This is a genomic window from Fertoeibacter niger (assembly GCF_009380135.2).
GTDB classification, from domain to species: Bacteria; Pseudomonadota; Alphaproteobacteria; order Rhodobacterales; family Rhodobacteraceae; genus Fertoeibacter; species Fertoeibacter niger.
This window is the reverse complement of sequence record NZ_WHUT02000006.1, coordinates 229379-287049: the sequence shown is the minus strand read 5'-3', so window position 1 is coordinate 287049 and position 57671 is coordinate 229379. Positions and strand designations below refer to the sequence as shown.

Annotated in this window: 45 protein-coding genes and 1 tRNA gene (2 of these 46 running past the window's edge); 11 read left to right on the top strand and 35 right to left on the bottom strand. The window is 65.4% G+C overall.

Annotated elements, in window-relative coordinates; genetic code table 11:
- The 20 genes from GEU84_RS12250 to GEU84_RS12155 all read right to left on the bottom strand — a co-directional run.
- Positions 1 to 2577: part of a beta strand repeat-containing protein coding region (locus tag GEU84_RS12250; protein WP_174539832.1), annotated on the bottom strand (this coding region is incomplete at its 3' end). 1571 nt of the annotated region lie to the left of the window's left edge; the window shows 2577 of its 4148 annotated nt.
- An 833-nt stretch (positions 2578 to 3410) separates the two neighbouring features.
- Positions 3411 to 3500: transfer RNA gene (locus tag GEU84_RS12245), tRNA-Ser, on the bottom strand.
- A gap of 421 nt (positions 3501 to 3921) precedes the next feature.
- Positions 3922 to 4638, bottom strand: a complete 717-nt coding sequence (locus tag GEU84_RS12240) for an alanyl-tRNA editing protein (protein ID WP_152825763.1) — start codon at positions 4636 to 4638, stop codon at positions 3922 to 3924.
- Positions 4638 to 7190, bottom strand: a complete 2553-nt coding sequence (locus GEU84_RS12235) for a DUF3772 domain-containing protein (protein WP_152825761.1) — start codon at positions 7188 to 7190, stop codon at positions 4638 to 4640. Before GEU84_RS12235 ends, GEU84_RS12240 begins: the two co-directional genes overlap by 1 nt.
- The gene (locus GEU84_RS12230; RefSeq protein WP_152825759.1) at positions 7187 to 8221 is read right to left on the bottom strand and encodes a cysteine synthase A; all 1035 of its coding nucleotides are present in this window, start codon (positions 8219 to 8221) and stop codon (positions 7187 to 7189) included. The genes GEU84_RS12235 and GEU84_RS12230 overlap by 4 nt, the downstream gene beginning before the upstream one ends.
- Before the next feature lie 105 nt (positions 8222 to 8326).
- Positions 8327 to 9442 carry an NUDIX domain-containing protein gene (locus GEU84_RS12225; RefSeq protein WP_152825757.1) on the bottom strand — a complete coding sequence of 372 codons (1116 nt, stop codon included), beginning with the start codon at positions 9440 to 9442 and terminating at the stop codon, positions 8327 to 8329.
- A 2-nt stretch (positions 9443 to 9444) separates the two neighbouring features.
- Positions 9445 to 9885, bottom strand: coding sequence for a TrgA family protein (locus GEU84_RS12220; protein WP_152825755.1), 441 nt, complete (start codon positions 9883 to 9885; stop codon positions 9445 to 9447).
- A gap of 31 nt (positions 9886 to 9916) precedes the next feature.
- Positions 9917 to 11128 carry an SAM-dependent methyltransferase gene (locus GEU84_RS12215; RefSeq protein ID WP_152825753.1) on the bottom strand — a complete coding sequence of 404 codons (1212 nt, stop codon included), beginning with the start codon at positions 11126 to 11128 and terminating at the stop codon, positions 9917 to 9919.
- Between the two features lie 45 nt (positions 11129 to 11173).
- Positions 11174 to 12601: a cryptochrome/photolyase family protein gene (locus tag GEU84_RS12210; RefSeq protein ID WP_152825751.1), complete on the bottom strand. Its 1428-nt coding sequence runs from the start codon at positions 12599 to 12601 to the stop codon at positions 11174 to 11176.
- Positions 12602 to 12728: 127 nt separating this feature from the next.
- The gene (locus tag GEU84_RS12205) at positions 12729 to 13601 is read right to left on the bottom strand and encodes a lysophospholipid acyltransferase family protein (protein ID WP_152825749.1); all 873 of its coding nucleotides are present in this window, start codon (positions 13599 to 13601) and stop codon (positions 12729 to 12731) included.
- A 281-nt stretch (positions 13602 to 13882) separates the two neighbouring features.
- Complete coding sequence (gene pepN / locus GEU84_RS12200) at positions 13883 to 16516, bottom strand: aminopeptidase N (protein ID WP_152825747.1); 2634 nt, start codon at positions 16514 to 16516, stop codon at positions 13883 to 13885.
- Positions 16517 to 16734: 218 nt separating this feature from the next.
- Positions 16735 to 18078, bottom strand: coding sequence for a phosphoglucosamine mutase (gene glmM / locus GEU84_RS12195; RefSeq protein ID WP_152825745.1), 1344 nt, complete (start codon positions 18076 to 18078; stop codon positions 16735 to 16737).
- Positions 18068 to 19090 (bottom strand): dihydropteroate synthase, encoded by a 1023-nt coding sequence (folP, locus tag GEU84_RS12190; RefSeq protein WP_152825743.1) that lies wholly within the window; start codon positions 19088 to 19090, stop codon positions 18068 to 18070. The genes glmM and folP overlap by 11 nt, the downstream gene beginning before the upstream one ends.
- A complete protein-coding gene (locus GEU84_RS12185) occupies positions 19087 to 20007 on the bottom strand; it encodes a dihydroneopterin aldolase (protein WP_152825741.1) in 921 nt (306 codons plus the stop codon). Before GEU84_RS12185 ends, folP begins: the two co-directional genes overlap by 4 nt.
- A gap of 115 nt (positions 20008 to 20122) precedes the next feature.
- Positions 20123 to 20887, bottom strand: a complete 765-nt coding sequence (locus tag GEU84_RS12180) for a cell wall hydrolase (protein WP_152825739.1) — start codon at positions 20885 to 20887, stop codon at positions 20123 to 20125.
- Between the two features lie 229 nt (positions 20888 to 21116).
- On the bottom strand, positions 21117 to 23669 hold the full coding sequence (locus tag GEU84_RS12175; protein ID WP_174539831.1) for a putative PEP-binding protein: 2553 nt from the start codon (positions 23667 to 23669) through the stop codon (positions 21117 to 21119).
- 147 nt (positions 23670 to 23816) lie between these two features.
- Positions 23817 to 26123 carry a glycine--tRNA ligase subunit beta gene (gene glyS, locus GEU84_RS12170; RefSeq protein WP_152825735.1) on the bottom strand — a complete coding sequence of 769 codons (2307 nt, stop codon included), beginning with the start codon at positions 26121 to 26123 and terminating at the stop codon, positions 23817 to 23819.
- Positions 26124 to 26127: 4 nt separating this feature from the next.
- Positions 26128 to 26601: a DUF6446 family protein gene (locus GEU84_RS12165; RefSeq protein ID WP_152825733.1), complete on the bottom strand. Its 474-nt coding sequence runs from the start codon at positions 26599 to 26601 to the stop codon at positions 26128 to 26130.
- A 2-nt stretch (positions 26602 to 26603) separates the two neighbouring features.
- A complete protein-coding gene (locus GEU84_RS12160; RefSeq protein WP_174539830.1) occupies positions 26604 to 27281 on the bottom strand; it encodes an FkbM family methyltransferase in 678 nt (225 codons plus the stop codon).
- Positions 27278 to 28225 carry a glycine--tRNA ligase subunit alpha gene (locus GEU84_RS12155; protein WP_152825729.1) on the bottom strand — a complete coding sequence of 316 codons (948 nt, stop codon included), beginning with the start codon at positions 28223 to 28225 and terminating at the stop codon, positions 27278 to 27280. Before GEU84_RS12155 ends, GEU84_RS12160 begins: the two co-directional genes overlap by 4 nt.
- A gap of 231 nt (positions 28226 to 28456) precedes the next feature.
- On the opposite strand from GEU84_RS12155, the gene GEU84_RS12150 reads away from it, so the two are divergent.
- A complete protein-coding gene (locus GEU84_RS12150; RefSeq protein ID WP_152825726.1) occupies positions 28457 to 30319 on the top strand; it encodes a serine protease in 1863 nt (620 codons plus the stop codon).
- Positions 30320 to 30603: 284 nt separating this feature from the next.
- Here GEU84_RS12150 and GEU84_RS12145 read toward each other — a convergent pair whose 3' ends face one another.
- A complete protein-coding gene (locus GEU84_RS12145) occupies positions 30604 to 31719 on the bottom strand; it encodes a Gfo/Idh/MocA family protein (protein WP_338144792.1) in 1116 nt (371 codons plus the stop codon).
- A gap of 63 nt (positions 31720 to 31782) precedes the next feature.
- Positions 31783 to 32484: a GntR family transcriptional regulator gene (locus tag GEU84_RS12140; protein WP_152825722.1), complete on the bottom strand. Its 702-nt coding sequence runs from the start codon at positions 32482 to 32484 to the stop codon at positions 31783 to 31785.
- A gap of 90 nt (positions 32485 to 32574) precedes the next feature.
- Here GEU84_RS12140 and GEU84_RS12135 point away from each other — a divergent pair, with 90 nt between their 5' ends.
- From GEU84_RS12135 to GEU84_RS12120, 4 genes are read left to right on the top strand one after another with little or no spacing between them, the layout of a single operon-like run.
- Complete coding sequence (locus tag GEU84_RS12135) at positions 32575 to 33732, top strand: LLM class flavin-dependent oxidoreductase (RefSeq protein ID WP_152825720.1); 1158 nt, start codon at positions 32575 to 32577, stop codon at positions 33730 to 33732.
- A 5-nt stretch (positions 33733 to 33737) separates the two neighbouring features.
- Complete coding sequence (locus GEU84_RS12130; RefSeq protein WP_152825847.1) at positions 33738 to 34628, top strand: aldo/keto reductase; 891 nt, start codon at positions 33738 to 33740, stop codon at positions 34626 to 34628.
- A gap of 32 nt (positions 34629 to 34660) precedes the next feature.
- Positions 34661 to 35161: a flavin reductase family protein gene (locus GEU84_RS12125; protein ID WP_152825718.1), complete on the top strand. Its 501-nt coding sequence runs from the start codon at positions 34661 to 34663 to the stop codon at positions 35159 to 35161.
- A 20-nt stretch (positions 35162 to 35181) separates the two neighbouring features.
- Complete coding sequence (locus GEU84_RS12120; protein ID WP_152825717.1) at positions 35182 to 36189, top strand: YeiH family protein; 1008 nt, start codon at positions 35182 to 35184, stop codon at positions 36187 to 36189.
- Positions 36190 to 36193: 4 nt separating this feature from the next.
- Here GEU84_RS12120 and GEU84_RS12115 read toward each other — a convergent pair whose 3' ends face one another.
- Positions 36194 to 37219, bottom strand: coding sequence for a YcjF family protein (locus GEU84_RS12115; RefSeq protein ID WP_174539829.1), 1026 nt, complete (start codon positions 37217 to 37219; stop codon positions 36194 to 36196).
- Positions 37216 to 38631, bottom strand: a complete 1416-nt coding sequence (locus GEU84_RS12110) for a YcjX family GTP-binding protein (RefSeq protein WP_152825715.1) — start codon at positions 38629 to 38631, stop codon at positions 37216 to 37218. Before GEU84_RS12110 ends, GEU84_RS12115 begins: the two co-directional genes overlap by 4 nt.
- A gap of 105 nt (positions 38632 to 38736) precedes the next feature.
- Here GEU84_RS12110 and truA point away from each other — a divergent pair, with 105 nt between their 5' ends.
- The gene (gene truA, locus GEU84_RS12105; RefSeq protein ID WP_152825713.1) at positions 38737 to 39549 is read left to right on the top strand and encodes a tRNA pseudouridine(38-40) synthase TruA; all 813 of its coding nucleotides are present in this window, start codon (positions 38737 to 38739) and stop codon (positions 39547 to 39549) included.
- A 24-nt stretch (positions 39550 to 39573) separates the two neighbouring features.
- Here truA and GEU84_RS12100 read toward each other — a convergent pair whose 3' ends face one another.
- The 6 genes from GEU84_RS12100 to acs form a co-directional block, all read right to left on the bottom strand.
- Entirely contained in the window at positions 39574 to 39948 is a 375-nt protein-coding gene (locus tag GEU84_RS12100) for a response regulator transcription factor (protein ID WP_152825711.1), read from the bottom strand.
- Position 39949: 1 nt separating this feature from the next.
- Positions 39950 to 40471, bottom strand: coding sequence for a hypothetical protein (locus GEU84_RS12095; RefSeq protein WP_152825709.1), 522 nt, complete (start codon positions 40469 to 40471; stop codon positions 39950 to 39952).
- 94 nt (positions 40472 to 40565) lie between these two features.
- Positions 40566 to 42527, bottom strand: coding sequence for a sodium:solute symporter family protein (locus tag GEU84_RS12090; protein WP_152825707.1), 1962 nt, complete (start codon positions 42525 to 42527; stop codon positions 40566 to 40568).
- A 15-nt stretch (positions 42528 to 42542) separates the two neighbouring features.
- Positions 42543 to 42800, bottom strand: coding sequence for a DUF4212 domain-containing protein (locus GEU84_RS12085; RefSeq protein WP_152825705.1), 258 nt, complete (start codon positions 42798 to 42800; stop codon positions 42543 to 42545).
- A 63-nt stretch (positions 42801 to 42863) separates the two neighbouring features.
- The gene (locus GEU84_RS12080) at positions 42864 to 43526 is read right to left on the bottom strand and encodes an adenylate kinase (RefSeq protein WP_152825703.1); all 663 of its coding nucleotides are present in this window, start codon (positions 43524 to 43526) and stop codon (positions 42864 to 42866) included.
- Positions 43527 to 43547: 21 nt separating this feature from the next.
- Positions 43548 to 45506 carry an acetate--CoA ligase gene (gene acs / locus GEU84_RS12075; protein WP_152825701.1) on the bottom strand — a complete coding sequence of 653 codons (1959 nt, stop codon included), beginning with the start codon at positions 45504 to 45506 and terminating at the stop codon, positions 43548 to 43550.
- A gap of 389 nt (positions 45507 to 45895) precedes the next feature.
- Between acs and GEU84_RS12070 the strand changes: the two genes are divergently transcribed.
- Complete coding sequence (locus GEU84_RS12070; RefSeq protein WP_152825699.1) at positions 45896 to 46387, top strand: pyridoxamine 5'-phosphate oxidase family protein; 492 nt, start codon at positions 45896 to 45898, stop codon at positions 46385 to 46387.
- A gap of 27 nt (positions 46388 to 46414) precedes the next feature.
- Here GEU84_RS12070 and GEU84_RS12065 read toward each other — a convergent pair whose 3' ends face one another.
- The 3 genes from GEU84_RS12065 to GEU84_RS12055 form a co-directional block, all read right to left on the bottom strand.
- Entirely contained in the window at positions 46415 to 48703 is a 2289-nt protein-coding gene (locus tag GEU84_RS12065) for a glycosyl hydrolase family 28-related protein (protein WP_152825698.1), read from the bottom strand.
- Between the two features lie 258 nt (positions 48704 to 48961).
- On the bottom strand, positions 48962 to 49378 hold the full coding sequence (locus GEU84_RS12060; RefSeq protein ID WP_152825696.1) for a DUF4864 domain-containing protein: 417 nt from the start codon (positions 49376 to 49378) through the stop codon (positions 48962 to 48964).
- Between the two features lie 63 nt (positions 49379 to 49441).
- Positions 49442 to 51022 (bottom strand): lysine--tRNA ligase, encoded by a 1581-nt coding sequence (locus GEU84_RS12055; protein ID WP_152825694.1) that lies wholly within the window; start codon positions 51020 to 51022, stop codon positions 49442 to 49444.
- Positions 51023 to 51137: 115 nt separating this feature from the next.
- Here GEU84_RS12055 and GEU84_RS12050 point away from each other — a divergent pair, with 115 nt between their 5' ends.
- The gene (locus GEU84_RS12050) at positions 51138 to 51560 is read left to right on the top strand and encodes a tellurite resistance TerB family protein (RefSeq protein ID WP_152825692.1); all 423 of its coding nucleotides are present in this window, start codon (positions 51138 to 51140) and stop codon (positions 51558 to 51560) included.
- Between the two features lie 10 nt (positions 51561 to 51570).
- On the opposite strand, the gene dacB is transcribed toward GEU84_RS12050, so the two are convergent.
- Entirely contained in the window at positions 51571 to 53064 is a 1494-nt protein-coding gene (dacB, locus tag GEU84_RS12045; RefSeq protein WP_152825690.1) for a D-alanyl-D-alanine carboxypeptidase/D-alanyl-D-alanine endopeptidase, read from the bottom strand.
- A 149-nt stretch (positions 53065 to 53213) separates the two neighbouring features.
- Between dacB and GEU84_RS12040 the strand changes: the two genes are divergently transcribed.
- Positions 53214 to 53678, top strand: a complete 465-nt coding sequence (locus tag GEU84_RS12040; RefSeq protein WP_241427663.1) for a DUF2383 domain-containing protein — start codon at positions 53214 to 53216, stop codon at positions 53676 to 53678.
- 36 nt (positions 53679 to 53714) lie between these two features.
- Here GEU84_RS12040 and GEU84_RS12035 read toward each other — a convergent pair whose 3' ends face one another.
- Complete coding sequence (locus tag GEU84_RS12035; protein ID WP_241427674.1) at positions 53715 to 54293, bottom strand: nicotinate-nucleotide adenylyltransferase; 579 nt, start codon at positions 54291 to 54293, stop codon at positions 53715 to 53717.
- Between the two features lie 156 nt (positions 54294 to 54449).
- Between GEU84_RS12035 and ettA the strand changes: the two genes are divergently transcribed.
- Together ettA and GEU84_RS12025 are read left to right on the top strand one after the other, a co-directional pair.
- Entirely contained in the window at positions 54450 to 56105 is a 1656-nt protein-coding gene (gene ettA, locus GEU84_RS12030; RefSeq protein ID WP_152825687.1) for an energy-dependent translational throttle protein EttA, read from the top strand.
- A 125-nt stretch (positions 56106 to 56230) separates the two neighbouring features.
- Positions 56231 to 57671 carry the 5' portion of a calcium-binding protein gene (locus GEU84_RS12025; protein WP_152825686.1) on the top strand. It continues 1139 nt past the right edge of the window, so 1441 of the gene's 2580 nt are visible here — the first part of the coding sequence; the start codon lies at positions 56231 to 56233; its stop codon lies off the right edge, out of view.

Genomic DNA, 57671 nt, shown 5'->3' with positions numbered 1-57671 from the left:
GATGTCAGCCGCAGCAACAGTGCCGGTGCCCGTGATGCTGACACCCGCCGTCGCACCGAATGCCAGGATCCCACGGGTCATCGTGTTTGTTCCGGTCAGCGTCAATGTGCCGGGGCCGTTCACGTTTAGGTTGCCGCCATTGCCGCTGATGTTTCCAGCAAAAGTGGTTCCGCCGCCCGTCACATCCAAAGCCGCGCCCAGAACCACCGAAGCTGTCGAGGTGAGCGGGTTGGTGTCGACGCTTGCCAATGTCCCGATGACTTCTGCCGCGGCCACGTTGAACCTGCCGCCGTTGCCGACGCGCACCGCGCCCGTGTCGGCAATGGCGCTGCTACCGGTCACCCGCAGCTCGCCGCCGTTGATCGTGGTGGTGCCGGTATAGCTGTTGTTCCCAGTCAGCGTGAAGGTGCCGGAGCCCACTTTGGTCAACCCGCCGGTGCCGCTGATGACGCCCGCAAAGGTATCGTTCCCCGTATCTCCGGTGGTCAGAGTGTTCGCGCCCAGCGTGACCGTGGTCGTGGCGGAACTGCTGGCCAGCGCGCCGATCCGCTCATTTCCGGTCAGGGTCAGGTTGCCACTGTTCCGCAAAGTCACGGTCGCAGCGTTGGACAGCGACCAGCCATCCACCCGCAGGCTGCCACTGTTGACCTCAACGATCTGCGAGGCGATGGAGCCGGTGACGTCCAGCGTGCCATTGCCGCTGACGGCCAACCTGCCGGTCGTGGTGCTGACGCCGCTCAGCGTTATTGTGCCGCCAGCGAACACGCTCAGAACACCGGTGCCCGAGATCGCGTTGGCAACCGTGAAATCGTTGGACCGGGAGAATTCCAGCACGCCTTTGTTGACGACCGCACCGGTGCCCAGCGTGCCCGTGGTGCCGCCGTTGCCGACAGAGAAATTGACCCCGGCATTGATGGTGGTAACGCCGCTGTAGGTGTTGGCCCCGGTCAGGGTAAAGCCGTTTCCGCCCGCACTTGCGATCGTCAGCCCGCCGGTGCCGCTGATGACGCCCGCAAAGGTGTCACCCGCCGCGTCGCCGGTGATCAGGGTATGGCTGCCCAGCGTGACCGTGGTCGTGGCGGAACTGCTGGCCAGCGCGCCGATCCGCTCATTGCTGGTCAGCGTCAGGTTGCCGGAGTCGTTCAGCAATACCGTGGCCGTGTTGGAAATCGCCGCACCGTCCACGCGCAGGGTGGCGAAGTTGGAGACCTCAATACTTTGCGAGTCGATGGAGCCGGTGATATCCAGCACGCCGAAGCTGACGAAGGTAGGTCCTGTATAGGTGCTGGCCCCGGACAGCGTCACGGTGCCGTCACCGAACTTCGTGACGTCGCCCGCACCGGAAATCACGCTGGCCACGGTGATGGCGTCAAAGCGAAAGAAAACCAGTGTCCCGTTGTTCGTGACAGCACCGGTGCCCAGCGTGCCCGTGGTGCCAGTTTCGCCCACAGTGACACGTCCACCCGCATTGATGGTTGTCGTGCCGGTATAGGTGTTATTCCCCGCCAGGATGAGGTTATCCCCCTGCGTCACTGTCAGTGTGCCCGTGCCCGAAATCGAAGCGCCCAAAGAAACGGTCGCCAAAAAACCAGGGACATTTGGGCCCCGGTCAAACACCAGCGCGCCGTTGTTGATCACCGCCCCGGTGCCAAGGCTGCCCGTGGTGCCGCCCGCGCCGATTTGCAGGGTGCCTTCGCTGATAGTCGTCGTGCCGGTATAGGTGTTGTTGCCGCTCAGCGTCACGCTGCCCGAGCCCTGCTTGATCAGGCTGCCGCGGTCGCCGCCTCCCTCCGAGATGACACCCGAGAAGATGCTGGACGGCGTGGCATTGCCGAAGGTCAGTGTCACGTCGAGCGCAGATCCGCCCAGGATGATGTTGCCCGCGCCCTGAATGTTGCCGACGGTCTCTGAATTTCTGACCTCCACCGTACCGCCCGCGTTCACGATCAGGGCGGCGCTGTCGGACAGCGCGCTGCCGTTGGCGACCCTAAGCGTGCCGTCATTGACAGTGGTGGTGCCGGTATAGGTGTTGGTTGATCTCAGCTCTAGCACGCCGCTGCCGTCCTTGGTCACCGAACCCGTGCCGGTGGTGATGCCACTTTGAACACGAACCTCCCCGGCGCCGCCAAAGGTCAGGTCGAAGGCACCGCTGATGCCGCCGTCCAGGAACAGCCTGTCGGCGTCGGAATTGATCCGCGTGGCACTGCCAAGCGTGATCGCCCCGTCGATTTCGTTGAATCCAGACAGGCTGCGCAGCGCGCCGCCGTCGCCGACCCCGCTGCCGTTCAGCGTGATCGCCCCGCCCGCGGTGATGCCGCCCTGCACCTGCAGCGTGCCGTCCAGAACCGTCACGGCCCCGGTGATCGCGCCGCCGTTGGTGACGACGCCCCCGTTCGTGATCTCCACCGTGCTGTTGAGGGTGCCAAAGTTGTTCAGGGCCCCGCCATCCACGGTCACACCGCTGCCCCCCACGGTGACCGTGCCGGTGTTCGCGATACTCAGGATGCCCGGGCCGGAAATGAGGGCATGAGTGTTGACCGTCAGGCTGCCCTCAACCGTAAAGGTGCGCGCGAACATTTCGAGATTGAGGATCGAAGCGGAGTCCCCAGAAAACAGGGTGGGATCGAGGTTCAGGCCATCGCCAACAAGATCGAGTGTGACAAATTCAGTCGCGTTCGGGACGATGCCGGTATCCCAGTTCCCCGCTAACAGAAAATCTGAGCTTAAGGTTCCATTCCAGAAGGCCATGTCGCAATCCTCTTCAGGTATTTGGCCCCCGACGCGGTGACGGGCGGGCATAAAACGGGTTTCAATCGTCGGCAACCGGATGTCGTTCGGGAATCGTCAAGGAAAATAGCTGCGGCGCTGATAATCTCTACGTAAGGCGGCCCGGCAGGCAAGCTAAACTTGTCAACCGCTGGACGGACTTCCCGGCACCGAAGACCACAGAGCGCATTCGAGAGATGACATCGGGGCGATTTTTCCCTTCTGACGCGGCATGGATCAAGGACACATCTTTGCCGTGCCCGGTCGAAAAGGACAGAGCGCTGATCGACTTCCAGATCCAGCGAGGCAAGTATGTCGATTTGACGATCCGTTAGTTCACGACTCTACGCCTGCGGACCCGACCCCGCCGCAAATACATGGCGCGAACGGCCGTTTTCATTGAATTCTGCGGGTGCTATGCTGCGTCGCTGTCAGACCGCTTACCGCCCTTCACGTCGGTCGTGCCTGCCTTTCAAAACGCCCGACACCACAGCAAAGTCGATTGGCTTCTGATCATCTACTGTTGGTCAAGCGAATGAAGCATCCAGTCGTACAGAAGCGCATTCAAGCGCAAAAAGGATGGCGGGTTGGTAGGCGGGTAGCGCCACGAATATCAAAATTTTAATAATTATTTCAATGGTTTATGGCGGACAGAGAGGGATTCGAACCCTCGAGACGGTTCCCCGCCTACACACTTTCCAGGCGTGCGCCTTCGACCACTCGGCCACCTGTCCGTGCCAAAGCTCTTAGCCTGAGCTGGCAGGTGGGGGCAAGGGGGTCAGCGCGAATATCAAGCTGCCGCAACATCCCATGACCAGGCCGCGCCGGTTCGGCTGCGGCGCGGTCGGGACTGGACCTTTTGCTGGTCGGATTTCACACCTGGGCATCGGCGGGATCACTCCGGCCATGAAACTGAGGATGGTCGCGCGAGTTCGCAAACGGAAAGCCCGGGCCGTTCAGGTGCTGTGGTTCCAAGGCAAAGGGGCGTCGGTTTCGGCGCTTGGCCATTGGTGGGCGATGCGCCGGTGGGTCTGGGTAAGCCGCGAGATGGGGGCGACACTGTTCGGCTTGCCGGTTTGCCCCAGTGTCGCGTTGGTGGCGCAGCAGACGCACAAGCCAGACGCCTGTCGCAAAGCCGCACAGGCGGGCCGGGCCCTATCCCAGCAGCGAGATGCTGACGCGGCGGTTCTGGCGGCCCTTCTTTTCGATCTTGCCGATCTCCAGCCGGCCGATCTCGCCGGTGCGCGAAACATGGGTGCCGCCGCAGGGTTGCAGGTCGATCTGGCCTGCCCCCTGGCCGATGCGGATCAGCCGCACGCGGCCCTGCCCGACCGGCGGGGCCACCGACAGGGTCTTCACCAGCCCGGGGTTGGCGGCCAGTTCGTCATCGGTGATCCAGTCCTCGGTCACGGCAAGGTCACGCTCGACAAGCGCGTTCAGCGCGGCCTCCAGCGCCGGCACATCGGCGGGGGCCTCGGGCATGTCGAAATCCAGTCGGCTGCGTTCGGCCCCGATCTGGCCACCCGTGACCGGCAGCGGGATCACCACGGACAGCAGATGCAGCGCGGTGTGCATGCGCATGTGGCGGTGGCGGCGGTCCCAGTCCAGCACCTGCCGGACCGTGGCCCCCACGGGCGGCATGGCCAAGGGCTCGGCGGCGATCAGGCCCACGCCGCCCGGCACCTTCACCGCCGTGGCAATGGCCAGGCTCCCGCCCTCCCACACCAGCCGCCCGCAATCACCGGGCTGGCCGCCGCCATTGGGGTAAAAGATGGTGCGGTCCAGCACGATGGCCCCTTCGGCGGTATGGGCCACAACCTGCGCGTCATCCTCGCGCAGATAGGGGTCGGTGCGGAAGGTGGGCGTGGTCATCAGCGGGTATCCTCGGTATCGGAATCGCCAGTCGCGGGGCCTTCCCACGGGGCGCGGCCATCCTGCGCCACTTCGGCGCGCTGCGGGGGCTGCGGCTGCGCTGCCTCGGGCATTGGCGCGGGTGCGGCGGCGGGCACGATGCCCGTCAGCGCCTCGCGTATGGCCTCGGGGTTGCGGATCCACAGGTCGCGCTGCGCGAAGGGCATGTCCACACCCTCTTCGCGGAACCGCTGGGCGATGGCGTGGTTGATCTCTGTCCGCACCGACAGCGAGAAGTTCACGTCGCGCAGGATCAGCCTGATCTCGAAATTCAACGCATCGGTGCCGAACCCCATGAACACGATCAGCGGCGGCGGGTTCAGCACTGCCAGGGGCTGCGCCTCGGCAATCTCGCGCAAAATCCGTTCCACCTTGCGGGTGTCCGACCCGTAATCCACCCCGATCGGCACGATCAGCCGCCCGGAAAGGTTATACCGCGTCCAGTTCGTGACCTGCCCGGCCACAAGATCGGTGTTGGGCACGATCACATCGGTTCGGTCAAAGGTCTGGATGCGGGTGGACCGCACCGAGATCGACTTGACGATGCCCTGCACCCCGCCAACCTCGATCCAGTCACCCTCGGAGACGGGCCGTTCGATCAGCAGGATGATGCCGGACACGAAGTTCGACACCACGTTCTGCAGGCCGAACCCGATGCCCACCGACAGCGCACCGGCCACAATGGCCAGCCCCGACAGGTCGATGCCCGCCGAATTGATGGCGATCAGCCCGGCCAGAAAGATGCCCACATAGCCGACACCGGCGGTGATGGCGTTCTGGCCGCCCTGATCCAGCGTGGTCTTGGGCAGGATCGAGGTTTTCAGCGCGCCCTGAAACAGCCGGGTCAGCGTATAGCCGATGGCGAACAGCACCGCAAAGAACAGGAAATCGCTGGGCGAAATGCGGGTGGCGCCCAGTTGGAACCCCTCGCGGAACCGGGTCCACAGCTCGGTGATGTCGGCCAGCCGCGCGCCCCAGATCAGCGCGAACAGCGGGGCGGATGCCAGCACCATCGCAAAGCCCACCAGCACCGGCACCAGCGCCTCGCGCCCGGCTTCTTCATTCCGGGTGGCCAGCGCATAGATGTCACCCACCAGGAGTTGCAGGATATACAAAAGCCCGATCAGCCCCAGCGACATGCCCGCCGGATAAACCAGCGCCGCCCCGGCCGAGACATAGCCAACCGCCGCCAGCAGCGGCCCCACCACGCCGAACAATATCGTCACGCGGCCCAGCACGCCGATCAGTCGGTCACGATAGCCCTGCGCCTCGGCCCCGGCCTCGGCGGTGTTCGTGCTGTGCAGCAGCAAAAGCTGCCCCAGCCGCACCAGTTGCAGCCCGCCCACGATCAGAATGGGCAGCGCCAGAACCGCCATGGCGGCATCGCCAACCTGCGACGTGTCAAAGGCCGTCAGCCGCAGCGCCTCCAGCCCCAGCAAGACGCCAAAGGACGCGACATGAAACCGCCCCTCGGCCCGGCGCTCGGGCGGCAGCAGCAACGGCCCCACCTTGCCCGCACCTTTGGGGAAAACCCGCATCCCCAGCCAGTAGGCGGCAAAGATCACGAAGCCCAGCACCGGCAGCAACCCGGCCACGACCGACCCCACGATGCCCAAGAGGCCCGTGCGATCCAACGCAATGGCCAGCGCCAGCATCCCCGCCGTGGGCAGGATGATCTGGCCCAGCGACACCAGCAGCGCCCAGACCTTTGCCCCGCGGGCCGAGGCATGTTCCTGCAACCGCCAGGTCAGATGCTCCATCCAGCGCCGCCCGCGCCAGATCAGCACGGCGGCAAAGGCCAGCAGTCCCAGGATCAGCGGCAGGTTGTTGTAAAGCTCCTGGCGCGCCGCGGGCCTGTCCCACGCCGCTGCGGATTCCGCCCAGATCCCGCCCCCGGTATCGCTGAGCGCGCGCAATGCCGCGGGCCAGTTGGCCGGGTTGATCGGCATCGGCCACAGCCGCAGCAACTCGTCCGCCTGCCGTTCGCGCAATATCCGGTCAATCTCGCGGATCAGGCCATCTGCCCGCCGGTAAGCCTCGTCCGCCGCGATGCCCGGGGCTTGCAGCCGCACCAGCTGATCGGTCAGTTCCTCGCGCCGGGTGGCGATTTCATCAGCCTCGGTCTCGCCCTCGGCGGGCGCGGGGCCAAGCGCGGCGATCTGGGTGCGCAGGGTGGCGATGCGGGTGGAATTGGTGCTTTGCGCCACCAGCAGCGCCTCGCGCCAGTCCACCAGCTGCGCGCGGATCTGGTCCAGCGCGATGGCGGTGCTGTTGCGGTCGGCGGTTGCCGCTTCGGCGCGGGTGGCCAACGTTTCCCAGGCCGCGTAATCGGGGCTGGTGTCACTTTCCGCCGGCTCGGTCGCCGAAAGCTGACGCGGCGTGCCGGGTTGGGGGGCCAGTTGCAGGTTGGGCGTGGTCGTCGGCGCAGGCACTGTCTGCGCAGGTGCCGCGCTGGCCAGCAGCACGCCCAGCAGCAGCCCGCGCAGCAGGCCGGATATCCGTCCGCGTGTCATGCGTCGCGGTAGACTTCGGGCAGCACGGCGGGCGCGCGGTCCAGCCAGTCGGGCACGGGCAGACCCTTTTCCTTCAGGAAAGCGGGGTTGTAGAGCTTTGACTGATAGCGGCTGCCATAATCACACAGGATGGTGACGATGGTATGCCCCGGCCCCATGTCACGCGCCATGCGGATCGCGCCCGCGATGTTGATACCGGTCGAGCCGCCCATGCACAGCCCCTCATCCGCCAACAGGTCGAACACGATCGGCAGCGCCTCGGCATCCGGGATACGATAGCTGAAATCGGGGGTGAAACCTTCAAGGTTGGCGGTGATGCGCCCCTGCCCGATGCCCTCGGTGATGGAATTGCCCGGGCTTTCCAGCACGCCGGTGGTGTAGAAACTGTGCAGCGCGGCCCCTTCGGGGTCGGCCAGCCCGATCTTCACGCCCTTGGGCTGCAAGGCCAGCGCCATGCCCGCCAGCGTGCCGCCCGACCCGACTGCGCAGATGAAGCCATCCACCTTGCCGCCGGTCTGTTCCCAGACCTCGGGGCCGGTGGTTTCCACATGGGCCTGCCGGTTGGCCACATTGTCGAACTGATTGGCCCAGATCGCGCCGTTTGGTTCGGTTTTCGCAAGCGCCTCGGCCAGACGGCCGGAATAGCGCACGTAATTGTTCGGATTCTTGTAGGGTGCGGCAGGCACCTGCACCAGTTCGGCCCCCGCCAGCCGCAGCATGTCCTTCTTTTCCTGGCTTTGGGTTTCGGGAATCACGATGACGGTGCGAAAGCCCATCGCCGCCCCTACCAGCGCCAGCCCGATGCCGGTGTTGCCCGCCGTGCCCTCGACAATCGTGCCGCCGGGTTTCAGCGTTCCGCGCGCGATGGCGTCCTTGATGATGTAAAGCGCCGCGCGGTCTTTCACCGACTGGCCGGGGTTCAGGAATTCCGCCTTGCCCAGAATGTCGCAGCCGGTGATCTCCGACGCCTTTTTCAACCGGATCAGGGGAGTTTTCCCGATGGCATCGACCAGATCGCTGTAAATCCGCATGGGGTATTCCTTCGTGCTTTGTCACAGGTGTAGGCGGCGCAGGGGCGGAACTCAAGAACCCGCAGGTGAAACCCGGCCCACAAGCGCGTCGGTTGACCTGCGGTTTCACCCCGCCCGCAACCGCTCCCGTTCACGTTGCAGCCACAGCGCAGTCAAGATCAGCGGCGCATTCGCGGCCTCGCCGCTGGCAATAAGCGCCACCAGATCGGCGAAATCCACCAGATGCCCGCGAATGTCCTCGGCCTCGCCCGCCACGCCGAACACACCGGTGATGCCGTCGGGCAGATCGGCAAGGGCCACATAGGAATACAGGAACTCCGACTTGCCCCCCGGAGAGGGGTAGTAATTCGCCACCGGCAGCAGCGCGCCAAGGGTCAGCCCCGCCTCTTCCACAGCCTCGCGGCGCGCGGCCTGTTCCGGTGTCTCGCCGGGGTCGATGCGGCCTGCGATGGGTTCCAGCACCCAGGGCTGGGTATCGCCGCGCGCCATGGCCCCGGGGCGGAACTGTTCCACCAGCAGCACCCGGTCGCGGACCGGATCATAGGGCAGCACCGTCACCGCATCGCCCGACACGAACACCGCCCGCGTCACCACCGGGCTGAACCCGCCGCCAAAACGGCGAAAGGCCAGATCATATTCTTCGACCGCAAAGAAATTGGCATAGGCCTGCCGATACGCGGCCACCTGCACATCATCCGGCCCGGCCCGGTGTCGCAGCGTGGCAGGCGACACATCCGCCGCCCGCACCCGGCTGGATCCGCGCACCAGCATCTGCTCATACCGCGCCAGCACGGCGGCGGGCGGACGCTGGCCATGCAGCGCCATGAAATCCCGCGCCGTGGCCAGCACGATGTCACCCCAGCGCGCCTGCCAGTCCGTCAGGCTCCACGCGGCACCGGGCTGCCAATGGCCGGGATCGGGCAGATAGACCCGCGCCGGCACATCCTGCCCCGCCGCTTGCACCGCCAGATCCGCCGTGTGAAAGGCAAAGCCACCCTCGTAGAAGTCCAGCCGCGCCACGTCATCGGGGGTCAGCCCCCTGACCAGCAACCCCGCCGCCTGCCCGCCGGGCGCAACCACGATCAGCGGAAACACATGGCCATCCGCCCAGTGCACCGCATGGCCGGGCAAAACCGCCGGTTCGCCCGCCACTTGGCGCCCCAGCACCACGGCCAGCAGCGGAAGATGGCAGAGCGTGCCATAAAAGAAAAAATTTACCATGCTCAGCGCCACCGCCGCCCGGCCCATTCGACCAGCACGCCACCCAGCAGCCCGCCCAGCAGCAGCAGGCCCAGCAGGTCGGGCATCAGCATCAGGCGGCCACGTTCCAGCATCAGGTCGAACACCGCCAGAACAGCCTCCATCGGGCCGTCATAGCGCAGCTTCATCGACCGCAGCACCATCTCGTAGATCGAAAACCCCAGCAGCGCCCAGAAGGCGATGGTGGCCGCCGTGCGCACCCCGCTGCCCATCGCCGCCCAGGTGCCGCGCCCGGCCAATGGCCCCATCACGATCCAGCCGCACAGCAGGCCTATCCCTGCGCAGATCGGGCTGAACAGGCCGAATTGCGTGCCCTCGGGCATGGCGGGTTTGAACAGTTCGGCGGCCATGAAGCCAAGCGCCGCAAAGACAATGGCGGCGACGAGTTTTGCGGCAGTGGGCATCGCGGTCTTTCAGGGCGGCGGAACGGGCGCGCTAACGCGGCCGCGTTACGGTGATTTGCGTCACATCGCAGTTTCCGCCCTGAAACGCCCCGGCGCAAGAGGTCAGGTAGAAATTCCACATGCGCCGGAATCGGTCGTCGAACCCCATGCCCGAAATCTCGTCCCACCGCGCGTTGAACGTGTCATGCCAGCGCCGCAGCGTCTGGCTGTAGCTGTCGCCGAATTCGATGCTGTGCGCCAGCCGCAGGCCTGCACGCTCCACCTCGGCCCGCAGCACTGTGGGGCTGGGCAGCATGCCCCCCGGAAAGATGTATTTCTGGATGAAATCCACGCCCCGGCGATACACCTCCCACCGCTTGTCCTGCACGGTGATGATTTGCAGCGTGGCGTTGCGCCCCGGTTTCAGCCGGTCGCGCAGCGTATTGAAATAGGTCGGCCAGTATTTCTCGCCCACTGCCTCGAACATTTCGATGCTGGCGATGCCGTCATAGCTGCCGGTCTCGTCCCGGTAATCCTGCAACTTGATATCCACCCGGTCGCTGAGGCCCGCCTTGGCCATGCGTTCCACCGCGTAATCATATTGCGCCTGCGAAATGGTCAGCCCGGTCACGCGCAACCCGCGTTCCTTGGCGGCATATTCGGCAAAACCGCCCCAGCCGCAGCCGATTTCCAGCACATGATCGCCGGGCACCGCGCCCATCTGATCCACCATGCTGGCGTATTTGGCGGTCTGCGCCGCCTCCAGGCTTTCCTGCCCGGTGCGGAACAGCGCCGAGGAATAGGTCATCGTCCGATCCAGCCACAGCCCGTAGAACTGGTTGCCCAGATCATAATGGTAGGAGATGTTCTTCTTCGCCTGCCGCCGCGAATTGCCCCGCAGCCAGTGGCGGGTTTTTTCATAGGCCCGCACCAGCGCCATGCCGGGAAAACCGTCATAAACCCCGTCATTGTCGGCATGGATCAGATCCATGAAGGCCTGCAGGTCGGGGGTGGACCACCAGCCCTCCAGATAGGCATCGCAAAAGCCCAGATCGCCTTCGCGGATCAGACGCGCGAACAGGTCGGCGTTGTGCACCACCACTTCGGCCACCGGCCCGGGTTTCGCCCCCTCCGCGCGGAATCGCCGCCCGTCAGGCATGACGAAATCCATCCGGCCGTGTTCAAGGCTTTGCAGCACCTCGAACACATTGCTGAAATAGCGCGGAAGGGCCGTCTGGCCCCTGGTGGTCGTCAATACTGTCATGCAGCCCCCGGTTTTCTTTCTTTTGTAACACTACGCCACATGGTCTCAAGAGTTTCGCGCAGAATAGGCGGCCAAAGCGCGGTCGCGCCCCGCAGCCAGCCCGATCAGCGGCGCGGGATAGGCGGCCTTCGGGTTCAACTGCCAGCTTTCGGGCACGGCGTCGAAATAGGCCAGCGCGTCCGGCCCCGGCGCCCGCGACAGTTCGGCAATGAACCGGCGGCGGTATGTGGCGTCGGGATCGAACTTTTCCGCCTGCGTGGCGGGGTTGAAGATGCGGAAATACGGGCTGGCATCGGGGCCGGATCCTGCCGCCCATTGCCAGCCCATCGCATTGGCCGCCGGATCCCAGTCGGTCAGGCAATCGTCAAACCACGCCGCCCCCACGCGCCAGTCGGTCAGCAGGTGCTTGGTCAGATAGCTGGCCACGATCATCCGGCCCCGGTTGTGCATCGTTCCCGTCACATACATCTCGCGCATCGCGGCATCGACAAAGGGCTCGCCCGTCAGGCCCCTGCGCCAGCGTTCCGCATCGGCATTGTCCTTGCGCCAGGGGAAGGCATCCCATTCCGGCTTCCAGTTGGCATGGGTGATATGCGGCGTGTGGTGCAAGAGGTGATAGGCAAACTCGCGCCAGACCAGTTCCTTCAGGAATGTCTCTGCCCCCGCCTTGCCCTCATGCCGGGCGCGCATCCCGGCGTGCCAGATGGTGCGCGGGCCGATCTCGCCACAGGTCAGGTTTTCCGAAAGGCGTGACGTGCCCTGCACGGCGGGCAGATCACGGGCGGTGGCATAATCCTGCACCGGGCCGGACAGGAAACGGTGCAGACGTTCCAGCGCCGCAGCCTCGCCCACAGCCACATGCCCGGCCACCACCGCAGCCCCCCGGCGCATGGCGGCCCCCATCTGCCAGTCATCCAGCCGGTCACTGGCGGGCCAGCCCCCCGGCGCGCGCAGCGCCTTTGGCGGCGGCGGCGGGGCCATCACATCGCGCCCCTGCACCGCCTTCCAGAACGGGGTGTAGACGCGGTAAAACCCGCCCTGCCCGGTTTCCACCGTCCAGGGTTCGTGCAGCAGATGCCCCGGGTGGCTGACCGCCTGCACCCCGCGCGCCTTCAGCGCCGCCTTCACCGCAGTATCGCGCGCCTGTCCCGCCGGGTCATAGGCGCGCGACCAATGCACCCCCGCCGCCCCCGTCTGGTCCAGCAGCGCCTCCAGCACCGCCAGCGCGGGCCCCCGCCGCAGGATCAGCCGACTGCCCAGCGCCGCCAGCGTTTCGGCAAATGCCGCAACCCCCAGCCCCAACCGCCATTTCGCGGCAGCGCCCAGCCTTTCGGTTTCGGGATCAAGTATGAACACCGGCACCAAAGGCCGCCCCGCGGCCACAGCCGCCGCCAGCATCGGATGATCCGCCAGCCGCAGATCGCGGCGAAACCACAGGATCAAAGGCGCATCGGCAGGGGCGACATCGGGCATCGGGCGCAAAACTTTCGTGATTTCCGCCATTTACGCAGGCGATCCTTGAGCGGATCACTTAGCACCCTTTGCGCGCACGGAAAGGCCCGAGTTGCCGCCGCCGCGCCATCGTCACCCCAAAGCCTGGTCAGCCTACCACAGCGCGCCCCAGACGCGGCAGGCGCGTCATCTGCACCAGGCTGACGGCGGGCGCATGCTCACCCCCCAGCGCCAGCGTGGCGGCGCGCAGCATCTCGATCCCGTCCTCGGACCGCGCGGGCAGGCGTTCTGCCGGTATCGCGCGTCCCATGGTCAGCCGGAACGGCTGGCGGTGCTTGTTCAGCACCTCGTGGAACAAAGTGATGTCGCGCAAGGTGGGGTGGATCAGGTCGAACAGATAGAACAGCGTCGAATTGCGCGCGCGGATGTTCACCGGAATGACCGGCAGGTCGAACTTGCGCGCGATCATGGCGGCGCTTGCCATCCAGGGCCGCTCCATCAGCTTCAGCCCGGTCCGCTTGGCCAGCCGCCCGGAGGGGAAGATAACCCCCAGCCGCCCGGCCTCGATCGCCGCGCGGGTAAATTCCATCGTCTCGCGTGTCTTGGTATGGCTGCGCTTTTCCGCCCGCCATTCCACAGGGGCAATCACGTCCTCCATCTGCGGCAGCACGCGCAGGATGTCGCGGTTGGCGTAGAAATAAAGATCGGGCCGCAACGCGGCCAGCGCCCGGTGCAGGATGATGCCATCGGCAATCCCGGTCGGATGGTTGGCCACGATCAGCGCAGGCCCGTTGCGCGGCAGATGCTCCAGCCCCGTCACCTGCACGTCATGCGCGATTCGCTCGCCCATGATGCGGAAGATTTCGGCCGTCGGCTCGGTTTCCAGCCGCTCGGCCAGCGCAACGGTGCCGGGATAACCCAGCAACCGGGTCAGCAGATGGCGTGCCAGATCATCGCGCGGCCGCCCCGAGAACAACCAAGGCGCGCGTTCGGCGATCAGCGGATCGAGTTTCGATTTCATAGGCCCATACACCACGGTCTGATGACGGATAAATGACGCCCGCGCCCGCCGGTTCCTTCGGACCCCACAGACAACCGCAGATTTTCCATCCGCGCGCGGCTCTCCGCCGATCAAAGAGCCTGGCCTGACCTGCACTCCTCCCTCAGCTCATTTTCTGTCTCTAAATATCCCCGCGCGGCGCGCCTCGACACCAACCACCCGCGCTTGCCCTGCGTTCCACCCTGCGGCAGCGCCGCCCGAGGCCCCTCGATGGGGCCGAGGGCGGCTCCCCCGGCCCGTCATCAATCACCCAGCATCCGCCCCGCCATCTCGCCCAGATCGCGGCTCAGTCCCGGCACGGCCAGAATCCTGCGCAACTGGTCGCGGATCATGCCTTGCCGGTCGGCGTCATACCGGCTCCAGCTGTCGAATGCGGTGGACATGCGGGCGGCGGTCTGCGGGTTCAGCGGGTCCAGTTTCAACAGCCAGTCCGCCAGCAGGCGGTAACAATCACCCGATGCATGGTGAAACCCCGCGTGATTGCCCGGCAAGGCCCCGATGACCGCGCGGAACCGGTTGGGGTTCTTCATGTCAAAAGCGGGATGCGCGGTCAGCCGCTCTACCGCCTGCGCCGTGGCCTCGGGTGCTGCATGCAGCAACTGAAGGGTGAACCACTTGTCCATCACCAGCCGGTCAGCGCCCCAGCGCGACTCGAACGCCGCCAGTTCAGCCTGCCCCCGCCCGATGTCCAAAAGGCAGGCCAGCGCGCCCACCTCTTCGGTCATGTTGTCGGCCTGCCGGAACGCCGCCTCGGCACGCGCGCCGCCATCGACGCGGGAAAGATATCCCAGCGCCGCCAGCCGCAGCGCGCGCCGGCCTGCCGCCCGCGCCTCGGGGGTGAAGGGGCCGGGCTCGGCAAGTGCGTCGAACAGGCCGGGCAGATGTGGGGCCAGTCTGCGGGCCACCGCATCGCCCATCGCCCGGCGCGCGGCATGGATGCGCGCGGGGTCGGGCACATGGCCTGCCGCATGCAGGGTCTGGGCCATGTCATCCTCGCCCGGCAGGCGCAGCGCCAGCGCGCGGAAGGCCGGGTCAAGGCTGTCATCCACCGCCACCCGTGCCAGCGCGTCCAGCCAGTCCGGCCCCGGCGTGGCGCCCGCCGTGATCATCCGCGCCAGCACATCCTTGGCCAGTGCGCGGCCCGCCTCCCATTTGTTGAACGGGTCGGTGTCATGCGCCAGCAGGAAGGCGCGTTCTTCGGGCGAGGTGTCACGCTCCAGCAGCACGGGCGCAGAAAAGCCGCGCAGGATCGACGCGATGGGCCGGGTGGATACCGCCCCCGGCACGCGGTCTGGCCCTTCGGCCACAACCTGTTGCCAGCCATCTGCCGTGCTTTGGAAAGCAAAGCTCTGGGTCATGGCTGTCATTGCCAGCATGGTCGTCGGCATCACCTCGTCACCATTGGGGTTCAGCAGGCCAAGCGCGATGGGAATGACCTTGGCCCCCTTTTCCGGCTGACCGGGGGTGGGCGGATTGTGCTGGGCGAAGGTCAGGGTGAACAGGCCGGTATCGGCTTGCCAGTCTTCGGTCACGGTCAGGCGCGGGGTGCCCGCCTCGGTATACCAGCGCTTGAACTGGCTCAGGTCGCGGCCCGTCGTGTCTTGGAACACCGCCAGCCAATCCTCGATCGTGGCCGCCTCGCCGTCGTGGCGGGTAAAATACAGATCCAGCGCCCGGGCGTAATCGGCATCACCCACCAGCCGCTTCAGCATGCCGATCACCTCGGCACCCTTTTCATAGACGGTCGCAGTATAGAAATTGTTGATCTCGACATAGCGGTCGGGCCGCACGGGGTGGGCCAGCGGCCCGCCATCCTCGCGGAACTGGCGCGCACGCAGGGTCAGCACATCCTCGATCCGCTTCACCGCATGGGACCGCATGTCGCCGGTGAACTGCTGGTCGCGGAACACCGTGAGCCCTTCCTTCAGGCATAATTGGAACCAGTCGCGGCAAGTGATGCGGTTGCCGGTCCAGTTGTGGAAATACTCATGCGCGATGATCGCCTCGATCCGGCCGAAATCGTCATCCGTCGCGGTTTCCGGCAGCGCCAGAACGTATTTGGAGTTGAAGATGTTCAGCCCCTTGTTCTCCATCGCGCCCATGTTGAAATCATCGACGGCGACGATATTGAACACGTCCAGATCATATTCGCGCCCGTAAGCCGTCTCGTCCCAGCGCATCGACCGGATCAGGCTGTCCATCGCATAGGCGCAGCGGCCCTCGTCGCCATGTCGCACCCAGATATTCAGCGCCACAGCACGGCCCGAGGCGGTGGTGAAGGCCGCAGAATGCGCCAGCAGATCGCCCGCCACCAGCGCGAACAGATAGGCAGGCTTGGGCCAGGGGTCGTGCCATTCGGCCCAGCCCTCGCCCTGCCCCAACGGATTGCCGTTCGACAGCAGCACCGGCAGATCGCTTTCGATCCGCACGCGGAACGGGGCCATCACATCGGGGCGGTCGGGGTAGAAGGTGATCTTGCGAAAGCCCTCGGCCTCGCATTGCGTGCAATACATGCCGTTCGACATGTAAAGCCCTTCCAGCGCGGTATTGGCGGCGGGGGCAATTTCCACCTCGGCGGTGAATGTAAAGGGGCCATCCGGCAGCATAGCCGCAGGCAGGGTCAGCCCCGTGGCATCGGGGGTGGCGGTTACGGGATGGCCATCCACCGCCGCCACGATCAGCGTCAGGTTTTCGCCATCCAGCCGCAGGTCGTGGCGGCCCGGGCGGGCAGAGTTGGGGCGAAAGCGGATTTCAGACAGCACGCGGGTCGCCTGCGGATCCAGCCGGAAGGTCAGCGCCACCTGGTCGATCAGATGTGTGGGCGGCTGGTAATCATTCAGGCGGATCGGGCTGGGCTGCGGGCTGTCAGGTGTCATCGGCGCTCCTACCGGCCCCGTGCGGGCCGTGGGACGAGACTAGCCATGCCTTTGGCCGTTGAAAAGACCGGGCAGGGGTAGCGCCTTTCTGCGCGCGGCGCGCAAGCCGGCCCTTTGTGGAACCACGATTTTTCTGCGAAAAATCAGGGCACGCGCCACCATCGCCAGCCTGATTTTTCGCAGAAAAATCGTGGACGTCATCGCCTCACGACGATCGTTCAGACCGCCGCCTGCACCGCATCGACGATTTCATCCACCACATCGGCCAGCAGCGCCTCGTCCTCGCATTCCGCCATCACCCGCACCAGGGGCTCGGTGCCCGACTTGCGGATCAGCAAACGGCCCGAGCCGTTCAGCCGCAGCTCTGCCGCCGCAATCACCGCCAGCACGGCAGGCGATTTCAGCGGTTCCTGCCCCGCAGCATAGCGCACGTTCTTCAGCAACTGCGGCACGGTGTCGAAACACTTGGTCAGGTGAGAGGCCGGTTTTTCAGTGCGCGCCATTTCGGCCAGAAACTGCAACCCGGCAATCAGCCCGTCGCCGGTTGTGGCATAATCGGTCATCACGATATGGCCCGACTGTTCGCCACCCAGGTTGAAGCCGCCCTTGCGCATCGCCTCCACCACATAGCGGTCGCCAACACGCGTGCGTTCCAATCGCAGGCCCCGCCCGGTCAGAAACCGCTCCAGCCCCAGATTGGACATGACGGATGCCACCAGCGTGCCATGTTTCAGCCGCCCCTCATCCGCCCAGCGGGCCGCCATCAGCGCCATGATCTGATCGCCGTCGGCCACGCGGCCATGCTGATCCAGGATCATCACCCGGTCGGCGTCGCCGTCCAGACAGATGCCCACATCGGCACCATGCGCCACCACGGCCTCGGCCGCGGTCTGGGTATAGGTCGAACCGCAGCGCAGGTTGATGTTGGTGCCGTTGGGCGTGGTGCCGATCGGGATCACGACCGCCCCCAGTTCCCACAGCACCTCGGGCGCGGCCTTGTAGGCGGCCCCGTTGGCGCAGTCGATCACCACTTTCAGCCCGTCCAGACGCAGGCCGGGCGGGAAGGTGGTCTTGGCATATTCCTGATAACGCCCGCGACCGTCCTCGATCCGTTTGGCGCGGCCGATCTTTTCGGGTTCGGCAGGGTCTACCGGGCCATCCAGAATACGCTCGATCTCGGCCTCGGCCTCATCCGAAAGCTTGAACCCGTCGGGCCCGAAGAACTTGATGCCATTGTCCTGATGCGGGTTGTGGCTGGCGGAAATCATCACCCCCAGATCGGCGCGCATGGATTTGGTCAGAAACCCCACGGCGGGCGTCGGCACCGGCCCCAGCAACAACACGTTCATTCCGGTAGAGGTCAGCCCCGCCGTCAGCGCGTTTTCCAGCATGTAGCCCGACAGCCGGGTGTCCTTGCCGATCACCACGCGGTTGGCCCCCGCGCCCTCGCGCCGAAAGAACCGCCCCGCCGCCGCCCCCAGCCGCAGCGCCATCTCGGCAGTCATCGGATAGCTGTTGGCCGTGCCCCGCACGCCATCGGTGCCAAAGAGTTTACGCGTCATCTGTCCCAGTCCCGATCATCGCCGCTTGCAGGCTCAACGCCTGTCTTGTGTCTGTTGTATCATGCACACGCAAAATGTGCATCCCTTGTGCAACGCCATGCAGCGCCACCGCCACAGAGCCTGCCACGCGGTCGCGCGCCACCGCCGCCCCGCTTATCGTGCCGATGAACCGCTTGCGCGATGCGCCCAGCAGCAGGGGCAACCCCAGATCGTGATACAGCGCCAGGCGTCGCAGCAGCGTCACATTATGTTGCAGGGTTTTGCCAAAGCCGATGCCGGGGTCGATGATCAGGTTTTCCCGGCGAATTCCCGCCGCAACCGCCGCGTGAACCCGGTTTTCCAGCGCATCCAGCACGTCGAACAGCACATCGGCATAGCGCGGATCATCCTGCATGGTGGCCGGATCGCCCCGGTTGTGCATCAGGCAAAGCGGCACATCCCGCTCCGCGACCAGCGCCGCCATGGCAGGGTCATGGGTCAGCGCCGACACGTCGTTGACCATATCGGCCCCTGCCGCCAGCGCGGCATCGGCCACCGCCGCCTTGCGGGTGTCGATGCTGATGGGTGTGGCGATGCCCGCCTCGCGGATCGCGCGGATCACCGGGGCGGTGCGGCGAATTTCCTCGGCCACGGCGATGGTTTCGGCCCCAGGGCGGGTGCTTTCGCCGCCGATGTCCAGAATGTCCGCCGTGCCAGCCATGGCCTGCGCGCGTGCCACCGCCGCCGCAACGGATGCCAACTCGCCACCATCGGAAAAGCTGTCGGGCGTCACGTTCAGGATGCCCATGATGCGGGGCCGGTCCAGCGTCAGGCCGCAGACATCTGGGCGCGGGGCCGATAACCGGTCGCGGATCGCGGGCGGCAGCGAGGCTGCGGCCACCCGTTCGGCCACGCCACCGCCGTGATGCAGCACGGCTGTGTCAAACCACACGTCCGCGCGGCCCGCCAAAGCGCAGGCGTCGCGGCCCCATGTCGGGCCGGTCCGCGCCACAGCCTCGACCCGCAGCGTCATGCCGCCGCCCCGGCACGCTCCACCCGCACGCGGCTGCCGGGGGGCAGGGCCACATCGCCATGCACCACCAGCCGCTCTGCCGCCATCAGTTCGGCCAGCCACAAGGCCAGCGCCACCGGGTCGCGCGACTGCGGGCCGTCCACGGCATCCAGCACCAGTTTCGACGGGGCCCAGACCACCATCTGCCCGCGCTTCACCGCCCAGTCGATCTCGGTGCGGGTGGCCACGACAACGCAGCGCGCATCGCGCGCGGCCAGCACCCAGGCGTTCTGCTCGATCGCCAGCAGGTCAACCCTGCGCTGCGTGGGGCGGTGGCCGGTTTCAGGGCGCGGGCCGTCGGGCAGGCCCACCGTCAGGATCACCGGCAGCCCCTGCGCCTGCAAGCGGTCCAACCGTTCCGCCAGACCGGGGGCCTCGATCGCCGCATTGTCGAGATGGACCACCAGCGGATGCACCGCCGCCTCTTGCCCGTCCTGCCCCAGCACGCGCAACGGCACCTCGGCGCGGGACCGCACGATCTCGACCCCCAACGCATAGGGCCCGATATCCAGCTTTTCGATGCGCACAAAAGCGCGCATCGCCTGTGGTTCGGCCAGCACCCGGTCGGCCACCCGTTCGGCCAGCGTTTCCAGCAGGTTCAGCCGTTCGGCGGCCAGTTCCGCCGCTATCGCCTCGGTGATCCGGTCATAGGACAGGATACGATCCACATCGTCATTCAGCGGCTGGGGCGCAGGCCCCACCTCGACCACCACGTTGAAGCGCACGCGCTGGCGGTGGCCGCGTTCCTGCTGGAATGCGCCGATATCCACCTCGACCACATGGTCGCGCAGGCTGATGCGGTCGCGCGGGGCGGCACCGGCGCTGGCGGCGGCGCGTTCCTCGGGATGGGCAAAGGCAAGGCGTATGTCGGTGGTCATGGCAAACCCTGTGCGGCCTCGGATGCGGCCCAGCCTAGGGCCGCCGCGCGGCTTTGCCTTGCCCGAAGGCGGCGGTCAAGGCCAGCGCGGCGACACCGGCGACTTGCCGCAGACCCTAGGCCCCCGAGGGCTGGCGGTAGAACAGATGCGCGCCGATGGTGGCCGTGCGCGGAAAGCGGTGCGCCCAGCCGGGGCGGACGTTTTTCGTGTGGAAATGCGTGGCCCCGTCGGTCAGCGCGCGCGGCGCACCGGCCAGCATCACGGCGGCAATCTTGCCCGCCTGCGCAAAAGCCTCAGGCTCGCGGATTTTCTTGGAATGCCCGTTGCAGGTATAGGAAAACTGGCAGGATTTGCCGGATTTCTGGTTCACCACGCCGCAGATGGTTTCTGGATAGGCAGGGCTGTCAGCCCGGTTCAAGATCACCTCGGCCACCGCAAACTGGCCCTTCACCGTTTCGCCGCGCGCTTCGAAGTAAAGCGCGGTGGCAAGGCACAGCCATTCGGCATCGCTGCGGGTCAGGGGCTGGCGCGCCAGCCAGTCCTTTTCATAGCGCACCTTCACAACATCAGCCTGTTCGCTGGTGGGAAAGGCCGGCGACATCAGCGCCGGCCCGCGAAACGCCGCATTGCGGAACGCCGCCAGCTGAAACGCGGCGGGCTGATAGGCTGGCGGCTCGCCTGCGGTGCGGGTGGCGGGCGGCGTGATCGCAAGGGCACGCGTGCCCAGCGGATTGGGGGTTTCGGTCATCCGCGCCGCAAGCTGAATGTTCAGCGCGGGGGGCATGGCAATGGTCTGGCTCACCGTCACATCGGCGAAGGCCGCTCCGTTCAGGACGATCAGCAGGGCAATCCCGCGCGTCCAGCACTTCAGCAAGCGCATTTTCTCTGTAATCCCGGTCGTTTCGCGCTGTCTATTTTGTGGTGAAAAGTCGGGCAAACCGGCCTTTTCCATAGGCAACAGCAGCGGGGACTAGCCGAAAAACGTCCGCAGGTCCAGTAATGTGACGGATTTACAACAACGAGGTGACGCCCGATGCGCGGGTTCTTGCCAGAACAGGTGTTCCAGCATCATCGGAAAACAGCCGCATGATTACTTCAAGTGATTGAAATTACTTCATTTCATCTTCAACACGGTCAGTCAGCGCCAGATGGGCGGCTGCCAGCCGTGCAAGGGGCACGCGGTAAGGTGAACATGACACATAATCGAACCCGGCCTTGCGGCAAAAGGCAATCGATTCCGGGTGGCCGCCATGTTCGCCGCAGATCGACAGCGTCAGATCCCCCCGAGTCGCACGCCCCCGGCCCGCCCCGATATGCAGAAGTTCCCCCACCCCGTCCACGTCAAGCACATGGAACGGATCCTCGGGGAAAACGCCCTGCTGCACATAGGTGTTCATGAACCGCCCGGCGTCATCGCGCGACAGGCCATAGGTCATCTGCGTCAGGTCATTGGTGCCGAAGGACAGAAAGGCCGCGTGCTGCGCGATCTCGCCCGCACGCAAGGCAGCACGCGGGGTTTCCACCATCACGCCCAGCTTGTAGTCAAAATCCATGCCCGATTTGGTGCGCACCTTGGCCGCCACCGCGTCGATGCGGGTTTTCACCAGTTCGACCTCGCGCTTGGCCGACACCAGCGGAATCATGATTTCCGGCACCACCGTGGCCCCGCGCCGGGCGATCTCGATGGTTGCCTCGAATATTGCCTGCGCCTGCATGTCGTAGATCTCGGGCAGCACGATGCCCAGCCGCACGCCGCGCATGCCCAGCATCGGGTTGAATTCGGCCAAAGCCTCGGCCCGGCGGGTCACGTCGGACAGGGGCTTGTCCAACGCCTCGGCCAGTTCGCGCAACCCCTCGCGGCTGTGCGGCAGAAATTCGTGCAACGGCGGGTCCAGCAGGCGGATGCAGACCGGCAACCCGCGCATGATGTCGAAAAGCTGCACGAAATCATCGCGCTGCATCGGCAACAGGCGCACCAGTGCCGCCGCGCGGTCTTTGGCGGTATCGGCAAAGATCATCTCGCGCATCACCACCAGACGATCCTCGTCAAAGAACATGTGTTCGGTGCGGCACAGGCCGATGCCCTGCGCCTCGAAATCGCGCGCGGTCTGGGCGTCGGCGGGGGTGTCGGCATTGGCGCGCACGCCGATGTCGCGCACGTCATCCGCCCAGGACAGCAGACGGCGGAACGTATCATCCAGCGCGGGGGGCAGCAGATCGGCAACCCCGGCCAGCGCCTCGCCCGCCGTGCCGTCAACGGTGATGATGTCGCCCTCGCGGAAGGTGCGGCCATCGGGCGCGGTCAGCTTCTTTTCGCGGGCATCCAGCCGCAGATCCGATGCGCCCACCACGCAGGGCAGGCCCAGCCCGCGCGCGATCACCGCCGCGTGGCTGGTGACGCCGCCGCGTTCGGTCAGCACACCCGCCGCCGAATGCATGCCGCGGATATCCTCGGGCGCGGTTTCGCGTTTCACCAGAATGCAGGGCTCGCCCCGCGCGGCCGAGGCCTGCGCGGCGGCGGATGAAAACACGATCCGCCCGGTGGCGGCCCCGGGGCTGGCGGCAATCGCCTTGACGAAACGGTCACGCGGGCCGCGGGGATCGACCTGGTTGTGGAGGAGTTCCGACAGCGCGCGCGGTTCGACCCGCAGCAGCGCCTCGGCCCGGCTGATGATGCCGTCATCGGCCAGCGCAACCGCGATCTTCAGCGCCGCGCGCGATGACCGCTGCACCTTTACCGCGTCCAGCACCGCCAGACGGCCATCCTCGATGGTGAATTCGATCTGCATCTCCTCGCGCAGCCGGGCGCGGCAGGCGGTGCCATGATTTACCAGATCGGCAAAGATCTCGGGTGCCAGATCCTCCAGCGACGGCCCGCGCGGGTCACGGGTCAGATAGATCGCCCCCTGACGGCGCAGCGCGTCGCGGCCCTGGCTTTGCCCCAGATAGCGGCCCGTCACCTGCGGATGCCCCGTCACCGGATCGACGAACTGCATGACGCCGGAACCCGATATGCCCTGACCGATGCCCTGGGCCATCTGCTGCACCACCAGGCCCAGCCCCGCCTCGGGCCCTGCCCCCTTGGCCTGCCGCAACAGGCGGGCCGACGTGCCCTCCCACGCGCGGGCCATGGAGCGCAGCACCTCGGCCAGTTGTCGGGCCGGGTCTTCGGGGAAAGGTTCGTCCATCTCGTCGGCATAGGCGCGCAGCGCGTCGCGCAGCGCCTGGGCCGAGGGCTGCGCACCTTCGAACATGTCAGGGTCCAGCCGGGCCACATGGATGGCATAGCTTTGCACAAAGCGCAGATACAGCGCATCGGCGGCGTCATTTCCGTGGGTTTTCACCAGCAACGCGTGCCGGGCCGCGTTCATGCCGATGTTCAGCACGGTGGCCGGGCCGCCCCAATCGGGGTTTTCCGGGCTGGGGCGCACGGAAATCAGCGGGTCCGCGCCAAAATGGCTGAGGATGCCGTGGCAATCCACCGTCAGGCCGGACGCAATCGCCTTGACCGTGCCCGCAGGCAGCGCCACGGTGCGCGGCACCGGCAGGTCCAGCCGCACCAGACGTTGCAGGCATTTCGCCCGCCAGCCATGCGTGACGGGGCGGATCTGCGCCGTGGGCGTCACATCGGTGTATTCGGCGATGGGGTCGTATTTCTGCACTGCGGCACCTTTGCGGCTTTGCAGCAGGATACGCTTCTTTGGGGGTCGCGCAAGCGGTTCATCGTTGCGCGGGCGGTTATGGCAGAGGCGGGGGGCTGTCTGCCCCCCGCACCCCCCGAGGATATTTAGAGACAGAAAATGAGGGGCTTAGCCCTCGATCCTGGTCAGGTCGGCCACCGGGGCGCAGGCCGCGCGGATGCGGTGCAAGAGGTTCAGGCGGTTGCGGCGGATCACCTGCTTGTCGCTGTTGACCTGCACCGCGTCAAAGAAGGCGTCAATCGGCTGGCGCAGGCCAGCCAGCGCGGCCATGGCGGCGGCGAAATCTTCATCTGCCATGGCAGGGGCGATGGATTTTTCGGCGGTGTCGAGGGCGGCAAAAAGGGCGCGTTCCTCGTCCGTTTCGGCATATTTGATGTCGGCGCCGAAGGAATATTCGACGCCATCCTTGGCCTCGGCCTGCGTGAGGATGTTGTTGGCCCGTTTGAAGCCTTGCAGCAGGTTCGCGCCATCCTCGGTTTTCAGGAAGGCGGCGAGGGACTGGGCGCGTTTGACCAGCAAGGTCAGGTCGCAATTGTCGGGCATCGCAAGGCAGGCGTCGATGATGTCATGCCGGATCGACTGGTCCTTGAGGTAAACCTTCAGCCGGTCATGCAGAAAGCCGCGCAGGTCGTCGCTAACGCCGGGATCATGGTCGCGCAGCAATGGGAGCCAGCCAAGGGCCGCCGTTTCGGCGATCAGGGCGCGGGTGGTGGTGCCGAACATGCCATCCGCCACAGCGGCTGACAGGATGCGGGACAGCAACTCAGGCTCGGCCGGGGTATGCCCGATCTGATGGCGCAGCACCTGCACGTCAAAGAGCCGGTCCACGGAAAAGCGCAGGCCATTGTCCAGCACCAGCCGGACGACCCCCAGCGCCGCCCGCCGCAGCGCGAAGGGGTCTTTCGACCCTGTGGGCTTTTCGTCGATCGCCCAGAACCCCGTCAGCGTGTCGATCTTGTCGGCCAGCGCCACGGCCACCGATACCGGATCGGACGGCACGTCATCGGAGGGCCCCAGCGGCGAATAGTGGGCCTTGCAGGCCGCCGCCACGGGTTCGGGCAGGCCCAGCGCGCGGGCGTAATAGCCGCCCATGGTGCCTTGCAGTTCGGGGAATTCGCCGACCATCGCCGATTGCAGGTCGGCCTTGGCCACCTTTGCCGCCTGTTCGGCCAGATCGGGGTCGGCCCCGACCAAGGGCGCAATCTCGCGCGCCAGCGCCGCGATGCGGGTGATGCGGTCAGCCTCGGACCCCAGTTTGTTGTGGAAGGTGACGGATGCGAGGCCCGCCGCCATGCCTACCAGCCCCACGGCATGAACCGTGCGCAGGTCGTTTTCCCAGAAGAATTTCGCATCCGACAGCCGGGCCGACAGCACCTTCTGGTTGCCCGCAAGGATCGTGGCCCCCTGATCGGCGGTGTCGCGGTTGGCGACGGTGACAAAACCCTCGATCCGGCCGGTGCGGGGGTTTTTCACCGAAAAGAATTTCTGATGTTCACGCATCGAGGTTTGCAGCACCTCGGGCGGCAGGTCGAGGAAAGCAGCGCCGATGCGGCCCAACAGCACCACAGGCCATTCGACCAGCCCCGCCACCTCGGCCAGCAGGGCGGGGTCGGGCACCACCTCCAGCCCCAGCGCAAAGGCTTGTGTCGTGGCGTCGTGCCAGATCGCGGCCTCGCGTTCCGCAGGGTCAAGCACCACGCAGGCGCGTTTCAGCTTGGCCGCGTAATCGGCGAAGGACGATACCGGGAAACGCCCCGGGGCCATGAACCGGTGGCCTTCGGTGGTGTTGCCTGCGGTGATGTGATGCCCCTTCACCGGGCTGCCCGCGACCAGAGGGTCGACGGTCAACGGCACCACGGACGCGCCGCCCTCGTCATGCAGGATGCAGAGGATGGAATGCAGCGGCCGCACCCAGCGCAGGTTGCTTTCGCCCCAGCGCATCGACTTGGGCCAGGGAAAATTGCTGATCGCTTGCACCACCACCTCGGCCACGATCTCGGCGGCGGGGCGGCCCGGCCTTTGCAGCACGGCAAAGAACACCTGCCCCTTCTTGTCATCGCGGATTTCCACCCGCACGCCCGCCAGATGCACATGTGCGCCCGCAGGCTGTCCCGCCAACGCCAGCACGGGGGCGGCGTCCTCGATGCCCAGACCGCGCAGAAAACCCTGCAAGGCCGCAGCGGGCGCATCGGCCTTTGGCCCCTTGCGTTCCTCGCGCTGGGTGGGCGATGCGGCCAGCATCCCCTCGACCGCCAGCACCAGACGGCGGGGCGTGGAAAACGCCCCTGCGCCGGCATAGGTCAGCCCGGCCCCCACCAGACCATCCGTGACCAGCTTTTTCAGATCGGCGGCAGCGCGCGCCTGCATCCGGGCCGGAATTTCCTCAGAGAACAGCTCAAGCAACAGGTCGGGCATGGGATCAATCTTTTGTTGTGGCGTTCAGCTGGTGCCAGGCGAAGGCGCGGCCATCGGGAAAAACCGCGACCACGCGGTCCACCCCGGGCGAAATCTCAGGCACCGACAGAAAGGCGATAGCCTCGCCGGTTTCCAGCGCGCGACCGATGCGGGGGGCGTCGAAACAGTCAAACCAGCCGGGCGCGTTCAGGGGTTCGGCGCTGTCATAGACGCGGTAGGTCTCGGTCAGCAGGGCCTGTGACAGCGGCGTCGTGAAACAGGCGCGGAACCGCAGCGGAGAGCTGTCGGCATCGATGCCCTCGATGTTGTTGGCAACAATCACCTCGGGCGCGTCACCGATGATCGGCGTCAGGCGGATCTCGTCGCCCGGGGTGAAGGCCACGGGTTGGTAATAGGCGTAGACCTGAGTGTAATACAGCGCGACACCCGCCAGCAAAGCTATCATGAGGATCACCACTACTGCTATTTTTCCGGCCATGTTCAATGCCAGTTCCAGTTGACGCGGGGCTGGGCCAGCCCCCGGCTTGCCGCCCGCAGCGCGTCGGTGCGGCGGGCAAGCTGGGGAATGCCGCGCTCATGCGTCTCGACGAATATGCGCGCGATGCGGGCGGCGACGGGATGGGCCAGCAGCGCCTCCATCAGCGGCACCTCGGCGCCCTCGATGTCGATCTTCAACAGCGCCACGTCGCGGTTCAGACCGGCCACAAAGCGCGGAAAATCGACAAGCCGCACGGGCACTCCCTGCCCGCCTGCCACATTCGCCTTGGCCGCAATGATGGAAGAGGATTTTGTGCGCGAGTCGGGGGCGGCTGCGAAATCAGCATGGCGGTGCAGGGTGATCGTGCCCTCGGCATCGCCCGCCGCGGCCGCGATCAGCGTGACATTGGGATAACCACGCATCGCCACCTGCAACAGACCAAAGGCATGCGGATCAGGCTCGAACGCATAGACCTGCGCGCCGCGCTCGGCCATCGGACGGGTGAAGCGGCCCACGTTGGCCCCCAGATCAATCGCCACATCGTCGGGTGTCAGCGCAGCCACCGCCGCGCGGAATTCGCGCTTGGCCTGCGCCTTGGCCAGCCGCCGCTGCAATGTCAGCACACGCCAGACATGGCGCAGGCGCACGCGGCGGGCTTCGCTGGCGGGTGTGTCGGTCATGCTGCGGCCCCGGCCCGGTCGCTGTGCGAATGCCCCGCTTCGGTGGTCACGAAAGCATCGGCGCATTTTTTCGCCAGCGCCCGCACGCGCCCGATATAGGCCTGCCGTTCGGTCACGGAAATCACGCCGCGCGCGTCCAGCAGGTTGAACAGATGGCTGGCCTTGATGCACTGGTCATAGGCCGGGTGTGCCATGATGATCAGCCGGCCGGCCTTGTCCAGCCCCGGCGCGTTCAGGATGCGGCCGCATTCCGCCTCGGCATCCTCGAAGTGTTGCAAGAGCATGGCCGTGTCAGCCTGATCGAAGTTCCAGCGCGAATATTCCTGCTCGGTCTGGCGGAAGATGTCGCCATAGGTCAGCGGGATCGGGCTTTGCGGATCGTTGAACGGCATGTCCATCACATGATCGACACCCAGCACATACATGGCCAACCTTTCCAGACCATAGGTAAGCTCGCCCGAGACCGGCCGGCAATCATGCCCGCCGACTTGTTGGAAATAGGTGAACTGGCTCACCTCCATCCCGTCGCACCAGACTTCCCAGCCCAGACCCCAGGCGCCCAGCGTGGGGCTTTCCCAGTCATCCTCGACAAAGCGGATGTCGTGCAGCGTGGCGTCGATGCCGATCGCCTCAAGGCTGCCCAGATACAGATCCTGCATGTCGGGGGGCGAGGGTTTGATCAGCACCTGATACTGGTAGTAATGCTGCAAACGGTTCGGGTTCTCGCCATAGCGCCCGTCTGTCGGGCGGCGCGATGGCTGCACATAGGCCGCGGCCCAGGGTTTTGCCCCCAACGCGCGCAGCGTCGTGGCGGGGTGAAAGGTGCCGGCCCCCACCTCCATGTCATAGGGTTGCAGCACGGCACAGCCCTTTGCCCCCCAATAGGTCATCAACCGCAGGATGATCTCCTGAAAGCTGCGCGGCGGCGTGGGTTTGCCTGTCATCTGCGGCCCCTCTTGCAAAGCGCCCTCTGCATAGGCAAGAGGCGCGAAAGGGTCAATGCGGCCTGGCCACCCGCGGGGGCAGAAATCGGCGCTCGGCGGAAACAGGTTCACGGCAGAATTGATGTGCATCGCCCCCGGTCCGTTGCTAGCTTGCCGCAACGCACGGGGCCATGACAGGGAAGTGACAGGGTTTTGAGAACGGACCGGGTTTTGACACGACTGACACAGGCCATGACACGATTGACGCTGGCCCTCACCGTGATGGCGGCGTTGGCATTCGGCGCAGCCGCGCAGGCGCAACAACTGGTCTGGGTGCAGATCGAGGCGCAACCCACCCTGGTCGAGGGCGAGGAACGCGCCCGCGCCTATGCCTCGGCCTTTCCCGATGTGGCGGGGTTCCAGATGACCTCGGGCTGGTATGCCATCGCCCTTGGCCCCTATGCGCCGGAACTGGCGGCGATCCGGCTGGCCGACCTGCGCGCCGAACGGCTGATCCCGTCTGACAGCTACGTAAATGACGGACGCAATTACCGCCAGCCCTTCTGGCCCGTTGGCAATCTGGGCGCACCGCTGCCCGAGGCGGTCGAGGTGGCACCGCTGCCCGACCTGCTGCCCCAGAATCTGCCCGAACCCCTGCCGCTGCCGGAGGAGGACATCGCGCTTGCGCCGCTGCCCGAGCCGCCCGTGGCCGAACCCGAACCCCTGCCGGAACCCGAACCCCTGCCGGAACCCGAACCCCTGCCGGAACCGGAACCCCTGCCCGAGCCCGAAGAAACCCCGGCCGAGGCCCGCCGCTCTGAAAGCCTGCTCGACCGCCCGGCGCGCGAGGCGCTGCAAATCGCGCTGCAATGGTATGGCCATTACACCGCCGCCATCGACGGCGCTTTCGGCCCCGGCACGCGCAACTCCATGGCCGCGTGGCAGACCGAACAGGGGCTGGAACCCACCGGCGTGCTGACCACCCGGCAGCGCGAGACGCTGCTGGCAGGCTATGCACAGGCGCAGGCCGAACTGGGCCTGGCCACAGTGACGGAACCCGAGGCGGGGATCGAGATCACCCTGCCGCTGGCACTGGTGGCCTTTGACCATTACGAACCACCCTTCGTGCATTTTGCCGAAAAAGACGGGTCCGGCGTGCGGGTGATCCTGATCAGCCAACCCGGCGACCAGGGCACGCTTTATGGCCTTTACGACGTGCTGCAAACGCTGGAGGCTGTGCCGCTGGACGGGCCGCGCGAACGGCGCGAGCGGTCCTTCACCATCGAAGGGCGCAATGGCAGCCTTGCCAGCCATACCTATGCCGAACTGTCGCAGGGTCTGGTGAAGGGCTACATGCTGGTCTGGAACCCCGCCGATGATGACCGCATGGCGCGGGTGCTGGCCGCGATGCAGGCCAGCTTCCGTTCAGTGGGCGACCGCGCGCTGGACCCGGGCCTTGTGGCCATGCCCGACGAGGCGCGGCAGGGCCTGCTGTCGGGGCTTGAGGTGCGCCGTCCGAAACTGTCACGTTCCGGCTTTTTCGTCGATTCTGCGGGCGCCGTGCTGACCACGATCGAGGCGGTGGACCAGTGCCGCCGCATCACCATCGACCGCGATATCGAGGCGGACGTGGAATTTGCCGATGCTGCTCTTGGCGTTGCTCTGGTGAAGCCGCGCACCGCCATGGCCCCCCGGGCGGTCGCCACCTTCCAGACCACGGCGCGGGCCGGGGCCGAGGTTGCGGTGGCGGGTTTTTCCTACGAGGACAAGCTCCCCGCACCCACCCTGACCTTCGGCACGCTGGATGATCTGGCCGGGCTGAATGGCGAGGCGGGCCTGCGCCGCCTGACGCTGGCCGCCCTGCCCGGCGATGCAGGCGGCCCGGTGTTCGACGGGGCCGGGGCAGTGCTGGGCATGCTGCTGCCCAAGGCCGACGACCCGGGCCGGCAACTGCCCGCCGAAGTCAGCTTTGCCGCCGCAGCCGCCAGCCTTGCAACACGGCTGTCCGATGCCGGCACCGCCGCGCAATCCGCCACGGCCAGCGGGGCAGTCGCCCCCGAAGACCTGACCCGCATCGCCGAAGACATGACAGTGCTGGTGTCCTGCTGGAACTGACCCGGGCCGGGCCGCCGCGCTGTGGCGGCCCGACGCTTTGCCTGCCTTGCCCGCCCCTGTTGCGCCGCGCGGCCCAGGCAAACTGCCCGAACGCGGCCAGGCCCGGCCGCACCTGCGCCATTCCCGGTTTTCAGCTTGTCCCGCCGGGCCCCCGCACTTGCGACCGGCCCCGCCCCGACATTCTGTCGCGGCATTTTCTGTCTCAAAATATCCCCGCCGGAGGCCTCGACAAAGGCCACCGGCACAGCCGCTGGCGCAGGGGCGCACAATGGTTCCGGGGGTGGTCAGTGGGGGGCATAGCCTTCGGTTGCCAGCACCACCGCGCGCCCGGTGCGCGCCGATTCCTGCGCCGCCAACCCCATGGCCACAGCCCACCAGCCGTCCGTCAGCGTCACAGCCGGGGCCTGTTCCCCCCGTGCCGCGCGGTTGAACCCGGCATGCTGGTAATAGGTCGATCCGTTGTGATCGCCCGCCGCCAGCAATGCGGGGTCCACCGGCACATCCAGCACGCGGGGGCCCTTGGGGTCGCGCGGCGACACGATCACCTGCGGCACCGGGGCCTCGCCCAGATGCGCGGGCCAGAACCGCCCCGGCCCGGGCACCAGACATTCGATCTTGCCCAAGGGCCCCACCGCCGAAATCTCTTCCTGATAGCGTGACCCTTCGGCGAACATGCACAGTTCCAGCATGGCGCGCAGCCCGTTCTCGAAATCGACGATCACATAGGCATTGTCCCAAATGTCGGGCCGCTCGCCATTGGGCAGAACCTCGTCCTTGTGGTTCACCGCCTGCCCGCCCGATGCCATGACACGCACCGGGTTGCACCCGGCAATCAGGCGCATCAGATCAAAGAAGTGGCAGCATTTTTCCACCAGCGTGCCGCCGGTGCGGGTGTTCAGCCGGTTCCATTCGCCCACCTTGTGCAGGAACGGGAACCGATGCTCGCGGATCGTCAGCATCTTCACGCCGCCAGTGGCCGCCTGCGCCTCGGCCACCAGATGCGCCACCGGGGGCATGTAGCGGTATTCCATCGCCACCCAGATCGGCGCGGGATAGGCGCTGCGCAGCGCCACCAGGCGCGGGGCATCGGCGGGGTCGGTGAACAGCGGCTTTTCCACCAGCACCGGCAGCGGGCGGATGGCGGCGATCTCCTCCATCTGGCGCAGGTGCAGGTAATTGGGCGAGGCGATCAGCAGCACGTTCACCGCCTCGACCGCCAAGAGGCCCGCCACCGAATCCACCAGCACCGCGCCCGGCGCATGGGCAGCCGCCTCGGCCCGCATCGCGGCATCCGGCTCGAATATCGCCGCCACTTCGGCATCCTCCAGCAGGGCAATGTTGCGCAGATGCTCTTGCCCCATCATGCCGCAGCCGATGATGCCGTAACGAATGGTCTTCACGTCTCTTCCCCTTTTTCTGCCCCGGCCCGTTGCAGGCCACGTTCCGCCCGCCATGGCGGGCGGTCATTTCAGCCGCGCCACATAGCGCGTGGTGTGATGGTCGAACCATGTGCGCGATACTTCGGCCCGCGCCCCGTCCTGCGCCCAGGACACGCGGGTGACATGCGGCACCGGCGCACCCGGAGCATGGGGAAAGGCGGGGGGCGACCAGCCGGGCACTGTCGCCAGATCCAGCCGGTCTTCGGCCCGCGCGATCCACAGGCCCAGCCGTGTGCGGTAGTAAAGATACAGCGATTCAACCAGATCATCGGCGGTGATGCGCGGCACATAGGCCCCATCCAGCCAGATCTCCTCGATTGCCGCGACCTGCCCCGACAGGAATCGCAGGCGGCGGATGCGGTGGCCCTCGGCACTGGTGCCGAACTCGGGCAGGCCAGGGTCTTTGGCCAGCCGTTCCACCGACAGCACCTGCGCCGTGGGCAGGCCACCGCCCGCCGCCAGTTCCAGCCGGAACAGCGCATAGACGCTGTCAGGATCAGACTTGGCACGAATGTAGTTGCCCGACCCCTGCACCCGCACCAACATGCCCTTTTCCGTCAGATCCTTCAGCGCGGCGCGCAGCGTGCCCACGGCTATGCCCATCTCGGCGGCCATGTCGCGTTCCGGCGGCAGGCGTTCACCGTCGATCAGCCGACCCGCCGCGATATCGCGGATCAGCAGTTCGGATATTTGCTGATACAGGGGCAAGGAGCCGCGTTGTGTCATCGTTTGGGCGCAACCGAATAATTGATACAGTATTGATTTACATCATAGCGAATGTTACGCAAGAGAAAATATCGCCCCGGAGGAGATTCGATGACCATTGTTCCCGTCACATCCGCTGATCTGGATGCCGCCGAAGTCAGCTGGTTCGCGGCGCTCTGCTCGGACGATTACGAATATCTGGGCGTGCCCGACGGGCGGCTGCGGTCGTCGTGGGACCATTGCTCGACCATCGTGAAAACCGCTGAATGCCACGGGTTCCGCAACATCCTGTGCCCGTCCTCGTATCAGGTGGGGCAGGATACGCTGTCCTTCGTGGCGGGCTGCGCGCCGATCACCACCGACATCAACTTTCTGGCCGCGATCCGCTGCGGCGAGATGCAGCCGATCATGCTGGCCCGCACCGTGGCCACGCTGGACCACATGCTGAAAGGCCGCCTGACGCTGAACGTGATTTCGTCGGATTTCCCGGGCGAGGTGGCCAGTTCCGCCTTCCGCTACAAGCGGTCGCATGAGGTGGTCGAGGTGCTGCGGCAGGCATGGACGCGCGATACCATCGACTATGAGGGCGAGGTTTACCAGTTCAAGGGCGTGCCCACCGACCCCGCCCGCCCCTATCAGCAGAACGGCGGGCCGCTCTTGTATTTCGGCGGCTATTCCCCCGATGCGCTGGAACTGTGCGGCGCGCAATGCGACGTGTATCTGATGTGGCCGGAAACCAAGGACCAACTGGCCCAGCGGATGCGCGATGTGCATGCCCGCGCGGCGGCGCATGGCCGCACGCTGGATTACGGCCTGCGCGTGCACATGATCGTGCGCGACACCGAGGCCGAGGCGCGGGAATATGCCGAGCATCTGGTGTCGAAACTGGATGACGAATACGGTCAGCTCATCCGCAACCGCGCGCATGACAGCATTTCGCTTGGCGTGGCTCATCAGGCCCGGGCGCGCGAGCTGGCCGACCAGTTCGGCTATATCGAGCCGCATCTGTGGACCGGCATCGGCCGGGCACGTTCGGGCTGCGGTGCGGCGCTGGTGGGATCGGTCGATCAGGTGATGACGGAAATCGAGGCCTATCGAGCGATGGGCATCCGCGCCTTCATCTTCTCGGGTTATCCGCATTTGGATGAGGCCGAACATTTCGGAACCAAGGTGATGCCGCATCTCAAGACCTGTTCCTTGCCACAGGCTTACGGCAGAGTGCCCGCGACAACCCCGGCAACACCGCTGGGCAACGGGGAGCGGCGCTGATGGCGATGGAACGTGTGGAACTGGGGCCGGTCAGCCTGTCGCGGCTGGTCTATGGCATGTGGCGGCTGGGCGATGACGAAAACACCTCGCCCGCGCATGTGCAGGCCAAGATCGAATCCTGTCTGGATCAGGGCATCACCAGTTTCGATCAGGCCGACATTTACGGCGGCTATACCGCCGAGTCGATTCTGGGCGGCGCGCTGAAGGGCAACGCGGCCCTGCGCGACCGGATGGAGATCATCACCAAATGCGACATCGTGGCCCCGGCGGGCCGCTATGCCGACAAGCGGGTGAAATACTATGACACGTCGGGCGCGCATCTCGCGGCCTCGGTCGAGGCAAGCTTGCGCGACATGGCCACCGACCGGCTGGATGTGTTGCTGATCCACCGCCCTGACCCGCTGATGGACGCCGATGAGACAGGTGCGGCGCTGGATGCGCTGGTGGCATCCGGCAAGGTGCGGGCCGTGGGCGTGTCAAACTTTCGCCCCGCCGATGTCAGCCTGCTGCAAAGCAGGATGACCGCCCCGCTGGTCACGAACCAGATCGAGATCAGCCTTCTGGCGCATGACGCAATGACCAACGGCGATCTGGCCTATTTGCAGGAACGCCGCATTCCGCCAATGGCCTGGTCGCCCTTGGCCGGTGGCCGTCTGCTGGCCGAGGCTCCCGAACCTTTGCGCCGCCGCATGGCCGCCATCGGGGCCGAGCATGGCACCGATTGGTCAGCCGTGGCGGTGGCGTGGCTGCTGCGCCACCCTGCGCGGATCATTCCGGTGATGGGCACCAACAGCCTTGATCGCATCGCCCACCTGTCGGATGCCTGCCGCATCGCGCTTGACCGCGAGACATGGTTCGAACTTTACACCGACGCCATGGAACACGAGGTCGCGTGATGCCGGACGGCCAGCCGACAGGAGAGATGCGCATGACCGAGGCCAGCTTTGCCCCCGACGCCGCCAATGCCCGCGCGTTCCGCAACGCTCTGGGCGCCTTTGCCACCGGCGTCACGGTGGTGACCATCGCGTCATCCGATGGGCCGATGGGCATCACGGCGAACAGCTTTGCCAGCGTGTCGCTGGACCCGCCGCTGGTGCTGTGGTCGCCTGCGCGGTCATCCAGCCGCTTCGTGCATTTTGCCGAAGCCAGCCATTTCGCCGTGCATGTGCTGCCGCTGGAACTGGCTGATCTTTGCGGCCGGTTCTCGCGTGGCGGGCCGGGGTTTGACGGGCTGGAGGTCACGTTCAACCCAGCGGGCGTGCCGCTGCTGGCGGGGTCGCTGGCACGGTTCGAATGCGAAACCCATGCCACCCACGAAGGCGGCGATCACCGCATCGTGGTGGGGCTGGTCACGCAGGTCACGATGCGCGACGGCGAGCCTTTGCTGTTCAGCAGGGGCGCTTTCGGGCGGTTCAGCGCGGGGCTGTGACCCCCCTTTCAGGTGTGCCCATGGCCGTGCCCGTTCTGACGAAACCCTTTTGGCAGGCCCGCCTGCCAGGCCTTGCCGTGGCCGCACTGGTCGCCGTGACCGCGCAGTTCCTGTCGGAACACTACGGCGCACCCGCCATGCTGATGGCGATCCTGCTGGGGATCGCGCTGCATTTCCTGTCGGAAGAGGGCAAGACCGTGGTGGGCATCGAATTTGCCGCCAAGGGGGTCTTGCGGCTGGGCGTGGGCCTGTTGGGCGTGCGCATCAGCCTTGAGATGTTTCTGGGGCTGGGGGCCGAAACGCTGGCGCTGGTGCTGGGTGCGTTGGTCGCCACCATTTGCTTTGGCTTGCTGGCCGCCCGCGGCTTTGGCCAAAGCCGCGCCTTCGGGTTTCTGACCGGCGGGGCGGTGGCGATCTGCGGGGCATCCGCCGCCATGGCCATCGCCGCCGTGCTGCCCAGGCATGACAAATCGGAACGCGATCTGGTGTTCACCGTGGTGGGCGTGACGGTGTTGTCAACCATGGCGATGATCGTCTACCCCATTCTGGCCGGGCGGCTGGGGCTGGATGCGCAGGCCACCGGCATATTCTTTGGCGGCACGATTCACGATGTGGCGCAGGTGGTGGGCGCGGGCTTTTCAGTGTCGGAGGAAACGGGCGAGTTTGCCACGCTGGTCAAGCTGATCCGCGTGACGGCGCTTGCCCCGGTGGTGCTGATTGCCGCCCTGCTGATCCGGGCGCAGGGGGCGGGCACGGGCCCGCGCCCGCCCCTGGTGCCGGGTTTCGTGCTGGCCTTTCTGGCGCTGGCCGCGCTGAATTCCTTGGGGCTGATCCCCGCCCCGGTGATCGAGTTTGCCAATGGCGTCAGCCGCTGGGCGCTGCTGACGGCCATCGCCGCCGTGGGCATGAAAACCTCGATCCCCGGATTGCTGAAGGTCGGCGGCCCGGCCATTTCGCTGCTGGTGGTGGAAACGGTGTTTCTGGCCCTGCTGGTGCTGGGCGGCGGGCAGGTGATCGCGCTGTTCTGAGGCGTTATTCCTTTGCGCCACCCGTGGGGATCAAACCGGCCAGCGCGCGGCTGACGAGGTTCTGCACCTTGGGCCGGGGGGCGGCGACAAAAGGCAACGGGCGGCACAACTCCATCGCGGCCACGCCGACGCGGGCGGTCAGCGCGCCGTTGATGACACCCTCGCCAAACCGGCGCGACACTTTGGTCAGCAGCCCGCCGCCCGCGACCGACCCGATCAGATCGTCACCGATCGCCATCGCACCGGTGGCGATCAGATAGCCGAACACCCGGCGCAACAGCCGCCAGCTGCCGAAATTGCCCGCGCGCCCGCCGTAGATCTCGGCAATGCGCCGCACCATGCGCAAATTGGCAAACAGCGCCGCCGCCACATCGGCAAAGGCCAAGGGCACCACCGCCGTCACCAGCGCCACCTGCCGGGCTGCACTTTCAATCTCGCGCCGCGCCGCCTGATCCAGAGGGGTCAGCAGTTCGGTTTCCGCCATGGCCAGCAAGCCATCGGCATCGAACACCTCGGCCTGCCGTTCCTTCAGCCTGGCCTGACCCCAGCGCAGATCGGCGCGGTTGGCATAAAGCGTCTCCAGACTGCCCACCACCGCCCGCGCACCCTTCAGGTCAGCCGACAGCCGCGCCTCAACCGCCCGTTCGCGCAAACTGTCCAGCCGCACCAGCCGCAGATAGGCCAGCCATTCGCGCCCTGCCAGCATCAGCGCCGCCAGCGCCGCAAGCCCGATCAGCACGAAGGCAATCGTGCCAAGGATGGTATTGCGCTCCAGCAGGCCCGCCACGAAATCATAGGCGGCGACTGACAGCACGAAACTGAGCATCGCGCCGAATGCCCAAAGCGCAAAGCGCCCCAGCGACGACCCGCGCGGGGTGCTGATTCTGGCCGCCATCTGCATCGCCTCGACTTCGGGGGTCAGCGCCTCGGGCACCGGGAGGGCAAGGCCGGGGTCGGACTCACCCTCCCAATCCAGCAGCAGGGGTTTTTTCTGGGGCCGGTCGTCGGATGGGTTTTTGTCATCGGTCACAGCCGGTCTCCGATCAGGAATTCTGCGGCGCGGTCCAGCCTGATATGCGGCGGGCCTTCGCCGGGTTTCAGGCTGATGCGGGCGGGGGCGAATTGCATCAGGGCAAATTCCTCGGCCAGCCAGCGGTCTGCGCCTTCGCGCGCGGGCGACAGCAGGCGGGCCGGGTCGGCGGGCAATTCACCCGGATACATCGCCGCCTGTTTGCCGGTCGCCAGCAGCCGCCCGCGCACCGCCTCGACCGTTTCACCCCCGCGCTGCACGGTTTCCTCGACCGTGGCCCGCACCGATGACAGCGACATGGCGGTGGTCAGGGCACCCGCAAAGGCCGCCCGGTCACGCGCCTCGCGCAGCATGGCCTGCATGATCGCGGTCAGGCGGGGATGCTGGCTGTGGTGCAGATGGTCGGCCATGGTGGCGGCAAACAGGATGCGCTCCACCCGGTGCCCCAGCAGCAGTTCGGTCAGGAAATTGTTGCGCCCCGGGCGGAAGGTTTTCAATATGTCGGCCATGGTGCGGCGCAGATCCTCCAGCGCCTGCGGCCCGGCGTGGATCGCGCCCAAGGCATCGACCAGCACCACCTGCCGGTCGATCCGGGCGAAATGATCGCGGAAAAACGGTTTCACCACGCGGGATTTATAGGCCTCATACCGCCGCTCCATCTCACGCCACAGGCTGTTGCGGGGGATGCTGGCGGGTTTGGGCAGGGGGGCAAAGGTCAGCACGGGCGAGCCCGCCAGATCGCCCGGCAGCAGGAACCGCCCCGGCGTGCAATCTGACCAGCCCGCGTGCCGTGCGGCGGTCAGATAGCCGGTGAACCGTGCGGCCAGCGCCTGCGCGCGGCCTTCGTCCAGCGGCAGCGACGCATCCTCGGCCCGGGCGGTGGCCATGTAATCCTGCGCCACGCTGCGCTTTTGCAGCCGGGTCAGCGTATCCTCGGACCATTGGGTATAGGATTTCTCCAGCAACGCCAGATCCAGCAGCCATTCGCCGGGATAGTCGATGATGTCCAGATGCACGGTGCGCGGGCCGGAAAGCCCGGCAAAGAACCCCGCAGGCCGCACCCGGAACGACAGCCGCAGTTCAGAGATTGACCGGGTGGAGGCCGGCCAGCGCGGGTCGTCGCCGGTCAGCGCGGCCAGATGGGTTTCATAATCAAAGCGCGGCAGGGTGTCATCGGGCTGCGGTTGCAGAAACACCGCCTCGATCCTTCCATCCGCCTCGGCCCGAAGCTGCGGCATGCGGCCACGGTCCAGCAGATTGGCCACCAGCCCGGTGATGAACACCGTCTTCCCCGCTCGGCTGAGCCCGGTGACGCCCATCCGGATCACCGGCTCGAACAGGGTTTCATTGACCGAGGCGACAGCACTTTCCACGCCGCGCGTGATGCCGTCGGTAATTGTGCTGATGACCAATGCCTGCCCCTGCCTGTTGTCCGGTCAAGATAGGCACCCGGGGGCGGGCTGTGTAGGGGGAAACGGCGGGCTTGGCGCGGGGCGCGCGCGGTGCTAACCGGGGCCATGCCCAGATATGCGCTGAAAATCGAGTATGACGGCGGACCGTTCTGCGGCTGGCAACGCCAGCGCGATGGCCAGCCCTCGGTGCAGGCGGCCATCGAGGCAGCCCTGGCCCGGCTTGGCGCGGCGCAGACGATCGCGGCGGCGGGGCGCACCGATGCGGGCGTGCATGCCACAGGGCAGGTGGCGCATTGCGATATGCAGCGCGAATGGGATGTGTTCCGGCTGGCGGGGGCGATCAATGCGCATCTGCGGCCCCTGCCGGTGGCGGTGGTGGCGGTGGCGCGGGTGGCCGATGATTTCCACGCGCGGTTTTCGGCGGTGGAACGGCGCTATCTGTTCCGCCTTGCGATGCGCCGCGCCCCGGCGACGCATGACCGGGGACTGGTCTGGCAGGTGGGGCATGATCTGGATCTGGCGGCGATGCAGGCGGGGGCGGCCTTTCTGGTGGGTCGGCATGATTTCACCACCTTCCGCGCGGCCTTGTGTCAGGCGGCCTCGCCGGTGAAGACGCTGGACGAGATTTCCATCCGCCGTGTCGAAGGGATGGGCGGGCCGGAAATACAGTTCAGCCTGCGCGCGCGCAGTTTCCTGCACAATCAGGTGCGGTCCATTGTGGGCACGCTGGAGCGGGTGGGCGCGGGGGCATGGAAGCCCGACCGGGTGCGCGCGGCGCTGGCCGCCCGCGAGCGCAGCGCCTGCGGCCCGGTCTGCCCGCCGCAGGGGCTGTATCTGGCGGGGGTGGGCTATGCGGATGATCCGTTTGCGGCAACCGAAGGAAGCGGGGGCCAGCCCCCGCACCCCCGGGATATTTAGAGACAGAAAATGGAAGGAGTGGGGTCAAGGCCCCAGCAGCCGCCGCACCTCGGCGCGCAGGGCGTTCAATTCAAACGGCTTGGTGATGAAGCCATCGGCCCCCAGCGCAAGCCCCCGGCGGCGTTCGCTGGCCGATCCCCGTGCCGTCATCATCAGGATTTTCACCGCAGCCAGCGCCGGATCGCGGCGCACGCCGTCGCAGATGTCATAGCCCGACACCTCGGGCAGCATCACATCCAGCAGCACCAGATCGGGCCTTGTGGCGCGGATTCGCGTCAGCGCATCGGCCCCGCTGGACACGCGGTCATGGGCGTAACCTTCGCGGGTGACGAGGTATTCCAGCGCGGTGGCGATGTTGTCCTCATCCTCGACCACCAGAACGCTGTGCAGCGGCGGCATGTCACCCCTCCCGGCAAGCGGCCTGTTGCAGGGCATCATCGGTGCCAACGGCCTGCCAGGCTGCACCTTGCAACGCGCCATCGGGCGCGAGACTGGCATCGCCAACCAGATCGGCGCGGCGGTGGCCCGCGCAGTCAAACGCCAGCGGCACGCGCTGCGCCCCGGCCCAGCGTTGCACGATCAGCGCATCGGCGCGGCGGAAACCCGCGTTTTCGGCCGAGGTCAGCATGGCCGTGCGGTCCAGCGCCATGAAGCGCGACGAGACGGGGAAAAGATAGGTCCAGGGACGGTAGAACACCCGGTCCTGCGGGCTGGAGACGATGATGACCTCGTCGGGCAATGCGCCGCTGACACGGGGATACCAGCTGTATTCGTTCCAGACCGAAAAGATCAGCATGCCGGCGCCGATCGCGGCGGGCAATGTCCATTTCGGCAGGCGGTTGCGGCTGAAATAGCGCAGCGCCAACACGATGCCCGCCAGCCCGGCACCCGCGCAGATCGTGGCGAGAAGGTCCATCAGCATTGCGGAACCCCGGTGGTATGGAAGGGCGTCATGGTGTTTCCTTGAAAGGGGGTGCGCGCGCCCCGGTGGCAGGGCGCGCGCAATGGTTTTGGTGTCAGTGGGCCTGGGCTTTGCCCGCACCGCGCGGCACGCGGATGGACTCGACCAGATCCTGCACAGCCTGCGGCGGTGCCGCCGTGACCGACGAGACGACATAGGCCGTCACGAAGTTCACGATGGCGCCGACAGTACCGATCGACAGCGGCGAGATGCCGAAGACATAGTTGGCAGCCGTGTCGGGCAGCATGTTGGTGCCGGGGACGAAGAACCAGCCCTTGTAGATGAAGATGTAGACCGAGGTGAACACGAGGCCCACCAGCATCCCGGCAATCGCGCCTTCCTTGTTGATGCGCTTGGAGAAGATGCCCATCATCAGCACAGGGAAGATCGTCGCCGCCGCAAGACCGAAGGCCAGCGCCACAACCTGCGCCGCAAAGCCCGGAGGGTTGAGGCCAAGGTAGGTCGCCACCACGATGGCAAAGCCCATCGCGATACGTGCCGCCAGAAGCTCGCCCTTTTCGGTGATGCCGGGGTTGATCATCCCCTTGATCAGGTCGTGGCTGATGGCCGAGGAAATGGCCAAGAGCAGGCCCGCAGCGGTGGACAGGGCGGCGGCAAGTGCGCCCGCAGCAACCAGTGCGACGACCCAGCCCGGAAGGGCCGCGATTTCAGGGTTCGCCAGAACCATCATGTCGTTGTCGATCCGGGTCACTTCGTTGCCGACCCAGCCACGTTCGGCCAGGGTCTGGCCGCCGATGGTGTCGGTAGCCAGCGCGGCATCCCGCTTGGCGGTCGCATCGGCCACGGCAGCTTCAAGCGCGGTAAGGTCGGAACCCGCCGCAGCGCCAGCCAGTGCAGTTTTCGCAGCAGCCAGTTCACGGTTGGCGGCGGCAGTTGCCGCCGGTTCGGCGAAATACTGGATCTGGCCGTCGCCGTTCAGGTCGGACATGGCCAGCAGGCCGGTCTTTTCCCAAGTGCGGATCCAGCTGAGTTCCGGGTTGCTGTCGATGTCGGCACGGGTGATGGCGGGGCCGTCAAAGGCGCTGCCGGTGGCCGAAGCGGGCCACATCGTCGTCGTCAGGTTCAGACGCGCCATCGAACCCACAGCCGGGGCAACGGTGTAAAGCAGCGCGATGAACACCAGCGCCCAGCCTGCCGACGAACGCGCGTCAGCCACTTTCGGCACGGTGAAGAAGCGGATGATGACATGCGGCAGACCCGCGGTGCCGATCATCAGGGACATGGTGAACAGAACCATGTTCAGCATGTTGGCTGATTCAGACGTATAGGCCTTGAAGCCGAGTTCGGTCACAACCTGGTCCAGCTTGGCCAGCATCGCCACGCCGGAATCGACGCCATCCGGGGTATAGCTGCCGATCAGGCCAAGCTGCGGCAGGAACGAACCCGTCAGTTGCAGCGAGATGAAGATCGCCGGAATGGTGTAGGCGATGATCAGCACGACATACTGCGCCACCTGGGTGTAGGTGATGCCCTTCATGCCGCCCAGAACCGCATAGGCGAACACGATGGCCGCGCCGATATACAGCCCGGTATCCGTCGTCACTTCGAGGAAGCGCGAGAAGGTCACGCCCACGCCGCGCATCTGGCCGATAACGTATGTGACCGAGATGACGATCAGGCAGACAACGGCCACCAGACGCGCGCCTTTGGAATAGAAGCGGTCACCGATGAACTCCGGCACAGTGAACTTGCCGAACTTGCGCAGATAGGGGGCCAGCAGCAGCGCCAGCAGCACATAGCCGCCGGTCCAGCCCATCAGATAGGCCGACTGTTCATACCCGCCGGCCGGGGCCAGCGCGATGATGCCTGCCATCGAAATGAACGAGGCCGCCGACATCCAGTCGGCGCCCGTGGCCATCCCGTTCAGAACCGGGTGAACGCCCTGTCCCGCCGCATAGAATTCCGCAGTCGTGCCCGCGCGGGCCCAGATCGCGATCCCGATGTAGAGGGCGAATGTCGCGCCGACCACAAGCAGGTTGAGTGTGAATTGATCCATTGCTCCGACGCTCCCTTATTCTTCCACGCCGTGTTCTTTGTCGAGCTTGTTCATCCGCCACGCGTAGACGAAGATCAGCACGAGAAACACATAGATTGAACCGTTCTGGGCGAACCAGAACCCGAGGTCGGCCCCGCCAACCGACATGCCCTTGAGCGCCGGTCGCAGGATGATGCCCAGCCCGAACGAGCAGATGAACCAGATCGCCAGTGAAGTCAGGATGATCCGAACGTTTGCAGCCCAGTAGGCGTTGGACGATGTTCTGTCCGCCATGAAGTCTTCTCCCTGTTGTTATAACCCTCCACCGCCCCCGTTCCGGGGATGGTGGCCCCCTTTTCAGGCCGACGCGGATTTTACGATGTCGGCCAAACTTTTGCGGATGTCCGCGATGGCGCCCATCGCGTCGATCCGTTGCAGAACCCCCTGGGCCTGATAATGCGTGATCAGCGGCGCGGTCTGGGCGTGATAGGCCGCCAGCCGGGCCTGCACCGTTTCGGCATTGTCATCGGCCCGCCGCTTGAAATCCGTGCTGCCGCAGGTGTCGCAGCGGCCCGCATGCAGCAGCGGCTTGAAGCTGTCGTGATAGCCCTCGCCGCAAGCCGCGCAGGTAAAGCGCCCGGTGATGCGGGCGACCATCGCGGCATCCTCAACCTCCAGGCTAATGGCCGCTGTGACACGCTGGCCTGTGGCGGCCAGCAGATCATCCAGCGCCGCCGCCTGCGCCGTGGTGCGCGGAAAGCCGTCAAGGACCACGCCGCGCGCCGTGTCGGCATCACGCATCCGGTCACGCAGGATGGCCAGAACGATATCGTCGCTGACCAGCCCGCCTGCTTCCATCACCGCTTTGGCCGCCAGCCCTGCCGGGCTGCCCGCCGCCACCGCCGCGCGCAACAGATCGCCCGTGGACAGTTGCACAAGGCCGAAGTCCTGTTCCAGAATGCGCGCCTGTGTGCCCTTTCCGGCACCCGGCGGCCCCAGCAGGATCACGACAGCGGGCATGGCGATGACACCCTGCACCGTTCAGCCCCGGTTCATCCGGTTGGCGATCAGGTCATCCACCACTGACGGATCGGCCAGCGTGGATGTGTCGCCCAATGCGCCGAAATCATTCTCGGCGATCTTGCGCAGGATGCGGCGCATGATCTTGCCCGAACGGGTTTTCGGCAGGCCGGGGGCCCATTGGATCAGATCGGGCTTGGCAATCGGGCCGATCTCGGTGCGCACCCAGCCCTCCAGCTCCTTGCGCAAGGCATCGGTGGGTTCGACCCCGTTCATCAGCGTGACATAGGCATAGATGCCCTGCCCCTTGATGTCATGCGGATAGCCCACCACCGCCGCCTCGGCCACCTGCGCATGTGCGACCAGCGCACTTTCGACCTCGGCCGTGCCCATCCGGTGCCCCGAGACGTTGATCACGTCATCCACCCGCCCGGTGATCCAGTAATAGCCATCAGCATCGCGGCGGCAGCCGTCACCGGTAAAGTAATAGCCGGGATACTGGCTGAAATAGGCCTCCTCGAACCGCGCGTGGTCGCCCCACAGGGTGCGCATCTGCCCCGGCCAGCTGTCAGCGATGCACAGCACGCCGTCAGTCTCGGTCGCTTGCTGGATCTGCGCCGTCGCCGGATCCAGCACGATGGGCTTCACCCCAAAGAACGGCTTCGTCGCCGAGCCCGGTTTCTGCGGAATGGCCCCCGGCAGCGGCGTGATCAGATGCCCGCCGGTTTCGGTCTGCCAGAAGGTATCGACAATCGGGCAGCGGCCCTTGCCCACCGTCTCGTTATACCAGTGCCAGGCCTCGGGGTTGATGGGCTCGCCCACCGAACCCAGCAGGCGCAATGAGCTGAGATCGCATTTTTCGACCCATTCCTTGCCCATGCCCATCAGGCTGCGGATCGCCGTGGGCGCGGTGTAGAACTGCGTGACCTTGTGCTTGTCGCACACCTGCCAGAAGCGGGATGCGTCGGGGAAGGTGGGCACACCCTCAAACATCACCGTCGTGGCCCCGTTCGCCAGCGGCCCGTAGATGATATAGCTGTGCCCCGTCACCCAGCCGACATCGGCCGTGCACCAGAAGACGTCGCCTTCCTGATAGTCGAAGGTGATCTGATGCGTCATCGCCGCATAGACCAGATAGCCGCCCGAAGTATGCACCACGCCCTTGGGCTTGCCGGTGGAACCAGAGGTGTAAAGGATGAACAGCGGGTCTTCGGCACCCATCGGCTCGGCCGGGCAGTCGGCGCTGGCGGCGGCCATTTCGGCCTTCAAATCGATATCGCGGCCGTCGATCCAGGTCGTCTGGTCGCCGGTATGCTTGACAACAAGGCATTTCACCCGGTCGCTGCAATGCAGCAGGGCGGCGTCGGTATTGGCCTTCAGCCCGGTCTTCTTGCCGCCGCGCGGCGCGAAATCTGCTGTGATCACCACTTTCGCCGCCGAATCGTTGATCCGGTTTGCCAGCGCATCAGGCGAGAACCCCGCGAAAACGATGGAGTGAATCGCCCCGATCCGTGCGCAGGCCAGCATGGCAAAGGCGGCCTCGGGGATCATCGGCAGATACATCACCACCCGGTCGCCCTTTTTCACACCCTGCGCCTTCAGCACATTGGCCATGCGGCAGACGCCGTCATGCAATTGCGCATAGGTGATGTGGCGCGCAGGCGTGGCGGGGTGGTCAGGCTCCCAGATGATCGCGGTCTGGTTCGCGCGTGTGGCCAGATGCCGGTCAACGCAATTGGCGGCCACATTCAGCACGCCATCCTCGAACCATTTGATCGACACCTGGCCCAATGTGAAATCGGTGTTCTTCACAAGGGTGTAGGGGGTGATCCAGTCAATTCGCTTGCCCTGCTCGGCCCAGAAGGCCTCGGGGTCGGCGACCGATGCCGCATACATCCGGTCATAGGCGGCGGCATCGACATGTGCGGCTGCGATGAAATCTTTCGAGGCGGTGTAAACCGCCTGCCCATGGTCTGACATCTGTGCTCCTCCGTCGCGGGCCAGCGCCCGCCCTGTGGCATCGGCAATTGTGCGTCAACCATCCCCAAGGACACATTAGCAAGTTGTCAATTTTTATGTAACCCCCTTTAAGTCTTATGATTTTCTGTAAATTTCTTGACCATAGCGTTCGGAAATTTGTAAATTACGGCGAATTTGTGCCGCCTTAGACCTTGTTTTTCAACGCCCTGCCGCTTCACAACACCGGGCCTTGGCCATCGCACCCGGGCGAACACCGCACTTTGATGCCTGAACCACTATCAACCGCTCAAAAACGGCTGATTCGCCCCGCTTGCAATCCGCCCGTGGCGTCGCTAACCAAGGCACAGCCAGCCCGACGCCCGCGCCCCTGTCCTGCTCCGCGAGGCCCCATGCCGCAAAACCCCGATCCCGTCGCCCCTGCCGATGACGCCGCCCGCACCATGGCGCAGGGCCTGCTGGCAACCGCACGCCATGGCGCGCTTGCCGTGACCGACCCTGAAACCGGCACCCCCGGCATCAGCCGCATCGCCCTTGGCCTGACACCGGTCGGCACACCCTTGACGCTGATTTCGGCCCTTGCCCCCCATCACGCGGCCCTGGCTGCAAATCCGGTGGCTGCCCTGATGGTGGGCGAGCCGGGGCCAAAGGGCGACCCGCTGACACATCCGCGCCTGATGATCCGCGTCACCGCCCGTTTCATTGCCCGCGACAGCACCGAACATGCCGTCCTGCGCGACCATTGGCTGACCACACATCCCAAATCGGCGCTCTACATCGACTTTGCCGATTTCGCGCTGGTGCGGCTGGAACCGCTGTCGGCATTGCTGAACGGCGGCTTCGGCCGGGCGCACCGGCTGACGGCAGAAGACCTGCACCTATGAAAAGGGGGCCTTCGCCCCCCAGCCCGCTTATACCGGCGCGTCGCAGCGCAGGGTCACATGCACCCGCCCCTTCACGGCCGCCGGCCAGCGCAGATGCACGAACCGCCCGCCGCTGCCCTGTTCAAGCTGCACATAGGGCACTGGCACCTGCTGCACGTTGTTGACATTGGTGATCGCCCCCTCTGCCACCACGGCCTGAACATTGCGCGCCCGTCCGCCGAACGGCAGATAGGCAGCCCCGTCCACCACCCAGGTATCGGCGGGGGTGCCTTGGGCATGTTCTATGGTCAGGGGGCTGGCCGTGATCTGGCTGATGCCGTTGAAGGTGTTGGCCGAGAACACCACGTTGCGAAAGCGGGCATAATCCAGATCCGCATGGGTCGTATCCACTGCCTCTACCCGGTCAACATTGGCATTCACCGTGCGGAACGTGTTGCCCGTCACACTCAGCCCGTTGATGTAATGCCCCGGGCCGCGTGGCGTCACCACGAACCATCGAAAGAACGACCCGGCATCGTTGACGGTAAAAATGTTGCCATCCACCGTCATGCCGCCAAAGGAAAACTCGTTGCTGAAATCGGGTGCCTGGTCATGTTCGTTCGACCATTCGATAAAGCAGTTGTCGATGTAGTTGCTTGTGACCAGTGTTTTCACATTGGGCTGGGTAAAGATCAGCCCGGCGCGGCGCACGCCTGCGGTTTCCTCGTCGCCCTGAAAGAAATGGTTGCCGATGAACATGTGGCCCGTGCCATTCATCACCGCGAAATGCGCAAAACGGACGATGCGGTTGTCACGGATCTTGGCGTCATTGCTGTTGACGTTCAGCGCGATGGTCGTGCGGTCCTGTGCGCGCAGCGGCTGTTCATTTGACAGGAACTGGCATTGATCGACAAACATCCCCTGACAGCCCGCCCCGATCGAGGTGATGCCCCGGTCCTTCGGCTTGTTCACCACCGAATCCGCCAGACGAAAGGTGTTTCCCGACGGGGCCAGCATGATGGCGCTGGCCTCGCCGTTGCACTGAAACTCGATATCCGTGACCTCGAACTTCTGCAGGCTGGAAAACCCGCTGAAATCCAGAACGTATTTGTAGCGATGAAAGGTGAATGTGCGGGTGCCCGCCGCGGCCCACAGGGGCTGGCTCAGGTCCAATGTGCCCGCGCCCACGTTCTTTGACAGCACATAAACCTCGCGCCCAACGCCGGTGCCGCTGACCCGCGCGCCGACCGGCACATTGGCCACATTTGTCACCCCCGTCAGGCGATAGGGCTGCGCCGGGGCATAGGTCGCCACCGAGGTTGTGGTGCTGGTGTTCCAGGCGCTGCCCGCCACCACATTCAACTGCCCGTTGGTCAGCACGCGGCGCTGTGCAAAGGATGCAAGCCCCGCCACATCTGCCACGTCAACCGGCGCCGGCAGATCAACCCGCCGCCCGCTGAGATCCAGCGTCACATGGTCCGAGAAGTAGAACAGGACCTGAAGCGCGCGGCGAAACCCCGCCAGCTCCCCGCCAAAGGCAGAGGCATAGGTATCCAGATCATAGTTCCGCGTGCAGGCGAGGCGCGCGTTGGCGGGCATGGTCAGCGTGCCCTCGAACGAAACACGCGAATTGATCGTCACGCTTTCGCCCAGATAATACTGGCCCGCCGAAACCAGCACGCGCCGGCCGTCGGCCGCGGCATCCGCTGCCGCAAAGGCCGCCGCATCATCGGTCACACCGTCACCCAGCGCGCCATAGTCGCGCACATCCACCCAGTCCATCATGTTGCGGTGGAATACATCGGTCACATCCTCGATCACGATGTCGTCGATGCGCACGACGCCGCCCGTCGGCCCCGTCAGATCCAGACCGAAGTGGCCATAAACGGCGGCAGTTCCCCAGACCATGTCCACGCCCTGCCGGTCGCCCGATCCGATGATCGCCGTCACCGTCACCACCTCGCCATAGCTGGTCAGTGCCTTGGCCGGGCCAGTTTGCGGCACGCCGCTGACATTGCTGCCATTCGATCGCCCGGCCCAACCCGCAATGCGCACCGAGGGCAGGCTGCCCGCGATTGCCTTGACCCGGGCGGTGACGCGCAGATACATCCCGGGCCTCAGCGGCGTCTGGGCAAAGGCGCGCAGGCTTTGTGTTCCCACGGTTTTCTGCAATTCCATGCAGCCTGCGAAATCCTGATCCGCCGGCACGAAGGCCGCATTGGGCTGGCCCGCATAGCTGGCCGATCCGGGCGTGCCATCCTCGCGCGACCACAGGTTCAGCCCCGCCGAAAACGGCGGCGGCATCAGCACCAGCCCGTCGGTAATCGCCTTGTTCATCGTGAAATCCCCGCTCGTTTCCGCCAACCACAGGCAGGACAAGCCCGCCGCACGGACCGCAGAATTACCAATGCGGGGTTAACGCCGACTGACCCCGCCGCGCGCTGCGGAGAGCCTTTGCGCAACGGTGGCGTGCGGCGCACAGCACCGCCCGCCGGGGATCAGCCGTGCCACATCAGGAGCCGGCCGCAGTCGGCAAAAGCCTTCGGCGGGGATACGCTGGCCAGGATGAGCGCGCAGGCAAGGGACGCGACCCGATCAGGCCCCTACACCCGCGTCGGGCAGCAGTTGCACGGCGTTGATCTGCCAGCCTTCCGGCGTCTCAACCATCTGGTAATCCAGAATATGCGTGCGGCCGCCCTGATCCGTCACCATGACCCGCTGCCACAGCCCGCCTGCCACACTGCGCAGTTCCAGCAACCGCACTGATGAGGGTTGCGCCACCATGGGATAGCCGTTCTGCACCATCATGCCGAACCGTTCCGCCGTGCCGAACATGCCCTTGATGGTCGGCGAGGCATAGGTGAACGCCCTGCCGAAGTCCTGGGCCTTGAAGGCATCGAACTGGCCCAGAATGGTCGCCTCGATCCCCGGGTTGCGCGTTTCCTGCGCCACGGCACCGATGGGCATGGCCATCAGCGCCGCGAGTAGACATCCGTAAGCCGTAAGCCGCATGTTCGACCCTCCGTCAACGTCCCCCAAAACAAAGGGTAGATCAACGTCGGGTGAAATCAAGCGTCACGCCACCAGCGTGCCCGACAGCCCCTTGTCGATCAGCGCAATGGTTTCATCCACGCCGTAAAGTGCCACGAACCCACCAAAACGCGGGCCTTCCGATGCGCCAAGCAGCACTTCGTAAAGCGCCTTGAACCAGTCGCGCAGCGGCTCGAACCCGTAGTCCTTGCCCACGGCAAACACCATGGTCTGCAAGGCATCGGCATCAAGCCCCCCGTCCCACGCGGCCAGCCGCCCGCGCAGGTCTTCCATCGCGGCACGCTCGGCATCTGTGGGCAGGCGGAACACGCGCTTCGGTGCCACGAAATCATCGAAATACCGCAGCGCAAAACCCGCCGCCGCATCCAGATCGGGGTGGGTTTCGGGGCTGGCCCCCGGCGCATAGCGCTGGATGAACCCCCAAAGGCCCGCCTTGTCCTTGGCACTTGCCACAGACGCAAGGTTCAGCAGCATCGCAAACGGAACCACCATTTTCGATTCCGGCGGATTGCCGTTGTGGATGTGCCAGACCGGGTTGTTCACCTGCGCCGCAACATCCTGCGTGGCATAGGCGCGCAACTGCTGGTGATATTCATCCACCGCCTTGGGGATCACGTCGAAATGCATCCGCTTTGCCGTCTTGGGCTTCAGGAACATGAAATACGACAGGGATTCTGTGCTGGCATAGGTCAGCCATTCGTCAATAGTCAGCCCGTTGCCTTTGGACTTCGAGATTTTCTCGCCATTCTCGTCCAGGAACAATTCATAGCTGAAATGCTCGGGCTTGCGCCCGCCCAGAATCTCGCAGATCGAATCGTAGATCGGCGTGTTGGTCGAATGATCCTTGCCATACATTTCGAAATCCACGTCCAGCGCCGCCCAGCGGGCACCGAAATCGGGCTTCCATTGCAGCTTCACATTGCCGCCCGTCACTGGCAGCGTGGTTTCCGTGCCATCCTCGTCGTCAAAGGTGACGGTGCCCGCCTTGGCATCCACATTCTTCAACGGCACATACAGAACCCGGCCCGACTGGGGCGAGATCGGCAGAAAGATCGAATAGGTCTGCTGCCGCTCGTCCCGCAGGCTTGCCAGCATCACCGCCATCAGCGCGTCATAGCGTTCCGCCGCGCGCAGCAGTATTTCGTCAAACCGGCCCTCTTTGTAGAAATCGGTGGCCGAGATGAACTCATACTCAAACCCGAACGTATCGAGGAAACGCCGCAGCATCGCGTTGTTATGATGGCCGAAACTCTCGAACTCGCCGAACGGGTCGGGCACCGCCGTCAGCGGTTTCTGCTTGTGCAGCGCCAGCATCTCGGGTTGCGGCACATTGTCGGGGATCTTGCGCATCCCGTCCATGTCATCGGAAAAACAGATCAGCCGGGTGGGAATATCCGAAATCGTCTGAAACGCCCGGCGGATCATCGTGGTGCGCGCCACCTCGCCGAAGGTGCCGATATGCGGCAGGCCTGACGGGCCATAGCCGGTTTCAAACAGCACATAGCCTTTGGCGGGCATCTTGCCGTCATAGCGTTTGAGGATGCGGCGGGCCTCTTCAAAGGGCCAGGCTTTCGAATTCATCGCAGCATCACGCAGGGCCGACATCGGCACATCCCTCAACTTTGCGGCAACCCCGTGTCACCGCACCCGTCTCCTATTGCCCGAGGCCCCCCCCGTCAATATTCTGCGCCGCAACACTGCCCGCCCGAAGGAGCCGATGATGCCCGAAACGCTGCCCTCCATGACCCCGCAGGATGCGCTGGTGGCCATCATGATCGCGGTTTCGGCGTCGGATGTGCATATCCGCACGTCGGAACTGGTGGCGATCCAGCGCACGGTCAACCACATGCCGATCTTCGGCGACTATGATCCCGACCGCATCCGCCGCATCGCGCAGACCGTTTTCGACCTGTTCGAAGAGGAAGACGGCCTTGATGCCCTGTTCGGCCTGATCCGCGCGGCCCTGCCCGAACGGCTGTGGGAAACCGCCTATGCGCTGGCCTGCGACGTGGCGGCGGCGGATGGCCAACTCTATCAGCCCGAACTGCGGCTGCTGGAGGAAATCCGCGATGAGTTGAACATCGACCGCCTGCACGCCGCCGCCATCGAACGCGGTGCGCGGGCGCGGCACATGCGGGCCTGACGGAACCACCTCAGACGAAAGCCGTTCCCCAGCGGTGCAGCAACTGCCCCTGCAAACGGCGCGCGCGTTTCGTCCAGGCCTGGCCACCCTCGGGCAGTTCGCGTTCCGCCAATGTCAGCCGGTCGCGCCGCGCCACATCAGCGCAAAAGATCGCAAACACCAGTTCGCGGCCTTCAGACGGCACGATGTAACCGGCCAGCCCCGACACGAAATTCAGCGTGCCGGATTTGGCCAGCACCCGCGTCGGATGCCCCTCGGCCACAGCCCCAGTCGCATCGCGCATGCCGACCTCGCGCAAAAGGCCCGCCAGCATCGCGGCGCTGGTGGTGCCCCGCGCGCGGACCAGCGCCGCCGCCATGTCCGCCGCCGAAATCCGGCTGGCCCCACCCAGCCCCGAATGATCGACAAACCGCGCCGTGATGCCAAACCGCGCCGCTGCCCAATCGCTCATCGCACGGCCCGAAGCCTCCAGCGTCGGCGCGCCTGATGCCGCCAGACCCACCACCTCGGCGGTGATGTTGGTCGAAAACTTCAGCATGTCGCGCAGGATCACCGCCAGATCCTCGCTGACATGTTCGGCCAGCGCCGTGCCCGCTGGCAGGTCGCGCACAACCTCGGCGGCAGGCAGCGTTATGCCCTGCGCCCGCGCCAGGGTCTGAAACACCTCGGGCGTGTAGATGTCGGGCTGGCGCACCGGCAGCCACCGGCTGCCACCCTTGCCCAAAGCCGTGACGGCGACCGTCCAGTTGTCGCCCCCCTGCCCCGCCGCATAGGTGTAGACCGGCAGGTCACGCTGGGCCACCTGCATGCGCGCCATGGTGACGGCGGGCACGAACCGTTCGGCCCGCGCATCCATCGTCACAGCATAGCCGCCGCCGCCCTGCCGCCATTCGAAATGCACCCGGTTGAAATTCAGGTTCAGGCCTGAAATCGCCGGATTGTAGCCCACATGGTCGGGCTGGTCGCGGTCGATGGCCGCAACACCGGGCAAGGCCCCGGTATAGGCCAGATAGCGCCCGCTGATCCGTTTCACCCCGCGCGCGGCCAATGTGCGCGCCATGTCGCCCAGATGATCGGTGCTCAGTGTGGGGTCGCCTGATCCCACCAGCACCAGATCGCCCTGCAACACGCCGTCCACCACCGGCCCCGTGCCCAGCAGCCGCGTGCCAAAACGGTGCCCCGCCCCCAGCTTTTCCAGCGCATAAAGCGCCGTCATCGCCTTGGCCACGCTGGCCGGGGGCAGCGGCAGATCGCCGCCTTCCGCCTCGATCACCAAGCCGGTCTTTGCATCGGCCAGCACGAAACCCACCGCCCCGCCCAGCTTGGCCGCCGCCACCAGCGTGCCCGCCGCGCGCGTGTCTGGCAACGGCGGCGGCGCGGTTTCGCCCCGCCGCCGGGGGCGCAGCGAGGTTTTCGGTGCATCGGCCCGGGCAGGCACCGCAGCGCCCGCCAACAGCAGGGCCAGCATCCGCCGGCGGGAAAAAAGAGGCCTGTCCAATCCCATGGCCCACATCTGCCAGCAAGCGGCCTGTCTGGCAATATCATGGCGCAGACTGTGGAACCTTTGTGACCCGGCGGTGTTGCCTGTGCATATCAACTCACAAGCTCCCTCACGGAAAGGCCCCCATCATGCTTGCCCCCCAGACAGCCGCGATGATGACCACTACCCTGCCGACCGACGAACCCGAAGCGATGCCCCCGCAGCAGGGTGCCGACGCGCTGCACACCCTGCACACCCGCACGGTCGATGCGCTGGCCGGCTATGAGAAAATGGTCGAAAAGGCCGAACCTTCGTTCCGCCCGGTGGCCGAGCGGTTCCGCGCCATGCACGAACGCCACGCGGGCCATATTGCGCGCATGCTGGCCGGATACGGTGTTTCAGTGGATGCCGAAGGCTCGATCATGGGCACGGTGAACAAGGCGGTCGTCACTGTCCGGTCCTGGTTTGACGAGATCGACGAGGATGTGATGGACAATGTGCGCAGCGGCGAGAAAACGGTGCTTGACGCGTTCGACGACGCCATCGCAAGCCCCGTCGCACCCTCTGACGTGACCGGGTTGCGCGACCTGCGCGATGAACTGGCGCTGTTGCTCAGCGAGACCGCGCATCTCGACTGAAGACAAAGCGGGTCGCCTGAAAAAAATCGGGCGGGCCTAGCGCCCGCCCTTGCGCCATTCGCCCCGCGCGCGGATGGCCGAGGATGACAGATCAACCATCGGCACATCCACGAAACACCAGGCCGGGGCGCTACGCCGCCCCAGCATCTGCGCTGCACTTCCTGTCACCTGCGAACCACGAAACCGCTCGGCTGCTCGGCTCATCCGGCCCCGCACACCCGACCCGGGCCGCGCCAGCACGCCGATGGGCACATGGGCCATGATCCAGTCCCAACGGTCCCAGCGGTGAAACTGCGCCAGATTGTCGGCCCCCATCAGCCAGACGAACCGCACCCCCGGATAGCGCGCCTGCAAACCCTTCAGCGTGGCGGCGGTGAACCGCGTGCCTATCCGCGCCTCCAGATCGGTGATCCTGACCCGCGGGTGCTGCATCACGCGGCCAGCCTGCGCCATCCGGTCGGCCAGCGGTGCCGGGCCTGCGGCTTTCAGCGGGTTGCCGGGGCTGACCAGCCACCAGACCTGATCCAGCCCGAAACGCTTCAGCGCCTCGCGGGTGATATGCGCGTGGCCCGCATGCGCGGGATCGAACGACCCGCCCAGCAGGCCGATCACCATGCCGCGCCGCGCGATGGGCCAACCCTGCATTTTTCCCCCTGAAAAGTCCGGGACGACAAATCACCCCCACGTTGCCCTTGTCCAGCGTTATCGCTACAAGGGCCCGCAAACCGCATGTCCGCCCCTCATCCGCACCCGACCGCATGGAGAATTCGCATGGCCAGCTATCAATATGTCTATCACATGGATGGCGTGTCCAAGACCTATCCGGGCGGCAAGAAGTGCTTTGAGAACATCAAGCTGAACTTCCTGCCGGGGGTAAAGATCGGTGTCGTGGGCGTCAACGGCTCGGGGAAATCCACGCTGCTGCGCATCATGGCGGGCATGGACAAGGATTTTCAGGGCGAGGCATGGGCAGCAAAAGGCGCCCGCGTGGGCTATCTGCCGCAAGAGCCGAACCTTGATCCCTCGCTGGACGTGCGCGGCAACGTGATGCTGGGCGTGGCGGAAAAGAAGGCGATCCTTGATCGTTACAACGAACTGGCCATGAACTATTCCGACGAGACGGCGGAAGAGATGGCCGCGCTGCAAGACACGATCGACGCAAAAAACCTGTGGGATCTTGACAGCCAGATCGACGTGGCGATGGAGGCATTGCGCTGCCCGCCCGACGATGCCGATGTGGAAACCCTGTCGGGTGGCGAACGCCGCCGGGTGGCCCTGTGCAAGCTGCTGCTCGAAGCGCCCGACATGCTGCTGCTGGACGAACCGACCAACCACCTTGACGCCGAATCCATCGCCTGGCTGCAACTGCACCTGATCGCCTATGAGGGCACGATCCTGATCGTGACGCACGACCGTTACTTCCTTGACGACATCACGTCGTGGATCCTGGAACTCGAACGCGGCCGGGGCATCCCCTACGAGGGCAACTATTCCGCCTGGCTAGAACAAAAGGCCAAGCGCCTGTTGCAGGAATCGCGCGAAGACAAGGCCAAGCAAAAGGTGCTGCAACGCGAGTTGGAATGGATCCGTTCGGGCGCAAAGGCCCGCCAGACCAAGCAGAAGGCGCGTATCACCAAGTATAACGAGATGGCCAACACCTCGGAACGCGAACGCATTTCCACCGCGCAGATCATCATCCCCAACGGCGAACGCCTTGGCGGCAAGGTGATCGAGGTGGAGGGCCTGAAAAAGCACATGGGCGACAAGCTGTTGATCGAGAACCTGTCCTTCTCGATCCCGCCGGGCGGCATCGTGGGCGTCATCGGGCCGAACGGCGCGGGCAAATCCACTCTGTTCCGCATGATCACCGGGCAGGAAGAACCCGACGAGGGCAAGATCACGCTGGGCGAAACCGTGCAGCTTTCCTACGTTGACCAGTCGCGCGACGCGCTGGATCCGAACAAGACCGTCTGGGAAGAGATTTCCGAAGGGCTGGAGGTCATCCATCTGGGCGACGCCGAAATGAACAGCCGCGCCTATTGCGGGGCCTTCAACTTCAAAGGCTCGGACCAGCAGAAAAAGGTGGGCCTGTTGTCAGGCGGCGAACGCAACCGCGTGCATATGGCGAAACTTCTGCGCTCCAACGGCAACGTTCTGCTGCTGGACGAACCGACCAACGACCTTGACGTCGAAACCCTGCAAGCCCTCGAAGCCGCGATCGACGATTTCGCCGGTTGCGCCGTGATCATCAGCCACGACCGGTTCTTCCTTGACCGGCTTTGCACCCACATCCTCGCGTTTGAAGGCGATGCGCATGTGGAATGGTTCGAGGGCAACTACCAGGCCTATGAGGAGGACAAGATCCGCCGCCTTGGCCCGGATTCCATCGAACCCTCGCGCATCAAGCACAAGAAATTCACCCGCTGACCTGCCCGGTGGCGCTGGCGCATATTTTGTGCCAGCGTCATCCTGCCATGGTATTGAATACCTGACGTTGCGCCAATTTCAGGCCAGCGTATGCCTGTGGCTCGTGCAATTTGAGGAGTGATTTTATGGCTGTGATACAGGGTGACGACGGCGACAATATTCTTGTCGGTGGCGAAGTTGGCGAAACGCCGACCGATGACACGCTGAACGGTTTTCTGGGCAACGATACCTATCTTTTCAGCCAGTTCAGCGGATTGGATGTGGTCAACGATACCGGCGGCACAGACCAGATCCGCTTTGACAGCACGGTTTCGCGCGCCTCGATCCGCATTATGCGTTCTGGCATCGATCTGTCAGACCTGATCATCGCCGTGGTTGACGAATTCGGCAACAGCCTGACCGAGATCATCCTGAATGAACACTATGAATTTGGCAGAATGATCGAATCGATCCTGTTCGATAACGGTTCCCGCCTTGACCTGCGCGGCGGGCTGGCAATCCAGGGCTGGGCCGGGGTCACGACGGTGCGCGGCACCGATTTCAACGATACCATCACGTCGAGGGCAGTCAGTGAGACCCTGCTGGGCGGCATCGGCAACGACACATATCTGCTCAACGCAACCAGCGGCAACGACACCCTTTATGATGAGGGCGGGACCGATGTGCTGCGTTTTGATTCTTCGGTGCCGCGGGCATCGCTGCGCATGGTTCGGTCAGGGCTCGATTTTTCTGATCTGGTGCTTGCTGTGGTGGATGCCGACGGCAACGCCATCAGCCAGATTTTGCTGGATGAACATTTCAATCCCGGCACACGGTTTGAAACCGCGATTTTCTCGAACGGCAACCAGATCAGCCTCACCGGCGGGCTGCGCATCCAGGGCTGGGGCAATGCCGCAACCGTGCGCGGCACCGATCTGAACGACCTGATCGTGTCGAACGCGAACAGTGAGTTGCTTCTCGGCGGCACCGGAGATGACGCTTACCTGCTGTCGGCCACATCCGGAAATGATGTTATCTATGATGAGAGCGGCAACGACAGCCTGCGCTTCGATTCCTCGGTTACGCCTGCCACGCTGCGCATGATGCGCTGGGGCAACGACCTGGCCGATCTTGTTCTTGCGGTGGTCGATGCCAATGGCAACGCACTGACCGAAATACGGCTGGATGAACATTTCTCGCTTGGCACGGCCATTGAAAGCCTGCGGTTTTCCGACGGCGCCCTTCTGAACCTCACACAGGGGCTTACGGTGCAGGGATGGGGCAGCAACGCGACGGTGCGCGGCACTGATCTGGGCGATACGCTGATTTCCAACATCTTGGCCGAGACGCTACTGGGCGGCACGGGCAATGATACCTACAGCCTGTCGGCTTCCTCCGGCGATGACGTGATCTTTGACAGCGCAGGCTTTGACACGATCCGCTTCGATTCCTCGGTGGCACCCGGCAGGTTGCGCATGATGCGCTCGGGCAATGATTTTGCAGATTTGTTCTTGGCGGTTGTCGATGGCAATGGCAACGCGCTGACCGAAGTGCGGCTGGACGAGCACTTCGTGCACAGCAGCAATC

Coding starts and splice junctions, on each gene's coding strand:
- GEU84_RS12240 (WP_152825763.1), bottom strand. CDS start 4,638: ATGACCACGCCCACCTTCCGCACCGACCCCTATCTGCGCGAGGATGAC.
- GEU84_RS12235 (WP_152825761.1), bottom strand. CDS start 7,190: ATGACACGCGGACGGATATCCGGCCTGCTGCGCGGGCTGCTGCTGGGC.
- GEU84_RS12230 (WP_152825759.1), bottom strand. CDS start 8,221: ATGCGGATTTACAGCGATCTGGTCGATGCCATCGGGAAAACTCCCCTG.
- GEU84_RS12225 (WP_152825757.1), bottom strand. CDS start 9,442: ATGGTAAATTTTTTCTTTTATGGCACGCTCTGCCATCTTCCGCTGCTG.
- GEU84_RS12220 (WP_152825755.1), bottom strand. CDS start 9,885: ATGCCCACTGCCGCAAAACTCGTCGCCGCCATTGTCTTTGCGGCGCTT.
- GEU84_RS12215 (WP_152825753.1), bottom strand. CDS start 11,128: ATGACAGTATTGACGACCACCAGGGGCCAGACGGCCCTTCCGCGCTAT.
- GEU84_RS12210 (WP_152825751.1), bottom strand. CDS start 12,601: ATGCCCGATGTCGCCCCTGCCGATGCGCCTTTGATCCTGTGGTTTCGC.
- GEU84_RS12205 (WP_152825749.1), bottom strand. CDS start 13,601: ATGAAATCGAAACTCGATCCGCTGATCGCCGAACGCGCGCCTTGGTTG.
- pepN (WP_152825747.1), bottom strand. CDS start 16,516: ATGACACCTGACAGCCCGCAGCCCAGCCCGATCCGCCTGAATGATTAC.
- glmM (WP_152825745.1), bottom strand. CDS start 18,078: ATGACGCGTAAACTCTTTGGCACCGATGGCGTGCGGGGCACGGCCAAC.
- folP (WP_152825743.1), bottom strand. CDS start 19,090: ATGACGCTGCGGGTCGAGGCTGTGGCGCGGACCGGCCCGACATGGGGC.
- GEU84_RS12185 (WP_152825741.1), bottom strand. CDS start 20,007: ATGACCACCGACATACGCCTTGCCTTTGCCCATCCCGAGGAACGCGCC.
- GEU84_RS12180 (WP_152825739.1), bottom strand. CDS start 20,887: ATGCGCTTGCTGAAGTGCTGGACGCGCGGGATTGCCCTGCTGATCGTC.
- glyS (WP_152825735.1), bottom strand. CDS start 26,123: ATGCCCGACCTGTTGCTTGAGCTGTTCTCTGAGGAAATTCCGGCCCGG.
- GEU84_RS12165 (WP_152825733.1), bottom strand. CDS start 26,601: ATGGCCGGAAAAATAGCAGTAGTGGTGATCCTCATGATAGCTTTGCTG.
- GEU84_RS12160 (WP_174539830.1), bottom strand. CDS start 27,281: ATGACCGACACACCCGCCAGCGAAGCCCGCCGCGTGCGCCTGCGCCAT.
- GEU84_RS12155 (WP_152825729.1), bottom strand. CDS start 28,225: ATGACAGGCAAACCCACGCCGCCGCGCAGCTTTCAGGAGATCATCCTG.
- GEU84_RS12150 (WP_152825726.1), top strand. CDS start 28,457: ATGACACGATTGACGCTGGCCCTCACCGTGATGGCGGCGTTGGCATTC.
- GEU84_RS12140 (WP_152825722.1), bottom strand. CDS start 32,484: ATGACACAACGCGGCTCCTTGCCCCTGTATCAGCAAATATCCGAACTG.
- GEU84_RS12135 (WP_152825720.1), top strand. CDS start 32,575: ATGACCATTGTTCCCGTCACATCCGCTGATCTGGATGCCGCCGAAGTC.
- GEU84_RS12130 (WP_152825847.1), top strand. CDS start 33,738: ATGGAACGTGTGGAACTGGGGCCGGTCAGCCTGTCGCGGCTGGTCTAT.
- GEU84_RS12125 (WP_152825718.1), top strand. CDS start 34,661: ATGACCGAGGCCAGCTTTGCCCCCGACGCCGCCAATGCCCGCGCGTTC.
- GEU84_RS12120 (WP_152825717.1), top strand. CDS start 35,182: ATGGCCGTGCCCGTTCTGACGAAACCCTTTTGGCAGGCCCGCCTGCCA.
- truA (WP_152825713.1), top strand. CDS start 38,737: ATGCCCAGATATGCGCTGAAAATCGAGTATGACGGCGGACCGTTCTGC.
- GEU84_RS12100 (WP_152825711.1), bottom strand. CDS start 39,948: ATGCCGCCGCTGCACAGCGTTCTGGTGGTCGAGGATGAGGACAACATC.
- GEU84_RS12095 (WP_152825709.1), bottom strand. CDS start 40,471: ATGCTGATGGACCTTCTCGCCACGATCTGCGCGGGTGCCGGGCTGGCG.
- GEU84_RS12090 (WP_152825707.1), bottom strand. CDS start 42,527: ATGGATCAATTCACACTCAACCTGCTTGTGGTCGGCGCGACATTCGCC.
- GEU84_RS12085 (WP_152825705.1), bottom strand. CDS start 42,800: ATGGCGGACAGAACATCGTCCAACGCCTACTGGGCTGCAAACGTTCGG.
- GEU84_RS12080 (WP_152825703.1), bottom strand. CDS start 43,526: ATGCCCGCTGTCGTGATCCTGCTGGGGCCGCCGGGTGCCGGAAAGGGC.
- acs (WP_152825701.1), bottom strand. CDS start 45,506: ATGTCAGACCATGGGCAGGCGGTTTACACCGCCTCGAAAGATTTCATC.
- GEU84_RS12070 (WP_152825699.1), top strand. CDS start 45,896: ATGCCGCAAAACCCCGATCCCGTCGCCCCTGCCGATGACGCCGCCCGC.
- GEU84_RS12065 (WP_152825698.1), bottom strand. CDS start 48,703: ATGAACAAGGCGATTACCGACGGGCTGGTGCTGATGCCGCCGCCGTTT.
- GEU84_RS12060 (WP_152825696.1), bottom strand. CDS start 49,378: ATGCGGCTTACGGCTTACGGATGTCTACTCGCGGCGCTGATGGCCATG.
- GEU84_RS12055 (WP_152825694.1), bottom strand. CDS start 51,022: ATGTCGGCCCTGCGTGATGCTGCGATGAATTCGAAAGCCTGGCCCTTT.
- GEU84_RS12050 (WP_152825692.1), top strand. CDS start 51,138: ATGCCCGAAACGCTGCCCTCCATGACCCCGCAGGATGCGCTGGTGGCC.
- dacB (WP_152825690.1), bottom strand. CDS start 53,064: ATGGGATTGGACAGGCCTCTTTTTTCCCGCCGGCGGATGCTGGCCCTG.
- GEU84_RS12040 (WP_241427663.1), top strand. CDS start 53,214: ATGATGACCACTACCCTGCCGACCGACGAACCCGAAGCGATGCCCCCG.
- GEU84_RS12035 (WP_241427674.1), bottom strand. CDS start 54,293: ATGGTGATCGGCCTGCTGGGCGGGTCGTTCGATCCCGCGCATGCGGGC.
- ettA (WP_152825687.1), top strand. CDS start 54,450: ATGGCCAGCTATCAATATGTCTATCACATGGATGGCGTGTCCAAGACC.